52 protein-coding genes (2 of these 52 cut by a window edge) are annotated in these 57,671 nt (G+C 39.3%); 8 read left to right on the plus strand and 44 right to left on the minus strand.

The genetic code is table 11. The features are described from left to right. Together pfkB and VIHSUH07_RS01480 are read left to right on the plus strand one after the other, a co-directional pair. Positions 1-276 carry the final stretch of a 1-phosphofructokinase gene (gene pfkB, locus VIHSUH07_RS01475; protein WP_105083617.1) on the plus strand. Its footprint begins 633 nt before the window's first position, so only the last 276 of its 909 coding nucleotides appear in the window; its start codon lies beyond the left edge, outside the window; the stop codon is at positions 274-276. Between the two features lie 40 nt (positions 277-316). Then, positions 317-2,296, plus strand: coding sequence for a PTS fructose transporter subunit IIABC (locus VIHSUH07_RS01480; protein ID WP_105083618.1), 1,980 nt, complete (start codon positions 317-319; stop codon positions 2,294-2,296). Positions 2,297-2,422: 126 nt separating this feature from the next. Here VIHSUH07_RS01480 and VIHSUH07_RS01485 read toward each other — a convergent pair whose 3' ends face one another. Then, on the minus strand, positions 2,423-3,001 hold the full coding sequence (locus VIHSUH07_RS01485; protein ID WP_105083619.1) for a hypothetical protein: 579 nt from the start codon (positions 2,999-3,001) through the stop codon (positions 2,423-2,425). Positions 3,002-3,009: 8 nt separating this feature from the next. Continuing rightward, a complete protein-coding gene (locus VIHSUH07_RS01490) occupies positions 3,010-3,594 on the minus strand; it encodes a hypothetical protein (RefSeq protein ID WP_105083620.1) in 585 nt (194 codons plus the stop codon). Between the two features lie 487 nt (positions 3,595-4,081). Here VIHSUH07_RS01490 and VIHSUH07_RS09655 point away from each other — a divergent pair, with 487 nt between their 5' ends. After that, a complete protein-coding gene (locus tag VIHSUH07_RS09655; protein ID WP_199176820.1) occupies positions 4,082-7,213 on the plus strand; it encodes a subtype B tannase in 3,132 nt (1,043 codons plus the stop codon). A 164-nt stretch (positions 7,214-7,377) separates the two neighbouring features. On the opposite strand, the gene cysK is transcribed toward VIHSUH07_RS09655, so the two are convergent. The 13 genes from cysK to VIHSUH07_RS01560 all read right to left on the minus strand — a co-directional run bounded on the left by cysK (position 7,378) and on the right by VIHSUH07_RS01560 (position 19,881). After that, the gene (gene cysK / locus VIHSUH07_RS01500; protein WP_105083621.1) at positions 7,378-8,313 is read right to left on the minus strand and encodes a cysteine synthase A; all 936 of its coding nucleotides are present in this window, start codon (positions 8,311-8,313) and stop codon (positions 7,378-7,380) included. Positions 8,314-8,382: 69 nt separating this feature from the next. Continuing rightward, positions 8,383-8,832 carry an RrF2 family transcriptional regulator gene (locus VIHSUH07_RS01505; protein WP_005375570.1) on the minus strand — a complete coding sequence of 150 codons (450 nt, stop codon included), beginning with the start codon at positions 8,830-8,832 and terminating at the stop codon, positions 8,383-8,385. 383 nt (positions 8,833-9,215) lie between these two features. Beyond that, positions 9,216-9,779 (minus strand): alkyl hydroperoxide reductase subunit C, encoded by a 564-nt coding sequence (gene ahpC, locus VIHSUH07_RS01510; protein ID WP_005375602.1) that lies wholly within the window; start codon positions 9,777-9,779, stop codon positions 9,216-9,218. A 182-nt stretch (positions 9,780-9,961) separates the two neighbouring features. Then, positions 9,962-10,177, minus strand: a complete 216-nt coding sequence (locus VIHSUH07_RS01515) for a hypothetical protein (RefSeq protein WP_005375584.1) — start codon at positions 10,175-10,177, stop codon at positions 9,962-9,964. A 9-nt stretch (positions 10,178-10,186) separates the two neighbouring features. Further along, positions 10,187-11,797, minus strand: coding sequence for a CTP synthase (locus tag VIHSUH07_RS01520; protein WP_009661514.1), 1,611 nt, complete (start codon positions 11,795-11,797; stop codon positions 10,187-10,189). Positions 11,798-11,812: 15 nt separating this feature from the next. After that, on the minus strand, positions 11,813-13,546 hold the full coding sequence (gene argS / locus VIHSUH07_RS01525; RefSeq protein ID WP_105083622.1) for an arginine--tRNA ligase: 1,734 nt from the start codon (positions 13,544-13,546) through the stop codon (positions 11,813-11,815). Beyond that, positions 13,512-13,970, minus strand: coding sequence for a DUF1934 domain-containing protein (locus VIHSUH07_RS01530; protein WP_005375605.1), 459 nt, complete (start codon positions 13,968-13,970; stop codon positions 13,512-13,514). Before VIHSUH07_RS01530 ends, argS begins: the two co-directional genes overlap by 35 nt. 76 nt (positions 13,971-14,046) lie before the next feature. Continuing rightward, positions 14,047-14,343 (minus strand): GIY-YIG nuclease family protein, encoded by a 297-nt coding sequence (locus VIHSUH07_RS01535; protein ID WP_233187787.1) that lies wholly within the window; start codon positions 14,341-14,343, stop codon positions 14,047-14,049. 1 nt (position 14,344) lies between these two features. After that, positions 14,345-14,983: a peptidylprolyl isomerase gene (locus VIHSUH07_RS01540; protein WP_005384039.1), complete on the minus strand. Its 639-nt coding sequence runs from the start codon at positions 14,981-14,983 to the stop codon at positions 14,345-14,347. 157 nt (positions 14,984-15,140) lie between these two features. Then, positions 15,141-15,917 (minus strand): HAD-IIB family hydrolase, encoded by a 777-nt coding sequence (locus VIHSUH07_RS01545; RefSeq protein WP_105083624.1) that lies wholly within the window; start codon positions 15,915-15,917, stop codon positions 15,141-15,143. Between the two features lie 64 nt (positions 15,918-15,981). Beyond that, entirely contained in the window at positions 15,982-16,221 is a 240-nt protein-coding gene (locus VIHSUH07_RS01550; protein ID WP_005375614.1) for a DUF1653 domain-containing protein, read from the minus strand. Between the two features lie 189 nt (positions 16,222-16,410). Next, positions 16,411-17,745 carry a branched-chain amino acid transport system II carrier protein gene (gene brnQ / locus VIHSUH07_RS01555; RefSeq protein WP_105083625.1) on the minus strand — a complete coding sequence of 445 codons (1,335 nt, stop codon included), beginning with the start codon at positions 17,743-17,745 and terminating at the stop codon, positions 16,411-16,413. A gap of 99 nt (positions 17,746-17,844) precedes the next feature. Next, a complete protein-coding gene (locus VIHSUH07_RS01560; RefSeq protein WP_105083626.1) occupies positions 17,845-19,881 on the minus strand; it encodes a molybdopterin-dependent oxidoreductase in 2,037 nt (678 codons plus the stop codon). A gap of 594 nt (positions 19,882-20,475) precedes the next feature. On the opposite strand from VIHSUH07_RS01560, the gene VIHSUH07_RS01565 reads away from it, so the two are divergent. The 3 genes from VIHSUH07_RS01565 (at position 20,476) to VIHSUH07_RS01575 (ending at position 24,944) form a co-directional block, all read left to right on the plus strand. Then, the gene (locus VIHSUH07_RS01565; protein WP_105083627.1) at positions 20,476-21,615 is read left to right on the plus strand and encodes an Ldh family oxidoreductase; all 1,140 of its coding nucleotides are present in this window, start codon (positions 20,476-20,478) and stop codon (positions 21,613-21,615) included. A 297-nt stretch (positions 21,616-21,912) separates the two neighbouring features. Continuing rightward, positions 21,913-23,550 carry an L-lactate permease gene (locus VIHSUH07_RS01570; protein ID WP_105083628.1) on the plus strand — a complete coding sequence of 546 codons (1,638 nt, stop codon included), beginning with the start codon at positions 21,913-21,915 and terminating at the stop codon, positions 23,548-23,550. Between the two features lie 212 nt (positions 23,551-23,762). Continuing rightward, positions 23,763-24,944: a multidrug effflux MFS transporter gene (locus VIHSUH07_RS01575; protein WP_105083629.1), complete on the plus strand. Its 1,182-nt coding sequence runs from the start codon at positions 23,763-23,765 to the stop codon at positions 24,942-24,944. A 124-nt stretch (positions 24,945-25,068) separates the two neighbouring features. On the opposite strand, the gene VIHSUH07_RS01580 is transcribed toward VIHSUH07_RS01575, so the two are convergent. The 22 genes from VIHSUH07_RS01580 to pduB (VIHSUH07_RS01685) all read right to left on the minus strand — a co-directional run bounded on the left by VIHSUH07_RS01580 (position 25,069) and on the right by pduB (VIHSUH07_RS01685) (position 46,345). Further along, positions 25,069-29,325, minus strand: a complete 4,257-nt coding sequence (locus VIHSUH07_RS01580; protein WP_105083630.1) for a 2-hydroxyacyl-CoA dehydratase — start codon at positions 29,323-29,325, stop codon at positions 25,069-25,071. A 363-nt stretch (positions 29,326-29,688) separates the two neighbouring features. Next, on the minus strand, positions 29,689-30,807 hold the full coding sequence (locus VIHSUH07_RS01585; protein ID WP_105083631.1) for a 1-propanol dehydrogenase PduQ: 1,119 nt from the start codon (positions 30,805-30,807) through the stop codon (positions 29,689-29,691). Between the two features lie 11 nt (positions 30,808-30,818). Beyond that, positions 30,819-32,252 carry an aldehyde dehydrogenase family protein gene (locus VIHSUH07_RS01590; protein ID WP_233187788.1) on the minus strand — a complete coding sequence of 478 codons (1,434 nt, stop codon included), beginning with the start codon at positions 32,250-32,252 and terminating at the stop codon, positions 30,819-30,821. A gap of 128 nt (positions 32,253-32,380) precedes the next feature. Further along, entirely contained in the window at positions 32,381-32,647 is a 267-nt protein-coding gene (locus VIHSUH07_RS01595; RefSeq protein ID WP_024066335.1) for a EutN/CcmL family microcompartment protein, read from the minus strand. After that, positions 32,634-33,125: a PduM family microcompartment protein gene (pduM, locus tag VIHSUH07_RS01600; protein WP_105083633.1), complete on the minus strand. Its 492-nt coding sequence runs from the start codon at positions 33,123-33,125 to the stop codon at positions 32,634-32,636. The genes VIHSUH07_RS01595 and pduM overlap by 14 nt, the downstream gene beginning before the upstream one ends. Position 33,126: 1 nt before the next feature. Continuing rightward, the gene (gene eutJ, locus VIHSUH07_RS01605; RefSeq protein ID WP_105083634.1) at positions 33,127-33,966 is read right to left on the minus strand and encodes an ethanolamine utilization protein EutJ; all 840 of its coding nucleotides are present in this window, start codon (positions 33,964-33,966) and stop codon (positions 33,127-33,129) included. Between the two features lie 10 nt (positions 33,967-33,976). Then, positions 33,977-34,597: a phosphate propanoyltransferase gene (gene pduL / locus VIHSUH07_RS01610; RefSeq protein ID WP_105083635.1), complete on the minus strand. Its 621-nt coding sequence runs from the start codon at positions 34,595-34,597 to the stop codon at positions 33,977-33,979. 6 nt (positions 34,598-34,603) lie between these two features. Beyond that, positions 34,604-34,879 carry a propanediol utilization microcompartment protein PduA gene (gene pduA, locus VIHSUH07_RS01615; protein ID WP_005385294.1) on the minus strand — a complete coding sequence of 92 codons (276 nt, stop codon included), beginning with the start codon at positions 34,877-34,879 and terminating at the stop codon, positions 34,604-34,606. Between the two features lie 26 nt (positions 34,880-34,905). Beyond that, a complete protein-coding gene (locus tag VIHSUH07_RS09780) occupies positions 34,906-35,412 on the minus strand; it encodes a BMC domain-containing protein (protein WP_105083636.1) in 507 nt (168 codons plus the stop codon). 113 nt (positions 35,413-35,525) lie between these two features. After that, positions 35,526-36,377 (minus strand): propanediol utilization microcompartment protein PduB, encoded by an 852-nt coding sequence (gene pduB / locus VIHSUH07_RS01625; protein WP_199176821.1) that lies wholly within the window; start codon positions 36,375-36,377, stop codon positions 35,526-35,528. A gap of 2 nt (positions 36,378-36,379) precedes the next feature. Next, a complete protein-coding gene (gene pduA / locus VIHSUH07_RS01630; protein ID WP_005385289.1) occupies positions 36,380-36,661 on the minus strand; it encodes a propanediol utilization microcompartment protein PduA in 282 nt (93 codons plus the stop codon). A gap of 44 nt (positions 36,662-36,705) precedes the next feature. After that, the gene (locus VIHSUH07_RS01635) at positions 36,706-37,713 is read right to left on the minus strand and encodes a nicotinate-nucleotide--dimethylbenzimidazole phosphoribosyltransferase (protein ID WP_105083637.1); all 1,008 of its coding nucleotides are present in this window, start codon (positions 37,711-37,713) and stop codon (positions 36,706-36,708) included. Between the two features lie 18 nt (positions 37,714-37,731). Further along, the gene (locus tag VIHSUH07_RS01640) at positions 37,732-38,172 is read right to left on the minus strand and encodes a EutP/PduV family microcompartment system protein (RefSeq protein ID WP_038124027.1); all 441 of its coding nucleotides are present in this window, start codon (positions 38,170-38,172) and stop codon (positions 37,732-37,734) included. A gap of 13 nt (positions 38,173-38,185) precedes the next feature. Next, positions 38,186-38,548 carry an ethanolamine utilization microcompartment protein EutS gene (gene eutS / locus VIHSUH07_RS01645; protein WP_038117203.1) on the minus strand — a complete coding sequence of 121 codons (363 nt, stop codon included), beginning with the start codon at positions 38,546-38,548 and terminating at the stop codon, positions 38,186-38,188. 85 nt (positions 38,549-38,633) lie between these two features. Next, positions 38,634-39,356 (minus strand): MIP/aquaporin family protein, encoded by a 723-nt coding sequence (locus VIHSUH07_RS01650; RefSeq protein ID WP_105083638.1) that lies wholly within the window; start codon positions 39,354-39,356, stop codon positions 38,634-38,636. A gap of 13 nt (positions 39,357-39,369) precedes the next feature. Next, entirely contained in the window at positions 39,370-40,422 is a 1,053-nt protein-coding gene (locus VIHSUH07_RS01655; RefSeq protein WP_105083639.1) for a cob(I)yrinic acid a,c-diamide adenosyltransferase, read from the minus strand. Positions 40,423-40,449: 27 nt separating this feature from the next. Beyond that, positions 40,450-40,824 (minus strand): glycerol dehydratase reactivase beta/small subunit family protein, encoded by a 375-nt coding sequence (locus VIHSUH07_RS01660; RefSeq protein ID WP_105083640.1) that lies wholly within the window; start codon positions 40,822-40,824, stop codon positions 40,450-40,452. Further along, positions 40,821-42,647, minus strand: coding sequence for a diol dehydratase reactivase subunit alpha (locus VIHSUH07_RS01665; RefSeq protein WP_105083641.1), 1,827 nt, complete (start codon positions 42,645-42,647; stop codon positions 40,821-40,823). Before VIHSUH07_RS01665 ends, VIHSUH07_RS01660 begins: the two co-directional genes overlap by 4 nt. Positions 42,648-42,665: 18 nt before the next feature. Next, positions 42,666-43,187: a diol dehydratase small subunit gene (locus VIHSUH07_RS01670; RefSeq protein WP_105083642.1), complete on the minus strand. Its 522-nt coding sequence runs from the start codon at positions 43,185-43,187 to the stop codon at positions 42,666-42,668. 11 nt (positions 43,188-43,198) lie between these two features. Continuing rightward, complete coding sequence (locus VIHSUH07_RS01675) at positions 43,199-43,897, minus strand: propanediol/glycerol family dehydratase medium subunit (protein WP_105083643.1); 699 nt, start codon at positions 43,895-43,897, stop codon at positions 43,199-43,201. A 9-nt stretch (positions 43,898-43,906) separates the two neighbouring features. Continuing rightward, complete coding sequence (locus tag VIHSUH07_RS01680) at positions 43,907-45,568, minus strand: propanediol/glycerol family dehydratase large subunit (RefSeq protein WP_105083644.1); 1,662 nt, start codon at positions 45,566-45,568, stop codon at positions 43,907-43,909. A 21-nt stretch (positions 45,569-45,589) separates the two neighbouring features. Then, positions 45,590-46,345: a propanediol utilization microcompartment protein PduB gene (gene pduB, locus VIHSUH07_RS01685; protein WP_105083645.1), complete on the minus strand. Its 756-nt coding sequence runs from the start codon at positions 46,343-46,345 to the stop codon at positions 45,590-45,592. 382 nt (positions 46,346-46,727) lie between these two features. Here pduB (VIHSUH07_RS01685) and VIHSUH07_RS01690 point away from each other — a divergent pair, with 382 nt between their 5' ends. After that, positions 46,728-47,618, plus strand: coding sequence for a PocR ligand-binding domain-containing protein (locus VIHSUH07_RS01690; protein ID WP_105083646.1), 891 nt, complete (start codon positions 46,728-46,730; stop codon positions 47,616-47,618). A gap of 530 nt (positions 47,619-48,148) precedes the next feature. On the opposite strand, the gene VIHSUH07_RS01695 is transcribed toward VIHSUH07_RS01690, so the two are convergent. The 3 genes from VIHSUH07_RS01695 to VIHSUH07_RS01705 all read right to left on the minus strand — a co-directional run bounded on the left by VIHSUH07_RS01695 (position 48,149) and on the right by VIHSUH07_RS01705 (position 51,728). Then, positions 48,149-49,462: a DUF389 domain-containing protein gene (locus VIHSUH07_RS01695; RefSeq protein WP_105083647.1), complete on the minus strand. Its 1,314-nt coding sequence runs from the start codon at positions 49,460-49,462 to the stop codon at positions 48,149-48,151. A 9-nt stretch (positions 49,463-49,471) separates the two neighbouring features. Next, positions 49,472-50,509 (minus strand): nicotinate-nucleotide--dimethylbenzimidazole phosphoribosyltransferase, encoded by a 1,038-nt coding sequence (locus tag VIHSUH07_RS01700; RefSeq protein WP_105083648.1) that lies wholly within the window; start codon positions 50,507-50,509, stop codon positions 49,472-49,474. Positions 50,510-50,903: 394 nt separating this feature from the next. Further along, entirely contained in the window at positions 50,904-51,728 is an 825-nt protein-coding gene (locus VIHSUH07_RS01705) for a MetQ/NlpA family ABC transporter substrate-binding protein (RefSeq protein ID WP_105083649.1), read from the minus strand. A 263-nt stretch (positions 51,729-51,991) separates the two neighbouring features. Here VIHSUH07_RS01705 and VIHSUH07_RS01710 point away from each other — a divergent pair, with 263 nt between their 5' ends. Next, positions 51,992-53,746 (plus strand): 1-deoxy-D-xylulose-5-phosphate synthase, encoded by a 1,755-nt coding sequence (locus tag VIHSUH07_RS01710; RefSeq protein WP_105083650.1) that lies wholly within the window; start codon positions 51,992-51,994, stop codon positions 53,744-53,746. 145 nt (positions 53,747-53,891) lie between these two features. Here the strand turns inward: VIHSUH07_RS01710 and VIHSUH07_RS01715 are convergent, their stop codons facing one another. The 4 genes from VIHSUH07_RS01715 to VIHSUH07_RS01730 form a co-directional block, all read right to left on the minus strand. Beyond that, entirely contained in the window at positions 53,892-54,527 is a 636-nt protein-coding gene (locus VIHSUH07_RS01715) for an NUDIX hydrolase (protein ID WP_105083651.1), read from the minus strand. 148 nt (positions 54,528-54,675) lie between these two features. Beyond that, on the minus strand, positions 54,676-55,998 hold the full coding sequence (locus VIHSUH07_RS01720) for a dicarboxylate/amino acid:cation symporter (RefSeq protein WP_005379632.1): 1,323 nt from the start codon (positions 55,996-55,998) through the stop codon (positions 54,676-54,678). A 201-nt stretch (positions 55,999-56,199) separates the two neighbouring features. Then, complete coding sequence (locus tag VIHSUH07_RS01725; RefSeq protein WP_038123990.1) at positions 56,200-57,066, minus strand: hypothetical protein; 867 nt, start codon at positions 57,064-57,066, stop codon at positions 56,200-56,202. A 41-nt stretch (positions 57,067-57,107) separates the two neighbouring features. After that, on the minus strand, positions 57,108-57,671 hold the 3' portion of the coding sequence (locus tag VIHSUH07_RS01730) for a hypothetical protein (RefSeq protein ID WP_369819920.1). Its footprint extends 204 nt past the window's final position; 564 of the gene's 768 nt are visible here — the last part of the coding sequence; the start codon falls outside the window, past its right edge — the gene reads right to left on this strand; its stop codon occupies positions 57,108-57,110.

Below are 57,671 nucleotides of genomic sequence, written 5' to 3' on the forward strand. Positions count from 1 at the left end.
GGTGCACAACATGTACTCATTTCTATGGCTGGTAATGGCGCTATATTAGTATCCGCTGATGGTACAGTCTACACAAGTCCTGCACCTAAAGGAACACTTATCAACTCCGTTGGTGCCGGCGACTCTATGGTAGCCGGTTTCATGACTGGATACCTCAATACTCAAGATTTGCAACAAGCCCTCTATTGGGGGATTGCTACAGGCTCTGCTTCAGCTTTTTCGGAGAATCTAGCCACCAAGGACGAGGTCCTCGCCTTGCTTAACACCATTCATTAATTTTATTTTTCATTATATATGTACAGTAAGGAGTACACACATGAAGATTACTGATTTATTAAAGCCCCAATCAATCCTGCTGAATGCATCACCAACTAACAAAGCAGATGCCATTTACACTCTAGGTGATTTAATGGATAAGGGCGGCAACCTATCTGACAAAGCAGAATACTTAAAAGCTGTATTCGCTCGTGAAGAATCCGGTTCTACTGGCCTTGGCGACGGTATCGCCACACCACATGCTAAATCAGCAGGTGTAAAGGAAGCTGGCCTTGCTGCTATGGTCGTTCCTAACGGTGTTGATTTCGAGGCCCTCGATGGACAACCATCCCGCCTATTCTTTATGATTGCAGCACCAGAAGGCGCTGCAGACACTCATGTAGAGGTATTGAGCAAATTAGCCACTATGGTAATTGATCCAGACTTCAAAAACGCTCTCATCCAAGCTGCTACAGTTGACCGTTTTCTAAAACTTATCACTGCCAAAGAAGATGGCAATTTTGATCCATCTGTGGAAGGCTATATCAAGACGGAAGATGAAAAAGCACCAAGCATTACCGACGCTATCGAAGCAAAAGCTACAGAGGCTATCGAAAAGGTGGTTCCTAAGGTATCTGTAGATAATCCACATTACGAAGTATTAGCTGTTACAGGATGTCCTACTGGCATTGCTCATACATACATGGCTGCAGAATCCTTGGAACGTAAAGCTAAGGAAATGGGCATTTCTTTAAAAGTAGAAAAAAATGGTGCTTCTGGCATTAAAGATGCACTTACAGCAGAAGAAATCGAGCATGCTAAATGCATCATCGTCGCTTCTGACCGTCAAGTTGAAATGGCTCGTTTTGATGGCAAGCCAATGATTCAAACTAAGGTGGCAAACGGCATTAATAAAGCAGAAGAATTATTGCGTGAAGCTATGTCTGGTGCAGCACCGGTATACCATGCCTCTCAATCTGACAAAGATAGTGCTAAATCTGCTATCGATGCAAAAGATAGCTTTGGCCGTCAAATCTACAAGCATTTGATGAATGGCGTATCCCATATGCTTCCATTCGTTATCGGCGGTGGTATCCTAATCGCTCTAGCATTCCTATTTGATACATTCGATCCAGCTAATGCCAAAAACTTTGGTTCTGGCACACCATTATCCGCATTTCTAATGAAAATTGGCGGTGCTTCCTTTGGATTTATGTTACCTGTTCTAGCAGGTTACATCGCTATGAGTATTGCAGACCGTCCAGGTCTTGTAGCTGGTTTCGTTGGTGGCTTGTTAGCAAGCCAAGGCGGTTCTGGTTTCCTCGGTGCCTTGATTGCAGGCTTTGCAGCAGGTTACTTAGTACTGTTAGTTAAGAAACTCGTATCCGGATTACCTCAAGCATTAGAAGGTACAAAGCCAGTGCTCTTCTATCCTGTACTGGGCGTATTGTTCATTGGTATCGCTATTACATTTATCATCAATCCACCAGTATCTGCCTTGAACGAATGGCTTATGAATTCCTTGCAAACAATGGGCACTACTAGCCGCGTATTATTAGGTCTTGTCTTCGGTGCTATGATGTCTGTTGATATGGGTGGCCCTGTCAACAAAGCAGCCTATGTTATCGGTACAGGCGCTCTAGCAACTGGTGAATATGGTATTATGGCCGCTGTTATGGCTGGTGGTATGGTTCCTCCATTGGCGATTGCCCTTTGTACAACATTCTTCCCTAGCCGCTTCACAGAAGCAGAACGTAAATCTGGTATTACAAATTACATCATGGGGCTTTCCTTCATCACAGAAGGTGCTATCCCATTTGCCGCAGCTGATCCTATCCGCGTATTGCCTTCTTGCATCATCGGTGCTGGTACAGCTGGTGCATTATCCATGTTCTTTGAATGTACATTACGTGCACCTCATGGTGGTATCTTCGTAGTACCAACAATCGGCAACCCACTTCTTTACCTTGCATCCATTGTAATCGGTTCCGTTGTGGCTTGCATTATCTTAGCTATCGTAAAACCAAAACTCAAAAAATAATATCACAATTGGTCTATTTAGTTTAATCATTATAAATGACTGACCAATAACTAATATATGCAAAACACCCTATGTCACAATACTGACATAGGGTGTTTGTATTTCTAACTTATATCTTCGATCTGCTTATCGGATTACATCATCATAAAATGTACCATATACCATTTTAAATACGCGATTAGCAACATGATAGCTTTCAAAATCAAAGTCCGTAGGTGTTAAGAATGTAACATTCTCATAGCCTTTAAGAGCTGGTTGTGTTGGTTTACTTTCACCATTAAGAGTGTAATCCTGTTGATTTAATACCATCCCTACAATACCAGATTCCATCATTTTTATATTCCATAGTTCATGTAAAGAAAAATCTGGTAGCCTTGTTTTTAGCTGTGGTGCCTTGGTTACCATATTAGCAAAGGAAAGGTTTAAGTCATAGTCATAACGAACCATGTATTCCCTAATTAAATCAGATGAAGGCAACACAACATATATCTTAGCCTCTATACTTTTTGTATGCGCATTCGTAGAATTATCTCGAATAGTACTTAATTCAATATATTTACCATCTCCACCACCTGTATCACCTTTAGATATAATCCGTGTAAAACGACTAGTATCTTGCAACTCAGTATTGGACACAGCTTTCACAGTGTTAAAAGAAGTACACACAACGCATACTAGCACCATAAGAAATAAAAAACGTTTCATAAGGCACCTCATTTTACTACAATGTCATCAAAATGCTGCTGATACGCTACAGCAAACATAGCGTCTGCTACAGCAAATAAGTCTTCATCAAACCGTCCACGATCTAATGGACGTAATTGATGTTCTAAAGGAACTTTACTACTAACCTCTGTACCGTCTACATTATATCGTTTTACCTCTTGTAACTCGACTTGTATCCCTGATTCATCCTGTGCAGCCTTAATCACGGCGTACATAGATGGTGATGGTTTTACAAGATTCATAGCTTGTATTAAGGACCCTAATGAGTAATTCGTATCGTACGTAGCAGTTAATTCATATTCTGTAATAGATGTACTTCGAGGAGTTTCATAAACAACATAAAAAGTACCTTTTAATTTATAGTGCGGTGCTGCGTATTCTAGAGACTCTACAGAATATGTATTTAAATAACTTATCAGCTTATTTTGTATAGAACCGCCTTCATAAGGATACGATTTTTGATACACATTTTTAAACTGCGGTGAACTATGTAATTCATTAATTGAAATAGCTTGAATTTGCATGGTGAAAGTAGCCATCACCATACATGCTAATAAGAATTTTCTAAACATGTTCTCTCCTTTAAAAACAAAACTCGGATAAATTACCCAAAGCATACCATATTTTATTGAGAAATGTATACATAAGTCTAATATTCTCTCGACTTCAAATTGTCAGCATTAATACCTGTATTACCATCAATTATTATAGTAGTATTACCTTCTGCTACAGTTTTTTTCTTACCGCTATTTTTACAAATTTAGAAATAACTACATAACCAGTCTTAACCTTATTCCAAATTACTTGATATACTTTATCTTCTCAACATTTAGATGATTTAGTTTCTCTTCTGTTTTCTATAATCAGCTATTATGCCTCTATAACATATGATTTTAAATTTAATTCTAAATTTCTAATTTCCTGTAATGCCATTTTCACTTGATATAGCCTATATTTTTGGAAATTGTACAATAAGCCATATTTATGATAAACTATATAAATATAAATAATTTTTAAAATTATAAATTATTATTTGAAATCTAGTTCGGAGAATAATTCATGAAATCATCTAAGAAACGTCAAGTGACTGCTGCGTTTTTTGCAGCAGCAGCATTGGGTGGCGTTGCTCACGCAGCTCCGGTCCTTAACATGAATGATTTAGTAGGATCTAAGACTACTTCTGAATCAACGACAGAAACTATTAATAATGTAGCGATTCCAGTCGTGCGACCAATGGATACTCAACCTACGGCACCAACTACACAGCCAACAGTGATTACTCCTCAACCAGCAGTTGCACAAAATCTACAAATACAACAAGGTGGTACAGTACAATCAGCTCCAAAAGTAACTCCTATGGTCCCTCGTGTGCGCCCAGTACCGGTTCCAGATACGGCTAAAGCTTTAGAGGAACAATATAGAGCCGTTTCACAACCACAATACGTGGTTAACAAACAAACGAATACTATGATGGAGCCGACATTGGCTATGCATAGTTTAATCAATGTACAACGCAAAACTGAGCCTGTTACCGTACAAAAGCAAGTAGATGGAAAGCAACAAACACAAACAGCCCAAGTACAACGCACACCTATTGTTATACAAGAGCAATCTACAACGCCACTGGTAGTAGCCAACACGACAACGACTAAAGCAGTTGTAGCAAAACGGACATTAACCATTCGCGATCTACAACGTGCTGAACGTGAACGTTTAGCTAAATTAGCGGAAGAACAAGCTGCACAACAAGAAGCAATGCAACAACAAAGCAGTGAACAAGCGCAAGCAGTGCGCCAAATGGCAGCTGAACGAGCTGCCGAAGCACAGCGCCAAGCCGCATTATTATCGCAACAACAAGAGGCACAGCGCCAAGCTGAGTTATTAGCTCAGCAACAAGCAGCTCAACAAGCTGAGGCTCAACGTCAAGCGGCTATCAAAGCGGAACAAGAACGTATCGCTGCTCAGCAAGCCGAGGCTCAACGTCAAGCGGCTATCAAAGCGGAACAAGAGCGCATCGCAGCTCAACAAGCCGAGGCTCAACGTCAAGCGGCTATCAAAGCAGAACAAGAACGTATCGCTGCTCAGCAAGCCGAGGCTCAACGCCAAGCGGCTATCAAAGCGGAACAAGAGCGCATCGCAGCTCAACAAGCCGAAGCACAACGCCAAGCGGCTATCAAAGCGGAACAAGAGCGCATCGCTGCAGAGCAGGCTGAAGCACAACGTCAAGCAGCTATCAAAGCGGAACAAGAACGTATCGCTGCAGAACAAGCTGAGGCGGATGCAGAAAAAGCTCGTTTAGAAGCAGCTGAGGCGAAAGCAGCAGCAGAAGCGGCTGCAAAAGCACAAGCTGAAGCTCAACGCCAAGCAGCTATTAAAGCGGAACAAGAGCGTATTGCAGCAGAACAAGCTAAAGCAGAGCAAGAAGCAAAAGCTAAGGCTCAAGCGGAAGCTGAGGCTCAGCGCCAAGCAGCTATTAAGGCCGAACAAGAGCGTATTGCAGCAGAACAAGCCAAAGCAGAGCAAGAAGCAAAAGCTAAAGCGGAACAGGAGGCCAAGGCTAAAGCTGATGCCGAAGCAAAAGCTCGAGCAGAAGCTGAAGCGAAGCAAACCCAAGAGCCTAAATTACCTGAATCCTATATTAATGAGCGCAAGCAGGCATCTACAAAAGGCTCTACTACAGCAGGTGAAAAAAATATACTTTCACAACCAATTGATCCACCATTACAAGCTGATACATCTGCAAAGATTACCCTCACCTTTGACATCAATAATTACGAGTCAATGACGGGAACAGTAGATAATAAAGAGATTAAATATCGCGCATTTGAGTATATCCCATATGTATCAAATCCTATCGATATTGATCAACAGTATATGAATATTTACATACCAGAAGAATATTTCAACAACGGCACTGTAAATGGTTATAATACACAAACAGCTCCAATCTTTATGCCAAATAATGTTGGTGGCTATATGCCAAGCCAACCTATGGCACCAAAGGTAGAAAATAATAAACCAAATAGTGCTCTCTATGCATTATCTAGAGGTTATGTTGTTGCATCCCCTGCTACACGCGGTCGTACAAATAAAGCTTCTGATGGTAACTTCATCGGCAAAGCACCTGCAGTCATTGTAGACTTACAAGCGGCTACAGCTTATTTACACGCTAATGATGCGACTATGCCAGGTAACGCAAAACGTATTATTACGAATGGTACTAGCGCAGGCGGTGCCGTTTCCTTATTACAAGGTGCAACAGGTAATACATCTGATTACCAACCATATCTACAAGCCCTTGGCGCTGCTACAGCATCCACTGATGTATATGCGTCCTCTGCTTACGCACCAATTACAAACCTAGATGCTGCAGATATGGCTTACGAATGGAGCTATAACGGCATCACATCATTTAACAAAGTAACTATGGGACAAGGCGAATTACCTCAAGCTAATGTAGGTGGTGCGCCAGCTCCAATCCAACGCAGTGTACAACGTGTAAACCTAACGAGTGATGATGTGGCATATTCTGATTTACTTAAGAGCCACTTCCCTGACTATGTAAATAACTTACAATTACGCGATAGAACCGGCGTTATTTTAAAACTCGATAAGAAAGGTAATGGCGCATTCAAGCAATATGTAAAATCTTTCATTATCGATGCCGCTAATAAGGCTAAATCCAATGGTACTGATTTATCTCGCTATTCCTTCCTTGTATTAGATAAGACTACAGGTATGGTGAAAGACATTGATTGGGACGCTTATAATAGCTTTACTAGTCGTTCTAAGGCACCAGGTGCATTTGACTCTAGAGCTAATGATTCTGGTGAAAACAGCCTATTCGGTACAAGCACTAGCGATACTAATCACTTCACGATTACAGCAGCGCTACATGATACAACACCTAATAATGATGTATATGTAGAAAACGCTAAAATCGTTACTATGATGAACCCTATGAACTACCTTGGTTCTCCTAGTGCAACAAATGCTAAATATTATCGAATTCGCTATGGTACAGCGGACAGCAATACATCCGTTGCCATTCCATTAATCGTTGGTACCCGTGCACAAAATCTTGGATACAGCGTAGATATGGCTACGCCATTTGGTGTAGATCACGCTGGCGATTATGATTTACAAGATCTATTTAACTGGATGGATTCTATTGTAAAAAACGGTAGATAATCTATCTCGACTATAAACTTATTCCATAACATAACAAGGCTGTAATAGCATCTATGCATGATGCTATTACAGCCTTGTTTGTATTTTATCTTAAATGGACGACAATAAAGGCGTCCCCATCGAGCAGGACGCCTTTATTACTAGTATTATATTTAAATGTTATATTAGTCTTCAGGGAATAAAGCAGTGGACAAGTAACGTTCACCTGTATCTGGAAGAATAACTACGATGTTCTTACCTTTGTTTTCAGGGCGTTTTGCCAATTCTGCAGCGGCCCACAATGCAGCACCGGAGGAAATACCTACCAAGATACCCTGTGTATGACCAAAGTCTTGTGCTGTTTTAAAAGCATCTTCGTTAGCAACTTGAATAACTTCATCATAAATTTTAGTATCCAATGTTTCAGGAATAAAACCTGCACCTAAACCTTGGATTTTATGAGGACCTGGTTTACCGTTAGATAATACAGCAGAGTCTTTAGGTTCTACAGCTACGATCTTAACATCAGGATTTTGTTCTTTCAAGAAACGACCTGTACCAGTTAATGTACCACCTGTACCAACACCAGCTACGAAGATATCTACAGCACCATCTGTGTCACCCCAGATTTCAGGGCCTGTGGTTTTATAGTGAATTGCAGGATTAGCTTGGTTTACGAATTGGCCTGCTTCTACAGCACCAGCAGTAGCTGTTACGATTTCTTTTGCCTTTGCAATCGCGCCTTTCATACCAAGTGCACCATCAGTTAACACGAGTTGTGCACCATAGCCAAGCATTAATTTACGGCGTTCGATAGACATTGTTTCAGGCATTACGATAACAACCTTATAACCAAGCGCAGCGCCTACAGCGGATAAACCAATACCTGTATTACCAGATGTAGCTTCTACGATAGTACCGCCTGGTTGTAATTCACCAGATGCAACAGCAGCTTGAATGATAGCAGCAGCGATACGATCCTTTACGGAACCACCTGGGTTAAAGTATTCAAGTTTAGCTAAAATATTAGCATCAGCACCTACGCTTTCACCAAAACGAGTAGCTGCCAACAATGGTGTTTTACCAATTAATTCAACAAAAGATTTTGCGATTTTAGACATAATCAACACTCCTTATATTCGGATATTATGGATACTATAAATGGTATGTAATATATAATTATGTGCCTCTTAAATAGAGCCATCCCAATTATCATATTTTGTATCTAGTTTTGCGTATGTACCATCGATAACGTCTTGTAAGGTCACACTTTCTAGATAATCGTGAATGTAATTTTGTAACCCCGCCCAGAATCCAACGGTTCGTTCATTAATGACATCATCCGTAGATACACCTTCATCTAGAGATGAAATAATAGCCATTGATTCCTCTGTAGCCATCAAAATTTCAATGATTGTATATTCACTAGGTTTTTTAGATAAACGATAGCCACCGTATTTACCACGAATGCTATCAACTAAACTGGCCGCTCCTAATCGAGCCACAATACCTTCTAAATATTTCTCAGATATGCCTTGTCGTTCTGCAACAGAACGTAATGACACTGGTTTTCCCTGACCTTGCTCAGCTAGATCGATGAGAACCATCAATGCATATCTTCCTTTTGTAGAAATTCTCATGTATACTGCCTTCCTTTTTAAAAGCTAGCTTCCCTTGAACAAACAGTTTATATACCTCCTATGCGAATGTATAAAACCTTGTACATCGCTAGGAATTAATTTCATTATAGAATACTAACTGTAAAAATGCAAGAGTTTATTTCCTACTTTGTCAAAAGGTTTTACGAATAACAGTATTTACCTATACAAAATGAATACACTGCGACAAAAAGACCAGCCCAAAGGCTGGTCTTTTTGCGTATAGTTTGTAGTTTGTTATATGAGGTTTACATTGGTGAATTGGAGAGTGTTTCACCATGTAATGGGGCTTACCGGTATCGTTGGAGATACGATCCGTGCCCAAATGTTGTCATTTGAAGAGGTTGTTGGTCTATCTAGTAGCCTTAGATTTTACCTACTAGGTCAAGACCTGGTGTTAATGTATCTTTACCTGGTTTCCAACGTGCAGGGCACACTTGATCGCCATGTTTAGCTACAAATTGAGCAGCTTGTACTTTACGAACAAGTTCTTCTGCAGAACGGCCAATACCCATATCGTGAATTTCCGCTGTGCGGATAATGCCTTCTGGGTCAATTACGAATGTACCGCGGTATGCCATAGCAGATTCAGGATCGAATACATCGAAGAAATCAGCTAATTCGTGTTTCTTATCAGCCAACATGTAGTATTCAATTTTGTTGATGCTTGGAGAAGCATCAGACCATGCTTTATGAACATATTCAGAATCAGTGGATACGGAGTAAACTTCGCAACCCAATTCTTTTAACTCTGCATAGGATTCTTGTACGTCTTCTAATTCAGTAGGGCATACAAATGTAAAATCTGCTGGATAGAATACGAATACAGACCATTTACCTAATACGTCTGCAGTGCTTACTTTTACCAATTCAGGTTTCTTGAAAGCATCAAGTGTAAATTCAGGGAGTTTCTTACCAATAATAGACATTGTGTCCTCCTTTATATTTCTAAATAACGATTGCTATATGTTTTTAATGTACTTACATCAAATCTATATCTATCTTTGTCTATATAATAACACTAATCATTTAAAATATCAAGTGTTATTTTTAAATATATCGATATATTTTTGCAAGTTTTTTCGATACAGAAAAAAAAGAAGGAAGATACTCATTTCTGAGTATCTTCCTTCTTTTTACGTACCACAACAGACTTACTACTCACAGTAGAATAATCAAACGCGATTAATCCTGCTAAATTAGCGAGCCCACGCCGTGCCATATGGCCAGTTGTAGATTGTTTTTTCCCCGATTTACCATATACGAACTGCTCTAGTTTGAGTGCAGCTAATATAAATAAACCTATAATAGATAAAATGGATCCCATTTCTATTCTCTATTTTTTAAGTTCCAAAATCGCATCTACAAATCCACGGAATAATGGATGTGCATTATTAGGTCGAGATTTTAATTCTGGATGCGCTTGTGTACCTACGAAGAATGGATGACCCTTAACTTCGATGCTTTCAACAAGACGACCATCTGGAGATGTACCAGAAATAACAAGGCCGGCATCACTCAATTGTTGACGATATTCATTGTTGAATTCATAACGATGACGATGACGTTCGTATACAAGGTCTTCGCCATATACTTCGCGCGCTTTTGTACCGGCTTCTAATTTACATGGATAGATGCCAAGGCGCATTGTGCCACCTTTTTTATCTACATCCACTTGATCACTCATCAAGTCGATAACTTTATATTTTGCATCTTCATCAAATTCGCTAGATGTAGCACCTTCCATGGCACATACATTACGAGCAAATTCCATTACAGCAGATTGCATGCCAAGGCATAAACCGAGGAATGGAACTTTGTTTTCACGAGCATAATTGATAGTACGGATTTTTCCTTCTACGCCACGGGAACCAAAGCCACCAGGAACAACGATACCATCAATGCCCTCAAATACTTCTTTAGGATCTACAGAAATATCGTCAAGTTCTTCGGAATCAATCCAACGAATGTTCACCTTAGTATCAGTCTCGATACCAGCATGGCTCAATGCTTCTGCTACAGAAAGATACGCATCGTGCAAAGCTACATATTTACCTACGATAGCTACTGTAATATCTTTGCTAGGATTCAAAATTTTATGAACCATTTCTTTCCATGCAGTCATATCGCAAGGACGTTCTTCAAGGCCCAATTTCTTAATGACAATATCATCAAGCCCTTGATCTTGCATCATCAATGGTACTTCATAGATGGAATCACACGTTTGGTTTTCAATTACGGCTGCTGGTTCTACATCGCAGAACAATGCCAACTTTTCCTTCATTTCGTCGGAAATATGTTTTTCACTGCGGCATACCAAAATATCTGGTTGAATACCAATACCGCGCAATTCTTTTACGCTATGTTGGGTAGGTTTTGTTTTTAATTCACCTGCTGCGTTGATATATGGTACTAATGTAACGTGAATATACAATACATCGTTACGACCTACATCTTTTTTGACTTGGCGAATTGCTTCCATAAATGGCAAGCTTTCAATATCGCCGACAGTACCACCGATTTCAGTGATAACTACATCAGCATTATCTTCTTTACCTACGCGGTATACATTTTGTTTAATTTCATTTGTAACGTGAGGAATAACTTGTACAGTGCTACCTAAATAGTCACCCTTACGTTCTTTATTGATAACGGACCAATATACTTTACCAGCAGTAATATTGGAACGCTTGCTAAGATTAATATCGATAAAGCGTTCATAGTGACCCAAGTCCAAGTCTGTTTCAGCACCATCATCGGTTACAAATACTTCGCCATGTTGGTAAGGACTCATTGTACCAGGATCGATATTGATATATGGGTCAAATTTTTGAATAGTTACATTAAAACCGCGGTTTTTCAATAATCGGCCCAAAGATGCAGCTGTAATCCCTTTTCCCAAGGAAGAAACTACGCCGCCTGTTACGAAAATATACTTAGTTGCCATGATGCCTCCCACCTACTACATTTTTTCCGGAGCGGAAATACCTAAAATACCCAAGCCTTGACGAAGTACAAGAGCAATCGCTGTGATTAACCCAAGACGAGCTTGTTGCAATGATGGATCTACGCCAATGATACGACCTTGACGATAGAAGGAGTGGAACATACTTGCCAAATCGTATAAGTAACGAGCAATACGATGAGGTGCACGATGTTCGGCAGATTGAACAACCTCTTCTGGATATTCAGCTAATTTCTTAATTAATTCTAATTCCATTTCACTTGTAAGCGTTGTGAAATCAGTCTCACTATAATCACCAAATGCAATGCCTGCTTCACGCACTTGATTATAAATACTGTGAATACGAGCATGAGCATATTGGATATAATACACAGGATTATCATTGCTACGGGATTTTGCCAAGTTAATATCGAAATCAAGTTGACTATCTAGAGAACGCATCAAGAAGAAGTAACGAGATGCATCTACGCCAACCTCTTCAATCAATTCATCTAATGTAACGCTATCGCCACTACGTTTAGATAATTTAACGAGTTGTCCATCGCGGAATAACGCTACCATTTGTAACAACAATACTGTTAGTTTATCTGGGTCATAACCAAAGGCTGCCATAGCCGCTTTTACACGACACACATAACCATGATGGTCAGCGCCCCAAATATCGATCATTTCTTTAAAGCCACGATCATATTTATTGCGATGGTATGCAATATCTGCTGCCAAATACGTAGGCACACCATTGTCACGGATGACTACGCGGTCTTTATCATCGCCATAATCAGTGGATTTCAACCACAAAGCGCCATTCTTTTCATACACCTTGCCAAGAGCTTTCAAAGCCTCTACGGAGTGATGAATTTCATCAGTTTCATGAACCGTACGTTCAGAGAACCAATTATCGAAAGTAACACGGAAATTGCTTAATGTTTCCTTTAAGCGAGCTAATTTTTCTTTTAAGCCCTCTTCTTTAAACAATGCTACACGATCAGCTTCGTTCATAGCATTTAATGTATCGAAGCCTTCGCGTTCTGCAATAGCTTTTGCAGTCTCGATAATATCAGGACCACGGTAGCCATTTTCAGGGAACACGAGAGCCCCCTCTGGAATATCGAATTCAGGCATGGAACCATCTTCGTTGCGCTTAGGTGGGAACACTAATGTAGCACCTTGCAACTCTTGGAAACGGTACTCAATGGAGATAGCCATATTATCGATTTGGTTACCTGCATCATTGATGTAGTACTCGGATTGTACATTGTAACCTGCTGCACGTAACAAGTTTACAAGTGCACTTCCATACGCAGCACCACGACCATGACCGACATGTAACGGCCCTGTTGGGTTCGCACTTACGTACTCTACTTGAATCGTATCGCGTGCACGCAATGGTTGCACACCGTATTGATCACCAGCATTCAAGATAGCTTTCAAGGTATCATACACCATATCGGATTTTAAGAAGAAGTTGATAAAACCTGCACCAGCTACTTCAGCACGTTCAAGCCAATCAAAATCCATATGACTAATTAATGTCTCTGCAATAGCACGAGGGTTTTGACGAGCCACACGAGCGGATTGCATAGCAATGTTCGTAGAAAAATCGCCGAATTCCTTTTGAGGTGGCACTTCTAGAACGATTTCTGGATATTCCCCAGCTGGCAAACCACCACTATTAATCGTTTCTTGTAATGCCTGTTCAATCCCCGATTTCAGGATTTCCTTCATGTCCATGCTCTGTATCCTCCCGCACGTCTATATCTAACTGATTATAAAATTGCCACTCACCTTCTATGGAAATATCATATCCGAGATGAACACGACCTGTTCCATTGTGAAAGTCTACTGTTAATTCATGTGTTTTTACGGCCATGTGAAGATCGCCTAATGGCGTTTCATATGTGGACTGGCGTTCCTCACCGCGAATGTATTGATGTCGCATATTCACAGCACCAGTACGCAAAAGAACAATGGAATCTTCGTAAATCTTGATGGTCGTCTTAACCCCTTCAAGACCTGTTACGCTCGATTCTTCATAGCGAATATATTGGACTCCGTTCTTTTCATGTGAAGTACCTGGAGAAATTAATTCCACCACGGTATCCTGCCCATCTATGTCTCGTTGTACACTTTTTACGGATACTAGAACCCGCTTCATGTTTTTCTCCTCCATGGTCATAACATATCAATATATTATAGCACAAACAAGGGTCGTTTTGAATGTTTTGTACACTCTATTTCAATAGATTTATACGTTCTTTTTCTCTATCCTCACACGACGCTATGAGCTGTAATTTTTGCGCCCTATTGAGATGTTTAATAGCATATTCTCGCGACTGTGCTTCTTGTTTACTTTGAAAGCTTTCATGATAAACCAAATACACTGGTCTACGACACTTCGTATACTTAGCCCCACCTTTTATAACGCCATTATGAGCATCCAACCGTTTTTTTAAATCCGTTGTCCAACCACAATACAAGCTTTCATCAGCACATCGCACAATATACGTAAAAAATTGTTCCTGATCCATCTTATTTACTAGCGTCATCCTTAATTGGTTCAATGGTAATCGAATTAATAGTCACCGGATCAACAGGCTTATCATTTTTATCTGTTTTCACCTTACCAATTTTTTCAACCACATCCATACCTTGTACAACTATACCAAAAATGGTGTGTTTATTATCGAGATGAGGCGTAGGTCCCAAGGTAATAAAGAACTGAGAACCACCTGTATTCGGCCCACGATTTGCCATGGCAAGAATCCCCATTTTATTAAAATGAAGGTCATTAGAAAATTCATCTGGAATCTCATAACCAGGGCCACCTGCACCTGTGCCTGTTGGGTCGCCACCTTGAATCATAAATCCATCGATAACACGATGGAACGTAACGCCATTATAAAATCCTTTTTTTACAAGGTAGTCAAAGTTTTTAACGGTAATAGGCGCTTTAGAGCCATATAAACGAATTTTAATTTGTCCATAATTTGTATCAAAAACAGCATATTCATCTGCAATTGGAGCATTTGTAAAATTAGGCATCTTATTAACCGTTTCAGCTTGTGCAACAGGTGTAATCGTTTTATCTGCACTATTATTGCCACATGCTGCGGTTACTACCATCATGCCCCCCAATAGAGCACAACCTAATATTCTTTTAACATTCATGATAATCCCTCACAAAATATAGAATTTCCCCAAATTATATATACATAGAAAAACCGCTCAACCCATGAGCGGCTCCTTATTAGTATATCATGTTTTCACTATGAATTTCTTTAAAATTCTATAAAAATTTATAATCTAAATGGTCTTATGCCAACGATTAATCAATCCATCCGAAATGCTTACATGCATTGTAAATACCATCCTTATCACAGTCAGTTGTAACGTAATCAGCCTCTAATTTAAGCTCCGGACGAGCATTTCCCATGGCAATGTTTAACCACTCCGGTCTAAACATAGACAAATCATTATAGCCATCACCAAAAACGACAACTTGATTTGGTTTCATATGGAAATGCTCAATCATATTACGAACACCCAGTGCTTTTTCCATCGGTTCATACAAGACACAACCTTCGCCATAGCGGATAAGTTTGTGCGTCATATGCTCGATATCCTTTTCCTCTTCTTCGCCATCCTTAAAGAATACATAGATTTTATAAAAATCTTCTACACTGTGAAAGTCAAACTCTGGATCTACTACAGTTTTAAACACATCCCAATCAGGATGCCATTCCAATATTTCTTTATAAGGAGTAATGCGCCCCAATTTATTGCGGTCTGTTACAGCCCATGGAATATGCTTTGACTCAAGATATTCTAAATATTGAATACACATATCTCGATTCATGCCAATCATGGATACCAAATTTCCATCAATGGTGATACTATGACCTCCATCAGCAACTACATTCGTAATTCTAGCTTGCTCGGCAAAACGCATAGCATCGACTTGTATTCTACCTGTTGCAATCGATACTAAATGGCCACGCCGTTGCAATTCATCTATACAATACTGAGCACTATTTGGAATTTTTCCTTCAGGCCATACAGCCAATGTGTTATCGATATCAAAAAAGAAAAATTTTTGTTCCACAAGTCCTCCTATCTATCGCTATATACGAGTTCATATACAAACTATAAACTCTACCCGGTAAGCACTATTCATCTCGTCCACTCATTAATTGAAAGCGTTTTTGTTGTTTCACATCAGGATATTTATCTCGATCTACATCGCTACAAAACATGTCTAAGGGACGTACATACAAATCGCGGTCATCATATAATTTTTGATATACCACCAATTTTTCACCCGTTTCAGAATGTGTAGCCACATCTAACACGTAATAATACATACCTTTAAAATGACGATACAAACCACCTTTTACGATTTCGTTCATAACTACCTCGGCTTACTAAAAACGATCTTTCATTTCTTATTAAACATTATACTAGGAAATACTATTTGAAAAAAGATTTTTATCACTATAAACAAAACACTCGCATCCCCCCTTTTCTTTTACTGTAATCCTTCTAAGAAGGACTGAGCCAATAGAGTATAAAAGGAGAATGCGAGTAACATTCTACATTTATTTAGTTGTATCTGAAACCAAGCCCTTATGAATAAGACCTATGATAAAGCCAAGGATTGCAAAACTTACCCAGCCCATACCAATACCTTGGAACGGAATATATTGGGTAAACAAACCTTCGATGGCATCAGGTGCCCAACCAGCAGTTTCAAGACCGCTCATTAAGGCAGAAATCATGGTCAATCCAATAGTCCAACCATATACGCAACGACGACCGCCAAAAATAGTATCACTTAAGGCTAACAAGATAATAACAATCGTCAACGGGTACAATAACATCAACACTGGAATAGCTGCACTAATGATTGTTTTCAATCCGAACAGCCCAAGTGCAAATGCAGCCACAGAGAATATGACAACATACATTTTATAGCTAATTTTGCTATATAGTTTGTGGAAATATGTACTACAAGAAGTAATAAGACCAATACTTGTACTCAAGCAAGCTAATAGAACGATGATAGCCAAAATAATTTGACCAGTTTCCCCAAAGAGGAAGTCCGCACTAGCTGTTAACACCGGTGCACCTGTATCAAACAAGCCAAATCGCTCTACGCTTGTAGCGCCGATGTTCGCAATGAATATATACACAATGCCGAGTAATGCTACCGCAATAGCACCAACCTCCATCACAGTTTTCGTAATAACATCGCGAGATGTGGCACCTGTAAGGCGTACAAAATCAATTACAAGAATAGCGAATACCACAGAAGCTAAAGCATCCATTGTATTATAGCCATCGAGGAAGCCTTGCAATACGGCTGTACCATTAGTCGCGTAAGCTGGTTGAGGCACCGCGTATGCCCCAATCGGTGTAACAAAAGATTTGATAATCAATAGCAAAATTACAAGTAATAATGCAGGTGTCAAAATATTGCCAATACGATTAACAAGCTTTTGAGGACTAATCGATAGCCACAAAGAAACGCCAAAGAATATAGCAAGGAACAGTGGTTGCATATCCAAAGTCATGCCTTGTAAAAATGGCTTGATCGCAATTTCATACGCAACGGTACCCGTTCTTGGTGTCGCAAACATAGGACCAATACTTAAATATAAGGCCACTGTATAAATAAGACCATATATAGGATGCGCACGACCTGCTAGTTCCTCAACGTCTTTACATCCGGAATAGCCCATGGCCATAACGCCAAGTAACGGTAATCCTACGCCAGTTAATACAAAACCAGCTAATGCCCATCCTACATTAGACCCTGCGTGTTGACCTAATGCGGCCGGGAAAATAAGATTTCCCGCACCAAAGAATAGGGCGAATAACATCATGCCTATGGCTAAATAGGCGCGCAGTGATAGATTTTCTTTTCCATCCATAAGGTTATCTCCCTTCGTACTACACTATCATATTAGATAACATTATATATGATATGGCACTCCGGTTCAACAGTAAAATCGAATTATATCGAACTTTCATTACACCTTACGAATATTAACTTGTACGTCATAGAATGTACTCCCCCACGCTTCATCAGTCGGTCTAGATGCAGTTACAGCATTGATTCCTACCTTAGCGTCACTGGACTGAGATTGCCACCATACACCAAGGGTCACAAGTGTACCTCGTTGTACCGTATCATCTAGATATACTTTAATACGAACAGCCCCTCGATTATTATAAATTTCCACAGCATCACTATTATTAATGTTATATAATGCAGCATCATCTGGATGCATTCGTAGCTTCATCAATTCAGAATCATCAAATTCCAGTTCACAAAAACTAGAATCTAATATACGTATATCATTACCGATAATCAACCAGAATGGTTCATCATCACCATAAGGTTCTGTATAGGTAATCAACGGAATAGATTCTCGAGGATTTAAGATTTCGATCTTGCCTGACGGCGTTTTAAAATCCATCTTATAATTGTCTGGCAATGCTACTTCAACCAAGTCACCACGTAAAATGGCATCTTGTTCGTCTTGTGAAAGTTTAGATGAATTGCGAACCATATGCTCAATTAGTTCTCGTTCTGTCATGGCAAAGAAAGGATCATCTAAGCCCATACGCTGAGCAAGTTCCGAAATAACTTGCCAATTAGATTTCGATTCACCAACCGGAGGAATAGCTTGGTAACTAGCCGCAATTGTATAGTGTCCGTAAGAGTTAAAAATATCATTGGATTCAGCAGAGCTCGTGGCTGGTAAGATAATATCTGCATATGCACATGTATCTGTAAAGAAGCGTTCATGCACAACTGTAAATAAATCATCTCTCATAAGACCTTGTCTAACGAGATTTTGATTTGGTGCTGTTATAGCTGGATTTGATGAAAAGATATATAGACTGTGAACGGGCACCCCACCACTAGTATCCTCTAATCCATGCTCTAGAAGCGCTTTAGGATTTGTCAACAAATCCCCTAATAATATCATCGGCATCATCCGTTTAGACGGCGTTAGTGTATTAGGTTGTTGCATAAATGATTTATTAAAATATTGGCTACTACTAGAACTAGATAATAAGCCACCACCTAAATGTTGCCATGCACCTACCACAGCCGGGAGGGCATTGATACACCGGCAACTCATTGCTCCATTACCATAGCGGGATACACCACTACCAAGACGGATAAATGGAGCCTTTGCTTTTGCATAGGCATGAGCTAGTTCTTCTATGATTTCAACCGGTACACCACATATAGAGGAAACATATTCTGGAGTAAATTTAGGCAATACATCTCGTACTAGCTCATCATAACCTTGCACATATGCTTGAATAAATGTAGTATCCTCAAGACCATCCCGATGTATGATATGCATCATACCAAGTGCTAATGCACCATCAGAACCGGGTTTTACATACACATGATGTGTGCCTTGATCATAAGTATATGTTTTATGGGTATCTATAATCCATACAAAAGCGCCGTTTCGTTTTGCCACATTCACATCGTGTAATATATGTATATCTGTAGCCGTCGCATTAAGGCTCCATAATATAATCAAATCACTATGTTGTGCTTCTTGTGGTTTGATAGCTACTGTGTCTCCATAAACAGACTTAAATGCTGCTTGTTTCGCAGGAGAACAAATCCCTCTGTCTTGACTAGTAGCGCCAATACAACGGAAGAAATAATCCGCTGCAGGACTATTTACAGCCCCCATGGTCCCCGCATAGGAATAGCGAAGAATACTTTCACTACCATAGGTATTAATAGTATGTTTGAAGTTTTCTACAATTCTGTCTAAGGCCTCGTCCCACGAAATAGGTGTAAATTGATCTGGACCAATACCTTTTTTACCAATTCGTTGTAATGGTGTCGTCAAACGTTTAGGCGAATGAATAACACGCTCATAATGAGCCATCTTAGGGCATAATGTACCTCGTGTGAAAGCGTGCTCTCTATTACCACGGACTTTTATTACTTTATTGTCATCAACTGTAAGTATAAGCCCACAAGCATCTGGGCAATCATAAGGACATACGCTCTTATATTCTTTCATATAAGCACCTCGCTTATCATCATATTTATATCAGTAATTTTATATGTATAATTATAGTATCATACATACACCACTATATCTGTAATAAAATTAACGAATATCGATATTTTTCAAACTTCGTATCAATGAATACATTGTATATCAATGCATATAGCAAAATCACTTATCAAAATAAGTGTGTGGCGTTATAACTTTTATTAATGTGTACCATGTAGATACACAATAAATATCGATACTTTTCAGTATTTATTTATAGTTTCTCCCCTACAATACAAACAGATAAGCAACGCATAAAAGTACCATTTTTTACGTTCAGGAATGTATCTATTACTAAAAGTCATAATTTATAATTTCAAGGTATTATCGATTATTTCAGTGATTTTTATTAACCTGTGTGATAAATTTCACGTAAGTTATGCAAATTATGTAATGCATTAAGTTATGTAAAACTATTCAATAACTCAACTTTGTGTGCTATACTGACATTGTCATTTGAGAGGATATAGAACTCACCGGACATCATATCACATTCATTGATATAACGGAGTGGAGTCAACTATATCAGGTCATATTTTCTGAAAAGAGGTTTTAACAATGGCAGAAGCTAAAAACACTGTACTTTTCCCTTATGAAACACTTCACAAACTTTGCATGGACGCTTTCCAAAAATTCGGTTTTTCCGAAAAAGAAGCTGACATCATTCAAGACGTACTTTTGACTTCCGACTTATTCGGTATTCAAAGCCATGGTATGCAACGTATGGTACGTTACCACAAAGGTATCTCCAACGGCTTGATTAAAATCGATGCAAAACCTGAAATCGTAAAAGAAACTCCAATCTCCGCAGTTATCGACGGTCATGACGGCATGGGCCAATTATTGGGCCACAAAGCTATGGAAATGGCTATCGAAAAAGCTAAAAAATCCGGTGTTGGTATCGTATCCGTACGTAACTCCAACCACTATGGTATCGCTGGTTACTATGCTAAAATGGCATCCGACCAAGGCTTAATCGGTTTCTCTTGTACAAACTCCGAAGCAATCATGGTTCCTGTATATGCTCGTAAAGCTATGCTTGGTTCCAACCCTATCGCTTGGACTGTACCAGCTGATCCTGTTGACTTCTTCTTCGATTGCTCCACTACAGTAGTAACTCGTGGTAAACTTGAAATGTACAACAAAATGGGCAAAGCTACTCCAGATGGCTGGGCTGTTAACAAAGACGGCGTTCCTTCCACTGACGCAGCTGAAGTATTGGGCAACATTTCCCGTCATGAAGGCGGCGGTATCCTTCCTTTAGGTGGTGCTACAGAAGTTCTTGGCGGCCACAAAGGTTATGGTAACGGCATGATTGCTGAATTGTTCTCCTCCATCCTTTCCCAAGGTGGTACTTCCAATAAATGTATGGTTGGTGGCAAATCCAATATTTGCCACGGCTTCATGGCTATCAACCCTGAATTCTTCGGTGACCCAGCTGAAATCAAAAAACACTTCTCTCAATTCTTACAAGAATTACGTGAAGCTCCTAAAGCTCAAGGTCAAGACCGCATCTATACTCATGGCGAAAAAGAACATGAATCTGTTGCTAGAGTTAAAGCTGAAGGCATCCCTGTACTTAACGGTACAATGCTTGAAGTTCAAGATCTTTGCAATGAATTAGGTTTAGACTTCAAATCCTACTTCGGCGATTATGTACCAGAAGCTCCTGCTACAATGTTCAAAGGTAACTACTAATATCTAATTAGTGTTGGCCCTAACACGGACATGTAGTTAGTACAGAGGGGGACATAAACACTGTTTATGTCCCCTCTCTTATATTTTTTTAACCTCATAGGCTATGAGGTTAAAAAATTTTAAGAGATATATCACTTTTTCTGATAAGTATATCTGTTATTTTATTGTAATCTTTTATTATTACTGAACTTTTACAACTTAATATAATAGCGATTTACTTATCAATTAAATTGATTATTGCTACATCGTCCTGTTAAGCATATATTTTTATTTTTCTTGAAAGGATGATATTTAGAAATGAGTGCTTTCACCGTTCTATTAGCGCTAGCTCCAATCATTTGGTTGATCGTAGCGTTATCCATCTTGAAATTACCTGCATGGCAAGCAACAAGTGTTGCTGCAATTGGTTCTTTCATCATCGCTATTACAGCATTCCAATCCGACCCATTTATTATGGTCACTGGTGCCCTTGAAGGTGCCGCATTGGCAATTTGGCCTATCCTATTAGTTATTACAGCGGCTATCTTCGTTTACAACTTGGTAGTACATACGAAAGCTATGGAAACTATTAAAACCATGCTTTCCTCTGTAACATCTGATACTCGTGTACTTGCATTACTACTTGCATGGGGCTTCGGTGCTTTCATGGAAGGTATGGCTGGCTTTGGTACAGCCGTTGCAATCCCAGCAGCTATGATGGTTGCCGTAGGTTTCGACCCACTAAAATCTATCATCGCATGTCTCGTTGCAAACTCCGTACCAACAACATTTGGCTCCATCGGTATTCCAACAACTACATTGGCATCCTTAACAAATCTTGATCCTAGCCATTTAGGTACATTCATTTCCGTACAATTATTCTTACTTAACCTTATCGCTCCTTTCTTCGTAGTTATGATTATCGGTGGCGGTATCAAAGCGTTAAAAGGCGTATTCCTTGTAACATTACTTTCCGGTTTAGCATTAGCTATTCCTGAAATCGTAATCAATGCCGTAATGGGTCCTGAATTATCCGTAATTTCTGCATCCATCGTAATCATGGCAGTGATCATTGCTTGTGCAAAAATTATGCCTCCTAATGATCCTCAATACGCAGTTAAACAAACTGGCGAAGTTCCTAAAGTTTCTGGTGGCGAAGGCCTTGTGGCTGCAATGCCATTCATCTTAATCTTCGTATTATTGTTATTAACTTCTAAATTGTTCCCAGCAATCAATGGTCCTCTTGCATCCATTAAAACATCTGTACCTATTTACCAAGGTACTGGTGCAAAACCTTACACATTCGTATGGATTGCAACACCTGGTATCATGATTTTCATCGCTGGTATCGTTGGTGGTTTCATCCAAAAAGCAAAAGCTGGTGAAATCTTCGGTACATTAGGTTCCACAGTTAAAAACTTGAAGTTCACATACCTTACAATCATCACAGTTGTTATGACTGCTAAATTGATGACATACTCCGGTATGACTGCAGACATCGCGAAAGCAATGGTTGCAGGTACAGGTTCCTTGTATCCTCTATTCGCTCCTATCGTAGGTGCATTGGGTGCGTTCTTAACAGGTTCCGGTACCAACTCCAACGTATTGTTTGGACCACTTCAAATCGCAGCAGCTCAAGGCTTAAACCCTGTTGGTTATGAAGATCTTGGCTTCTGGTTAGCAGCTGTTAACTCCGGTGCAGCTGGTATCGGCAAAATGTTGTCCCCACAATCCATCGCAATTTCTATTGGTGCCGTAGGTCCTGCTTTGAAAGCATACTTAGAAAACCACAAAGAAATCAATGCGGAAGAAGCTCACAACTTAGAACATGAAATTGAAGCAAGTGTTATCATGAACAGCGCGTTCAAATACTTCATTATCTTCATTATCATGCATGGTTGTATCTCCTTCTTCGGTCAACATTTCATCCATGAAATTCACCACATGTTCTTCTAAGAATTGGTAACATAAAAGAACAGCTCATTCGTGAGCTGTTCTTTTTATTTTCAAATGCTAATAAGCAATATCCCTGTTACTCATACATAAATCTATAGCTTTTTCTTATTAATCATGTTACAATACACCTTGTTAAATAGATAAAATTAAATGCAGTCTGCGAAGTGCGATTCGCAGACTTTTATTTTTCCCTTTTTAATATAGGAGATTTTATGGAGTCTACAAAGAAAATTTCTTTATTTATTGTCGTATTTCTGGGGCTTCTTACGGCTATCACACCACTTGGTACTGACTTGTATCTACCAGCATTACCAATCATGCCTCATGAACTTAATACAAATGCGTCCCTCATTCAGATGACAATTGGTATTATGACTTTTGGTATCGCTATTGGCCAATTAATTGGCGGTCCTCTTAGTGACTCATTTGGGCGAAAAAAACCACTTATCATTGGCAATATCCTCTGTGTAATCTCCAGTATACTCTGTGCTATTGCGCCCAATATTGAGATTTTACTAGTTGCACGATTTTTACAAGGCTTAACAGGTTCTATCGGCGTTGTTATTGCTAAGGCCATCTCCCGAGATTTTGCATCTGGCAAGGAATTAATGCGACTCATGTCTCTACTCATGCTCGTCAACGGATTAGCTCCTGTTATTGCACCACTTATAGGTGGTCAGCTTTTATTATTTTCTACATGGCGCTTTATTTTTATTGTCCTCGCCGTTTTCTCTGCCGTGTTGCTTATGGGCTCTTTCTTTTTTACTGAAAGCCTACCACCAGAAAAGCGTATTTCCGGTGGTATAGCAACAGCATTCAAAAACTACGGTGCTCTACTAAAAGATGGTTCTTTCTTAGGCCAGACTCTAGTTCAGCTATTCGCCTTTGGTAGTTTCTTTGCCTATATTTCAGGTTCATCCTTTGTATATCAAAATATATTCAATTTATCTGCACAAGAATTTAGTTATATGTTCGGTATTAATAGTTGCGGTATTATTCTCGCTAGCGTAATCAGTGCCAAAGTAAGTAATGTTGTAAAAATTAAAACCATTTTACATACCAGTCTATTGCAATTAACGATTGGCTCTATCCTATTCCTTTGTGTGATGTATTTTAATTGGTCCTTTATTGTAACTAGTCTCATTCTATTCTTTACAGTTTGTACCGTATCTGTATTTGGATCAACAGGTTTCTCTATGGCAATGGCGAAATATGGACACCAAGCAGGTAGCGCCTCTGCTATTTTAGGATTCGCAGGCATGTTTTCAGCTGGGTTCGTATCGCCATTAGTTGGTATTGGTGGAAGCCATACTGGCATCCCTATGGGGATTGTTATGGTTGTATGTGCTGTATTAGCATTAGTATGCTTCTATACCATGATTAAAGAAGATTAATTAATTTCATAAAGAAAGCGTCCCTAGTGATATGCACTCCTTTTACTGGACAACCAGTAAAAGGGATATATATCAGGGACGCTTTTTTCTATATATGGTGATTATATAATTGACGATTACATTATCATTCAAACATTGTTGCTAACAACAACTTCAATCGGTTTGCTTGGTTTACCGCACTGGAACCTGGGTCATAATCGATAGCTGCAATACGCACATCAGGATATGCCTCAGATAATGTTTTTACCATGCCTTTACCACTAACGTGGTTAGGTAAGCAGCCAAATGGTTGCAAGCAAACTACTTGTTTTGCACCTTTTTCGATAAGATCAATCATATCGCCTGTAAGGAACCAACCTTCACCGCATTGGTTACCAAGGTCAATATAATGAGCCGCTTCTTTTGCAACCTTCGTCATCCGTTGCAATGGATCAAAATGCTTAGATGCCGCAACGGCTTTTGCATATGGCAAGCGGTATAATTCTAACGCTTCTCGAGCCAAGGAACCAAAGAATCCAGAAAGCCAGGTGCCATCTAAGTGTTTAGCACGATATGTACTATCCATAGCACAGTACAAGAAGAAGTCTAGTAGACCAGAGGTTACAACCTCACCGCCTTCTTTTTCTATAAGTTCATTGATGTGGTTGTTCGCACTTGGATGGAATTTAACGTAGATTTCACCTACTACGCCAACACGAGGTTTCGGCTTGGATTTATCGACTGGTAAATTGTCAAAATCTTCAATGATGTTCTTAATATATTTACTATATTGGAATATATTAGCTTTTGTAATACGTTCCCGTAATTTTTTAACCCAATAATCGCACAATGCATCTGCAGATCCTGGATTAATTTCATAAGGGCGCGTAGCCAATACACATTGCATCAACGCATCTCCGTATACTACGGCTTGAATCATGCGATGTAAGAAGGATTTAGTCAACTTAAATCCTGGTTGACGTTCCATATCACTCGCATTAAGTGACAAGATTGGAACTTGTTTCATATCTGCATCGATGAGGGCTTTACGCAAATAGCCAATATAGTTGGTAGCACGACAACCACCACCGGTTTGAGAGATGATAACAGCCGTTTTATTAATATCATATTTACCGGACAATAAGGCGCTCATCAATTGGCCTACAACGATGATAGCAGGATAACATGCATCATTATTGATATACTTTAGACCGATTTCTACATCTTCACGAGTTGGAGCAGGTAACATATCAAAGTCATAACCTTCAGACTTAAGCACCGGTTCCAATAATTGGAAATGAAGAGGTGACATTTGAGGCACCAAAATCTTGTATGTCTTACGCATTTCTTCGGTAAAGACAACGCGTTCATAATCATAGGCTGGTGTGTCATCAACCACAGTCTCTACAGGAGCTTCTGGATTGTGATGTTTACGCATACTCCGTTCCATTACGGATTGCAAAGAACGCAAGCGAATCGTAACAGCACCTAAGTTCGTACCTTCATCGATTTTGAGCAATGTATGGATTTTATGCTTTGCAGATAAGATATCTTTTACTTGATCTGCCACAATAGAATCAAGGCCACAACCGAAGGAGTTCAACTCAACAATTTGGAATCCTTCTGTACGACTTACAAATTCAGCTGCATGATATAGACGACTATGGTAAGACCATTGGTCTACAACGCGAAGATGTTTAATATCCTTACCTAATGGCGCTACACCATCTTCAGTAAGAACCGCCATACCAAGAGACGTAATGAGCTCAGGAATACCATGATTAATACCGGAATCTAAGTGGTATGGACGACCGGCCAATACGATGGTAGGCACTTGTTCTGCTACCAAACGAGATACAGTTTTCTTTGTCATCTCGCGATAGTCAGCCTTACATTTTTCTTGTTCTGCCCATGCAGTTTCTACAGCATTAGAGATTTCACTTTTACCGAAAGGTAAGTCTTTTAAGGCTTTCACCAAAGCAGGCACCAATGATTTCTTATCTGCTAATGGTAAGAATGGCGCATAAAATGGTGTTTTTCCCATCACATCTTGCATATTGTTTCGAATCAACTCTGGGTAGGAAATAACCATAGGGCAATGGTAATTATTGTCGCGGCTAAATTCCTTTGGACCATGTTGAATACATGGATACCAGATTAAATCGACCTGTGCTTGTGAAAGGTCGCGGATATGTCCATGAACGGCCTTAGCAGGATAACATGCCGTATCAGAAGGAATTGTATCAATCGCCTTATTATATTGATCCTTCGTCGTATAATCAGACAATACCACTTCACAGCCCAATTGATTGAAGAATGTAAACCAGAATGGAAAATCTTCGTACATATTGAGGACGCGAGGTATGCCAATACGCAATTTACCTTCAAACTCAGGAATGTTTTTCTTGAGATAGTAATCAAAATAACGGCGTAATTTTACGTCTACCATATTTGGAACGGGCTTATGTTTCTCTTGAATCATATCACCTGCACCACGGTCGCATCGATTGCCCGTTACATAGGTACGGCCATCGGAGAATGCATTGATGGTAAGCATACAATTATTAGAACACAATCCGCAATTACGCATGGATGTAGACACTTGCAAGGATTTCAAACCTTCGCTATCAAGTAATGTACTATGTTGATTTTGTAACTCTTCTGCTGCTTCAGAAGCGAGCAATGCCATACCATAAGCACCCATTAAGCCGGATACATCAGGGCGAATGACTTCGACGCCCATTAATTTTTCAAAGGCACGAAGCACCGCTTCATTATAGAATGTACCGCCTTGCACGACGATGTGGTCACCTAATTCCTTAGGGTCTTTTACCTTAAGCACCTTATACAATGCATTTTTGATAACAGAATATGCAAGGCCAGCCGCGATATCCGGTACCGTAGCCCCTTCTTTTTGCGCCTGTTTTACCTTGGAGTTCATAAATACGGTACAACGAGAACCCAAATCGATTGGCATAGGTGCCAACAAACCTTCCTTAGCAAATTGCTCAATTGGCAAACGCAAGGATGTAGCAAAGGTGTCGATGAAGGAACCACAACCAGAGGAGCAGGCTTCATTCAATACGATGTCTTCAATGTAACCATCGCGTACCTTTGTACATTTCATATCTTGACCACCAATATCCAAGATAAATGATACGTCAGGGCAGAAGAATTGGGCCGCGCGATAATGGGCAATTGTTTCTACTTCCCCAATATCGATGCCAAGCGCACGTTTCAAGAAGGCTTCGCCGTAACCGGTTACACCGGAATGAGCGATATAAGCACCTTTTGGCAACAAACCGTAGATTTTCTCAATTAATTCTTGAGATTTTTCTAACGGTTTACCATGATTTGGACCATAGTGAGAGAAGATGATTTCATTCTTGCTGTTAATCAATACGACTTTCAACGTCGTAGAGCCCGCATCAATTCCGAGGTAGCATGGACCTTCAGCCTCTTTAATATCACCTTTTGGAGTTACTGCCTTAGCATGACGCGCATGGAATTCTTCTAATTCTTCTTTATTTTTAAATAGCGGATCAACACGGTCAGTTGCCTCCATAGGCACACCAATAAGGGCACCGATTTCCTTCGTCAATTCACCTACCGTAATATCTCGGCATTCATCGTTCATAAGGGATGCCCCCAAAGCGATGAACAATTCACCATTTTCAGGGATGATGCGATGAGCTTCGTCTAGTTCTAAGGTATCACAGAAACATTGTCGTAATTCGGATAAGAATGTTAATGGACCACCAAGGAATGCTACATTCCCTTCGATTTTGTGACCGCATGCAAGGCCTGCAATCGTTTGGTTAACGATGGCTTGGAATACGGATTTCGCAATATTTTCATGAGACGCACCTTGATTCAATAATGCCTGTACGTCTGTTTTCGCAAATACGCCACAGCGAGCGGCAATTGGATAAATAGTATCCGCATTCATCGCCAATTGGTTAAGGCCAGAAGCATCTGTTTGTAACAATGTAGCCATTTGGTCGATAAATGCACCGGTACCACCAGCACAAGAGCCATTCATACGGTGTTCAGCAGTACGGCCTAGATACGTAACCTTCGCATCCTCCCCACCAAGCTCGATGATAACATCGGTTTGTGGATATAATGCTTTAATCGCTTTTGTTTCAGCAATTACTTCTTGTACAAAAGGTATACGCACCTTTTCTGCCATTGCCATGCCACCAGAACCCGTAATTGCTACATGAACCTTTGCATCTTCATGTCCCACTTGGGCTTCCTTAAGCAAGGTATAAACGGTATCCAAAATGTTAGCATAATGTCGAATATACTTTTTATACAAATAGTTATCGTGTTCGTCCAACAAAACAACCTTTACTGTCGTTGAACCAACATCAATCCCCATACGTAAGTATTCTTGCATATAGACCTCTCTTGAAATATGAAGCATGAGTACGCTTGTACCACAAGCTTCATTTAGTTTAAGTAAAAGCTAAATAATAAGGCTTTTAACTACACATCTAAAAAATTAAATATTATATATATTATACAACAAGCACAGATTAAATCTAGGTTTTATCATATTCCAATGTGGTATATGGAACATGACTATTCCTAATAAAATATATTTAAATCTATATGTTGTGTATCTTTTATTATACCACTCCCACGTGAAAAATTTTGTGTGCAAAGATACATTAACTGCGTAACACATACAAAAAAGAGACCTTAATAACTATTAAAGCCTCTTTTTAAGTATCCATTAATACTAGTCTTATATTGTGTTTTATAAAACATTTCTATATAACTTAATTAAATCATTTCGATTAGCTGGATATGGATTAAATCGATAACACATATCCTCTAACGCTCTATCGGCCATTAGATTTAATTTTCCCTCAGCGGTGACCTTATCTATGCCGAAATCAGTAAGTGTCATTGGACATCCTAAAGTGCGTTGCAATTTAATAATTGCTTCTAACAAAGCACCTAATTTCTTTTCTTCTGAAGATTCATACGATACAAAGCCCAATTTAGCAGATAAATCTGCATACTTTTTCGCTACTTCAGGGTTATGAGAACAGTTAAAGGCAATTACATAAGGTAAAAGCATGCTATTAGCAAGGCCATGAGGCACATGAAACTGTCCTCCCAACTGATGAGCCATAGCATGAACAATACCTAATCCGGCCTTATTAAAAGAAAGTCCTGCAAGGCATGATGCTTCATGCATAGACATGCGGTCTTGATCTGTAGCTGTTGTTTTATGACATTTTGGTAAGTATTCAAAAACAAGTTCAATTGCCTGTTGAGCTAAAGCATCGGTAAAGTTATTTGCTGCCGTTGCCACATAGGCTTCAAGTGCATGAACTAATACATCCATGCCACTATAAGCAGTAACACCTGGTGGAGATGTTTTTACAAATAATGGCGTTAATAATGCTTCATCAGGTAGTACTGCATCGTCCAAAAGAGGATATTTTATCTTAGTTTCGCTGTCCGTAAGAACCGCAAAAGATGTAACCTCTGAGCCAGTCCCACTAGTGGTAGGAATAGCAATGAAAGATTTAATATTCATATGCTTTAACTTACGTCCAAAATAGGCTATACCTTTACTCATATCAATACAAGAGCCCCCACCTATGGCGATAATTATAGAAGGTTTAATACCTTGCATATATTCAATCCCCTTAGCAACATGCGAGATTGGAGGATCTGGTACAACATCAGTATAAATGCTGACCTCATTTTTATTATCCATTAACCCCATTACATAAGTAAGGCTTGGAGAATCTTTTAAAAATGGATCACATATAATAAGGATGGATTCATTATTAAATTCTGTAAGTCGATTCAACGAATCTGATCCTGCATAAATTTGAGTTGGAAAAGTCCATTTATCCACATGCTCACCACCTATCGAATATTAAATCCTGTCGTTAAGCAACATCTACGACGTCGTGCAAAGCATCGCGCAGATGTAGTCGATTCCCCAGTAGGTGTAGCGATTGTAAAGGTTGTCGTACCTTCACCACTAAATCCAAGGCCTGCATAGGATGGACCATTTTTAACAAAAATAGATGTTTTCATTTTACGCGCCATTCGATTAAGGCGTTCCATATTTAAGGAATGCATTGTTGCTGTATGATGTAAGCCTGCTTCTAACATCAAGCATACTTCGAGGCCTTCATCAAAGCTGTCTACTGTCACAACTGGGAGAATAGGCATCAACATTTCAATAACTGCAAATGGATGATCTTTAGGAGTACGTATAATAATCAATCGTGGATCACCATTATATGGGATACGTGCCGCATCAAGTATAACGCTAGCATTCTTACCAACAAACTTTTTATTTGGTGTCCCATTAGGTAATACAGTTAAGTCTACCAAACGTTGAATATCTTGTTGATTTTCAACGAGTACACAGCCTACTCTCACCATTTCTTGAACCAACTGTGGCTCAATTTGACGCATTGCAACGACACTCTTTTCGGCAATACATAAAATATTATTATCAAGGCTAGCACCGAGAACAATATCTTGAGCTGCCTTTTTTATATCTGCGGTTTCATCTACAAAAGCTGGTGGATTACCAGCACCTGCACCAATCACCTTTTTGCCACTTTGTAGTGCTTGTTTTACTACACCAGGGCCACCAGTAACAACCAATAAACTTACATCTGGATGTACCATCATCTCTTGAGCAGACTCAATAGATGGTTCACTAAGTGTAACGATAAGGTTTTCAATGCCAATCGATTTAGAAATAATTTGGTTAAGTTCACTAACTAACAATCGACTGAGATGCTTAGCACCAGGATGCACACTAAAAAATACTGCATTCCCTGCTGCTAGCATACCAATTGTATTACATATTAAAGTTTCTGCGGGATTAGTACTTGGGGTAATAGCACCAATAACACCGTAAGCAGATAATTCATACAATGTCATACCATTATCACCAGTTTCACACTCTGTGACAAGATCTTCTACTCCAGGTGTTTTATCTAGAGTAAGATTCAATTTCAGTACTTTATCCGCAACACGACCCATACCTGTTTCTTCAACAGTTTTTAAAGCTAACTCTTGTACTCGTGGACGCATAGCAGCACGAATATCTGCTATTACCTTCTCACGAGTTGCCAAAGTGCAATCTTCAAAGTGTTCTTGTGCTACTTTTGCTGCTTGAATTGCTTCATCAACTGTATCAAATACACCTGGTTCAACTTGCCCGCTAGATGCTTGTTTGATACGTTGTGATGAAGCTGTTTCTTGCTTTTTCCCCTCTAATACATCTATAACCATGGAGCGAATCATTTCTTTCAACTGTATATTATTTTCCATCATGAACCTCCATATAGGTTGCATGGCTGATGCAATGACCATCTCAACTTACGGTGTACACAATCAGAGATACATTCATGATGTGACACAATAACTAGGTTTAACTCTGGCACCAGCTATTTCCTATACAATTATTTTTCAAAACTATCAATAATACCCACAATAGCACAATCTACTGCGGTGCCTTTATCATCTTCGAAAATATGCCGTGCCGATGAGCCTCGAGTTAGAAGCACATATTCACCTTCACCAGCACATACTGTATCGACGGCGATTTCTATGCGCCCCGTCAACTCTTGTTCTCCATCGAGAATATCTACCATCATCAGTTTCATTCCCTTTAGAGATTCATGCTTTTGAGTAGATACGATACTACCCACTACTTTACCGACTTGCATACTTCTCGTTCCCTTCAATTATTGTGATACCTAAGCGCTCGATTTCATCACGAGCAGCCATGGTGAACCGTTGTCCCCTATATATGACGATAATAGAATGACTTTCACAAGATCTTACAAAAGAGGCCGTAATCCATGCTTGATAACTGGCACATATAGGACGGCCAAATTTATCTAAAAATCTGATAGGCCAATCTAGAATGACTGATGGATTCATCAACGAGGTTACAGGAACTGCTAGGCGTATTGTCACCTCACAGTCATACGCTAATGCACGGTGCAGGCAAACTACCCAAGGCACCAGTGTATCGCATATTAACTCTCGTATATGAACATAATCTATACCAGTAAAAGAAATGAGTTGATTTCGCAACAATATATGTTCATCATAGCTATTACACTCTGTGACCATAAACGTAGCAGTGGATGTCATGCGCTTTTCTAGGCGTTCTAGCACCAGTTTAACTAATGCATCCATATTAATGCTCACTTCCCATGGCAATTCCTAAGGGCGTTACAAACTCTGGATATAATGGCTTATCTACGGGTAATCCTATATATTGACTGAAAGTTTTTGTAAACTCCTCAAAATTAGAAGCACCACCTACAACAACAATGGGAGTTCCCTTTTCATAGCCACCCTCTTGTAACGCACGCTTAGAAATAGCTGCCATTTTTTCTACAACAGGCCGTATGGTTGCATATACATCGCGTTTATTAGCTTCATTGCGCTTATAGGCCTCCGCTTCCGGGATTGAAATCCCATAGGCCCCACTAATAACAAGATTCATATGGGTACCTCCTGTAGGCTCATCTACGGTATATACAACTCGGCCAGCTTTTAAAATGCTTATGCCCGTAGTACCACCACCGACGTCGATAACAGCGCCATCGGTAATGCCTAGCACATTAGCAGCAGCAGTAGGTTCGTCTAGAATACAAGTTACTTCAAAACCGGCACTTTCAAGAACATGACCTACTACATCTTTATTCTTGCCTATCGTTCCAGGTGGAACAGCTGCTGCGGCATATACAAGTTCTGTTCCTAAGGCTGCTTCTGCCTTAGCCTTTAACGCACGAGTAATCGTAACAGCTCCCACATAGTCAACTACAAGGCCGTCTCGAATAGACTCATTGTATTCAAAGGCACCATATATAGGTTTACCTTTATCGTTTACTACGGATAGGACAATAGATGATGTACCAAGGTCAATGCCTACGCGCAAATTCTTTTGATTATGAGAGCTCACTTTTTTAGACTCTACAAGATCAGAGAACTCTTGCAAGGTATTATTTGCCTTTTTCAAACCTTTCATCATATCACCTACTTTACTGTACAATTCTCGCCATCACTGTACCTTGTACATTGGCAGCATTTGCCTCATCTGTATCAATGTGGAGTTCTAGAACAAAACCAGGTACGACCCGTACGATAACATCACCAAATACAGTGGTGCGTTCTGCCGTTTGAAGCTCAACATTAACGCTATCGCCATCGTTTACATTAAGCCGTTTTGCATCCTCAGGGGACATATGGATATGTCGTTTTGCAACGATACAAATAGGTTTTGTGATTTCCCCATTTTCAGTACATAGAGTAATCTCTACGGCTGATTCTAAATGACCAGATAGCACAATAGGAGGCTTTATACCTAATGTACGAGCATCGGTCAAAGAAACCTCCACTTGTGACTGTTTTCTAAGAGGACCTAATACGCGGACATTTTGAATGACCCCTTTAGGCCCCACTAAAGTAACTGTTTGTTCTGATGCAAACTCTCCAGTTTGTTTTAAGTCACTTTTCTTAGTAATAGCCTGATTAGGAAATAATATATCCCAGTCCTCCTGACATAGATGAACATGTCTATTGCTTACACCTACGGGAATGGATGATTCGAACATGGCTTCGATCACTTCTCGTACGATAGCACGAATCTTTTCCCGATCCATAAACTATTATCCTTTCTTAGGTAAGATTAATTCTACGTCACTATGAGGACGTGGAATTACATGAGTAGATACTACTTCGCCTACTTTTTGTGCTGCTGCACAACCTGCATCAACAGCCGCTTTTACAGCACCTACATCACCGCGGACCATAACAGTTACAAGACCGGAACCAATTTTTTCGGTACCTTCTAATGTAACGTTAGCTGCTTTTACCATTGCGTCAGCCGCTTCAATTGCGCCTACTAAACCTTTTGTTTCTACCATGCCTAATGCGTTATTCATGATAATCTCCTTTATTTTTTACTACTTTATTTCTTTTTAGTTTTTTTCTTTGGTGTTGTTTTTTTAGTCTCTGTTGACTTAGAACTTTTCGGTTCTACAATTGTAGATACGATTTCGTCTAACACCTCAACAACCTTTTCATCTAATACAGGTTTCTCTTCCACAGAAGTAATAACGTCTGTTTTTACTGATTCATTATCTACAGAATTCTCAGCTACTTTTGTATCATCAGATACATTGTCTGACCTATCTGTAAAGTCATCATTAAAGGATTCCACCAAACCTTCTGCAGGTCTTGGAATTACTTTATGAGCTACATAAAGATTCATATCTTTTGTAATAGCTACACCAGTCTGAACAGCTGCCTCAACAGCTCCCACATCACCAGTAACCTTTACGGTCATCCAACCAAGGCCTCTTGCCTTTTCTATGCCTATAAGCCTTACATTTGCAGCTTTAACCATTGCATCTGATGCCGTGATAGCCCCCAGTAAGCCAGCTACTTCTAGTAACCCTAGTGAATCTTTCACCATAATACCTCCCATTATCTAACTCTCTAGATGATTCGCTTTTAAGATTCATATTATGAAAATATCATTCATTACAGCGTGGCAATTATATTAACTCAATATAAAAGATGGAACATCTAGATTATATAGGAAGAACCTGTGTTCTTAGGTACGTTTCCCATAGTTTTAAGCAATGATAGGCCTACATCACGTGCTGCTTTTACAGCCTGTTTAACAGCCCCTGAATCACCACTGATTTGTAAAATAACTTCATTACTCATAGCTGAGCTAGATGGTGAACGATAGCCTACCACATCTACATTAGCTGACTTAACTGCTGTATCTGCCATAACTACACCGATAGCTGCTGGCGCACCAACAATTAATCCAAAAGCTTTACCCTCTGGTGTACCAAAGGCAGTAACTAATGCTTCTCCTGCACGAGCTGTATATTGAATTTCTACATGACCTGCTTCATTCATATATACTTCGCCAAAAGTGCGTTCTAATTCACGTAATGCGACCTCCACAGAACGTCTTACATCAGATACATCATCGCCACCAAATATGATAAGGGAACCAGCTCCGGCACCGCCTTTCATATCACGAGCAAACTCAATACTAACAATCTCTGTATTTGTTGCTTTTACAGCTTCATCAGCAGCCATAATTTGTGGTCCTGCACCTGTTCGTGAACCCAAGATACCTATGGATCGATATGACTTAGTGAGCTTCATAGCTTCCAATACTTGACTATCTACATTGGCAATTACGAGACCAATTGTATCGCCAGTTGTAGTGCTACCTACGTGTTCAGTAATCATAGAAGTTTGTAGTTGTGAGACGGTAGGTAAATTTATAGTCGCTGAGTCACATGCACCAGGCACGTTATTTGCTATATTAGTTGTAATATCACCCAAGTCAGCATCATCTATACGCATCAACACGCGTTTTAAAATCTCATCTACCATACTTTTAGTATCGGCCATAATTATTCACCCTTTGTTGGTAAAATACCTTCTACATCTTTATGTGGTCTTGGAATTACATGAGTAGAGATAACAATGCCTACGCGCTCTGCAGCAGCTGCACCTGCGTCTACAGCAGCTTTTACAGCACCTACATCACCACGAACCATAACAGTAACAAGACCAGAACCAATTTTTTCATTGCCTACTAATTCTACATTAGCTGCTTTAAGCATTGCATCAGCTGCTTCAATTGCGCCTACTAGGCCCTTAGTTTCCACCATACCTAATGCTTCTTGTGTCATCTGTTTTCTCTCCTTTTACAAAATACAGAACATTGATTACAAATTTATTTTTCTAATAGTTCCACCATAGTACCTATATTCATAAAGGCAAAGTGAGCGGTTTTAAGCAACTGTACCATAAGTACAGCCCCTGTACCTTCACCTAATGCCATTTGTCCATGAATTGGAACTTCATCAAGACGAATATTTGCATAAGCCAATGCTGCGGCCATTCCTACCTCACGAGAATAATGAGATGGAATGCCGTATAATGGAGCCTCTCCATTCATTTGAGTAGCACAAGCCATAGCAACTGCTGTAATATATCCATCAATAACAAATGGGATATGTAAGTCCGTACAAGCTACCATAGCACCTGTAATAGCGGCTATATCAAAGCCACCTACGCGACTAATTACTTCTTTTGGACTATTTAAGTGCCCCTTATGATGAGATAGTGCAGTCCGTACAAACTCACGTTTTTGATTCATGTACGCTTCGTCCTCAGGACCAGATCCAGGACCTACGGTTATACGTGGGTCTAGCTTTGTAAGACCACTTAAGACAGCTGCTGACGTAGTCGTGTTACCAACACCCATTTCTCCGAAGGAAAATAGATTAATTCCCGATTCTGCATAGTAGACAACGCGGTTATATCCCGCTTGGTACGCTAAATCAAATTCTTCAGCGCTCATAGCAGAACCGTCTAATATATTCTTTGTGCCTTGAGCAACCTTTCGATTGACCCCAATACCTCGGGAGCAAGCAATGCCTACATCTACCACTTCGTAAGGAATATGGTTAAAGATACAGTAATTAGCAACTGCGCTTTTACCATCAATCATATTCTGAGACTGTTTACGAGTAATCTCATAGTTATAACCAATTAGGCCATCTACGGAAATACCATTATCTGCAGAAAAAATAATATGCTGAGCATGAATCTCAGGTTTCATATCCTGCCAAGCAAGACACATTTTTTTGAAATATCGTTCCCATAGACCCAAGCTTTTTGGAATGATCGCCTTATTTAAAATAAATTGATTAACTTGTTCTTCAAAACCTTTGTCCATGGAAAAACCTTCTTTCAACTAACCGTATATGTAGTTACATAATTGTTTTAACGACTCTTCGTCGTGAACTGATATTTCAAAAATCTTAGTAGCTCCCGCTAGTTTGAGATTGCGTCGAGGCGCCTCTATATCTTTACCCGTATCCACCTTTGATACAACACCTATAACCTCGCGGTTTAAGGAGTTCCCAAAGCTTGGTGGGAATATGGTTGTTTCATCACCTGCAGGAATCATGAAAATCACTAAATCCGCATCATAGGCGTGCAAGATAATGCCGCGATAATAATTAGGATTTTCCATGTATTCTCCAGGGGTATCGATGAAGTTTCCCACGCGCGTTATCGCTTGTGTCTTATGATACGTAGCCGAGCCATGTGTAATCGTATCTGCTAATGTAGTCTTTCCACAACCGCTACGTCCTACTAGAAGGATACGCTTTTCTTTCTTTTCAGTGCTCATAGTTATCCTTTCATTAGGATCTTGTTAAATCTGTTGGGAAAAATCCTAATATGCGTTGCAATCCTTCAATTACACTACGCAATGCAGATTCAACAGCAGATACATCACCAGTTATAAGAAGTGCCCCCGAAAATCTATCGATGAAACCAATTTCGATATCACCAGATTTACTCGCAATATCGGCTGCAATAATGGTCCCTTCGCCAGGTGTTATGGTGAGAATTCCAATGGCATTTCGCCCTTTTTCCTCTAGCCCCATTTTCCTAAATAAATCTGGCTTAGGATTGGCAATAACATGTGCTATAGTAACCTGCTTTCCGGGCACAAATTCTTGTATGATGCGCTGTTTTGCATCAATTACCTCTTGAAAGGCCATATAATTTCCTCCTAATTCAATATGTATTCTTTAAACTATATCGACACACCATAGTTCGTCCTTGTTTTATATACTCTAGCTATAATTAAGGCGCCACTAATTGGAAGAATAATACTGCCAAGCCTGCCCCAATCAACGGACCAATAAATGGTACCCATGCATATTGCCAGTTCGCAGTTCCCTTATTAGGAATCGGTAGTAAGAAATATGCTAAGCGTGGACCAAAATCGCGCGCTGGATTTAACGCATATCCTGTTGTTGCACCAAAGGACATACCAACAGATGCTACCAAGATACCGATGACCATAGGTGCTAAACCATCAGCCATTTTACCTAAACAGAGAATAGCTAACATAAACATAAACGTTGCTATAATTTCAGATATCAAATTGAAAGGTTTATTATCAATAGCTGGACCTGTTGCAAAAATTCCTACACAGTTTCCTTCGTCAGGACCGGTTACTTTAAAGTGTGGATAATAGAATAGTGCAGCAATAGCAGCACCTGTAAAACCACCAGCAATTTGAGCAATAGACATTGGAACCACTTGATCCCAAGGAAATAAACCCGCCACAGCAAGAGCAAAAGTAACAGCTGGGTTCAAATGACCGGGACCACCAAGTGTAATTCCTACATAGACACCAAAGGCTACGGCAAAAGCCCATCCAAAAATAATATTCAACCAATTAGTACCAAAAGCACTTACTATTGTTTTCTTTAAAAGAATTGATGCATTTGTACCATTACCAAATGCAATTAAAACGGCTGTACCAACAAATTCGCTAATATACATTTGCGTTACGTCCATTGTTTTCACCTCATTAAGTTAACAAAGATTGTAATGCGTGAGATGCAATGTCCATATCCTGTGCCACGGTACCACCGCTAATGCCAAGTCCTCCGACAATCTTGCCATTGATGATGATTGGATACCCTCCACCAAAGGTGCAAATTTTACGGTTTACCATGGATTCTATGTTGAATAGATCGCCATCAGGCTGTGCGCTTTGATGTATTTCATGAGTTGCGGCTTTGAGAGCCACTGCGGTGTACGCCTTTGCCTGTGCGATGTCGTTACTGATGAGCAATGCATCTGACATACGTTGGAAATACATTAATACACCGTTTGTATCTACTATAGATACAACGATAGGTACGCCTATGGACTGAGCGTAGTCCATTGCCGTTTGTGAAAGCTTCATCATGATATGCTCTAAGGCTGTTCCAGTTGTCATATCATTAACTCCATTTTCAGTAGTATGCTCTATATGACCTGCGCATTGATTGGTTTCTGTCAGTATTTCCGCAGGACTAGTTGCCACACGTTCTGCAACCCGTTCTACAATTGTTTCCACAAATTGTACGTAGTCTTCCATGCGAGCCATAATATACAGAGCATCAGATAGTCGATTAATAAATTTACGAACCTCATCGCGAATTGGTTCTACAGAACCTAAACTAATAAGCAACCGTTCACCGCGACGACAAATTGTGCGTGCCACATGTAGCTCTGCAGCAGATAGATAATTTCCACTTAATATAAAGCTATGTTGCTGTGGTAATCGATTTGTATAGCCATCAATCATGTGTTCCAATTCGCTTATATCTTGTTGTGAAATTAAATTACTACTTTCACTAAGATTTTCTACATGAGGCGTTGCTACCTCCGCACATAAGCGAAAGAGCTGATGTTGTAATGTGTGAAGCACATGTTTATTGTCTAGTGAGACGACTAATTTCTCACATACACTAACCTGTGCATTTAATTCATCAAAGGTTCCATATGTGTCCACACGAAGTGAATTTTTAGGTACTCGTGTGCCATCAAAAAGGGTCGTTGTACCTGCATCACCGGTTTTCGTATAAATAGCCATATGCACCACCTCTCAAGTTAGTTGTATTTAAAAGGCCACTTCCAATCGTTCATCAGAAACAAAAGGATTTCCTTTTACAAGGCGAGCTGCATTGACACCTAAGGTACGTAAGCTATCTGGATATTGACTGTAACCACTAAGTCTGTAGATAAATTGATGGGCCGGTATATTTTTATAAGTCAATACAATAGCCTGTTCATCAACGCCTATACCTACAGATAAAGCGGAATTACGAGATGCGAGATTAGCCAAAGCCATATGAGTACCATTATGGGACTCAATGACAACTGGTAGACCTTCCTCTTCAATACCATATAAAATAGGTTTTAGTACATCCCCACTGATATGCTCTGTAGCATACAGCAAAATAGTTGGCTTGCTAATGATACTTTGGTCCATCATAGGCCTCCCTTCTGTGCATAGGATAATACTAGACCTGTTGCTACCGCATTTCGTGCCCCTTCAACGCCTCGAATATTGCCTCGACCCGCTACTAATGCATATTGTGAAAGTGCATCGGTTACGAGTTGAGGAATTTCAAAGTCTAATGCAGAACCACCTACGATAACGACAAATGGTATATCTCGCACATTATGAGTAGGACTAACAGATGCCAAGGCACGGAGAGAATTTGTTACAAATACTCGTTTCTTTGCTGTTTGACGGACACGCTTAATCGTTTCTAGCGGAATATCTCGCTCTACTGGAACGAGCCCATCAGGCGTAACGATAACAACGCGACCAAACAATGCTGCAGAAAGTGGTTCATTAAAGAACTGCACTGTTCCATCTTCGTGACGAATATGATATACACTGAGTACTTGGGCCAATGGATCTCGTTTAATGGCTTCCGCAATATGCATATCCTCTAAACCAAGTTCGGAGTTGATTAACATTGTTACCATATTTCCTGCTCCCGCAAGATGAATGGCCTTAATTTTTCCTTCTTGATTGATGATAGATGCATCGGTAGAGCCTGCTCCTAAATCGAGTATGGCCATTGGTTTTGCTGTCCCTGGTGTAGTCAAAGCTCCTAAGATAGCTGATTCAGCCTCTTCACCGCCGATTTCAACAGGAACACCTAACTCTTTTTCTACCTGCTTTGCAATGATTTCCATTTGTAGATGATCTGACTTAACCATAGAAGCAATACCTACAGCCTGTTCCATGGAGAACTCACCTGCAAGGCCGCCTTTCACATTAATAGGAACAGCCACATCTACAGCTAGTAAATCTTGAATATATACGTCTTGAGGTGATTTATTCGTCAATTGCGCCATTGTGAGGCGAACCTTTTCAAGCATGCCACCTACATTCGTACCTGCTTCCCCGCTGATATCCTCAATAGGATGAACGGATCCAAGGGTTTCCATGATTTTCTCTGCTCCTGCAGATACATCGACGGATACAGTTCGGTCATTTCCCATAACAATGATGGATCCTGCCGGTATTACCCGTTCTTTAACGTCCCCTGCAGGCGTTTTAATAACTACTGCAGAGCGGTTCCCGATGAGGGCCCTAGCAATTGGTACAATATTCTTTGTTTCCTCTGGTGAAAGCTCAAATACAGTGGCAATACCATACGGATTAGATAATTGTGATACCACTTGCCCCGGTTCTACAACTTCTACAGCGGAAAGCATCCCCATTGGGATTTTATCAATATACGCAACCTCGTCTACGATAGGAATTTTATGATCTAATCGATTATTGACGAGTACCCCATCATCGGCTTGAAGGATAGCAGCGCGAATATCATAACCGCGTTTATAGTACGCATTGATAAGCTGTGCTACCAATTCAAAATCGATAATTTTAGGAGCTACCACGATGTATGGCTTATCTTGCGGATTGTCAATGAGTTGTTCAATAGGAACGGTATAGCCTACGCCAAGGCCTAAGCCACCTGGTGTTTTAGGATTGTGGCCTATCATGGTCGATTCTGTAATTATGGTTTCTGTAATCGTTTCCATAGCCACATCGCCGATAACTGGTGTAGCCTCATTAATACGAACTAAGTCAATATCTCGTAGTGTAATATTAGCAGACTTGATTAGCGACTTGAGGGCATCCATGAGACCCACGATATTTTCGCGCGTTCCTTTAATACCAGTAGTGCTGGCAATAGCAGAAGATAAGAACTTTACATCTCCATTGCTATGAATTTCGGCCAAGGCCGCTTCTGTTGTAGAGTTTCCGATATCGATGCCAACAATTCGTTTCATAATGACATCTCCTATAGGTTAATTATCACCTTTTAGTTTTTTACGACGTTCGTAGTTTTCTGCAGCTTCTCGTACAAAGTTTGCACAAATTGGAGCACCTAGACCATCAAGTTCGCTAGCAATATCCAAAAGTTCTTGTTTAGAAGAACGATATGGACGAAGTGCATTATACATTTCAAGTAAGCGTTTATCGCTAACTTTTGTCATTTCTGCGGCGCGGGAGAAGTTCAGTTCAATTTGATCCCGTCCCCCAGCCTTAGCAATTTGACCTTGAGCTTTCAAAATGGATGGAGAAATTTTCAAATCATCCATTGTGATGTGACCTGCCATTACGTTATCCATCGTAATATGGCTCAAGTCACGACCTTGACCAAGATCAATCCATTCTGGATGTTTTTTAGCAATCGGATAATCTTCTACTGTAGCAACTCTATCTACAGTAGCTGTCGTATATGGGACTGTAGAATGAGTGACATTACTTTTCGCCCCTTCTAATTCGGAAACAATTTGACGAATTAAGGTTTCTAATTCATTAGCCATAGTAAACCTCCTTATACAGTGACACGAACTTCATCAGCTGGCTTACCTTTTACTACATGCTTAGTTTCTTTGATATGAAGCAATGCAGATAATGCTTGGTATTTTGGTCTAGCCATTTGATCATTCAAGGTTGGTACTGGTGTTGGGGATTCACCCTTAGCATATTTAGCAGCATTTTTACCGATAGCACGGTATGTTTCAGCTGTTAATAGCGGTGCTTGAGGGAATAATTCCAAGTTAGAAAGTGGTTGCAAATCCCGTTGGTGAATCAAAGTTGTACCTTTAGATTGAATACCGATACAAACACCAGATCCAGAAATAGAGTCACCTTCAACGGCTACAGCCGCCACATCAGATGATCGATATACGCGAATAACACGAGCTTTCAATCCTTCTTCTTCAATACCGGCTATCAATTGACGAATCACCTCTTGATGCGGTACACCAACGATAGTTTGTCGTTGACTACGGCCAAAGGCAGGACCAATAGCAATCACTACTTCATCTGCGCTTGTACCAGGTTGTGCAGGGGCACCAGTTTGTAGCCAGCTATCGTCACCAGTTGGGTCTTCATGTCTAGGTGCTGCACTTGGTGCTGTACTTTCACCAACATTAGCCTTGAATTGTGGTGCCTCATGAACACCACCCATTTCTTGTAAAACGTCTAGGATAATAGAGCGTAATACATCTCTGTTAATTTCAGCCATCATGACACCTCCTTATATATCCCGTGGATCAATGGCGTTTGGAATATCTTTAATACGTTCCCAATCTTCACCTTCCACACGATACCCTGTGCCAACACCTTGATAGTCATTTCTATTGTTAATCGCGGAGATAACATTGAAATCACGGTCAAAGATGGCCGATGTTTGTAAGTAATCGCCGGAGATTTTTTGTTTTAATAGGTTTAAAACACTTTGTGCTACATCTTGATGACCTTCTTTAGCTAAGCCTTTTACGAAGTCAACGCCTGTAACGCCGCGGTTCAACAAGTCTTGAGCCGCTTTAATATCTGCAACCTTATCACGAGGAGGCATATCTTTAGAGCCATTCGCATACGTAGCAGCCTCTACCTCTTGAACGGTAATTGGAGGCAAGCCTAAAGCTTTGAACAAAGCTTGTAATGCACGAGCCGCTTTATTACGAACCGCTACAACTTCTTCTTCACGAGCAGGAATAAGACCGCCATTTACCTTGAGGTCACGTTGGATAACTGTCCAGTCATCATAGTCCTCTGCATCCCAGTTGGAACCAGCGAACATGTTGTCATAGTTTGGTGTAGAACTATAACCGGAACAAATAAAGTCAGTACCAGGTGCAAATTGCATCAATGTACGTGCTGTTCTACGCAAGTCGGAGTGACTGAATGTTTGGTCATTACTAGATGCACATTCAAGGTCGAGCATAGCTGCTACAAGGTTTTCTGCTAATACAGCACGGATACCAGAAGGCACAGCTGCTGGAATGCCAATACAGCTTACAGAACCATTTTGGATACCTTGTACGCCGGCGCCTTTTGTAATGTATAGGCAACGAATTTCAAGGTACAACATGGACTTACCTTCAGCTTGGCCCATTTGTACTTCAGAACCTGTACCAGATGTAAAGCGCATTTTAAGGCCTCGAGATGCATAAGCAGATGCGAGGAAGCCTTTAGACCAAGGTGTATCATCACCATCGGTAAATACATCTTCTGTACCATATACAGAAATGGTTTCTGCATAAGCTGTGAAACCGCGCATACCAAGTTCTAATTCTGTTGCTTCTTCCAAGGAACATTGAGTCAATACGCCTGGACGACCACATTGAGAGCCTACGAGTAAGCTAATCGCATTAAGTGGTGCATAACGAGCAACCGCTACTGTTGTTTCTTCTTCTGCGAACCCACGAAGTGCACCTTCCGCTGCATCCGCTGCGATTTGTACTGGGTTATCGTTTACGTTCGTTACATGGGCTTGGTTAGCCATTGTACGACGAGCGCGCATTTTTTGCATACATTGCATCATTTCAACAACGTTCATGCAAGAAACTACTTCCAACATTTTTGCTGGAGTAATAGATTTACAAATCTTAACAATTTCTTCGCGAGGTACTGAAGGGGTAAGCATCATATTAGCAATCTCTTTTGAGTCTTTTGCCATCGCCTCTTGAGCACCATCGAGAACGATACCGTAATTTGCAATAAATGTATCGATAAGATCAAAATCTTCACGGCGTTTACCATCGAGTTCAACGATGCGGCCGCCTTCGATTTTGAGGCTAGGCTTTGGATCTTGAGGAGATTCCATAGCTATAAAACCTTCCTCTACCCATTCCTTTACATAACCATCCTGATTAACAGGACGTTGACTTAAAACTTCGAAACGTTTTGATTTCATAGGGCATACCATCCTTTCAGATTAGATATAGGAAGGGGCTCCGTTTACTGGTTCGTCACCCATCGTACCAAGCAATTGTTTACCTACTTCACGAGCAGAGATAACTGCTTGTCGTACAGCCCCAGAATCGCCAGAAATCTGTAAAATAACTTCGTTAGAATTACTTGTACCTGCAGAAGGTGATGCATAACCAATTACATCAACGTTCGCAGATTTAACAGCTACATCGGCCATAACTACGCCAATCGCTGCAGGAGCACCTACGATAAGGCCAAATGCTTTACCTTCAGGAGCACCAAATGCTGCATTTACCGCATGACTAGCGCGTGCTGTATACTGAAGCTCAATATGTCCAGCATCGTTTGCGTATACATCGCCAAAGGTGCGTTCCACTTCAGCTAATGCCACTTCAATAGCTCGTTTTACATCGGATACATCATCGCCACCAAAGATAATTAGTGAGCCATGGCCTGCGCCACCTTTAGTATCACGAGGTAATTCTATACTAACAATTTCTGTATTTGTCGCTTTTACTGCTTCGTCAGCTGCCATAATATGCGGGCCTGCACCAGTACGAGCACCTAAAATACCGATAGAACGATATTTTTTCTTTAGTTTCATCGCATCTAATACTTGTTGATCTACGTTAGCAATTACGAGACCTATAGTATCGCCAGTTTTGCTAGCCCCTACAAATTCAGTTAATCCACATGTAGTCGCCATAATACCCTCCTTATGTGTAACGTAAGGTAACTTCAGTATATACTCAAAATACATAAACAACTAAAGTTCCCATATCCATAAATTTATAGAGATGATTTATTGTTCATTATTCATTGGGCTCAATCCTTTCTAAATTTATGAAATAATATGGATATCTATATCTTTATTATAGAAACTTTCAAATATAACTTTTTTATGAATATTTGTAAAATATGATTTTTCTATTATCAAAATACTAAAATTTTGTTATACTCCTACATATAAAGGTGAATACATAGGAGTAATTACCTCTAATTATATGTATATGAATTTTATTTAATATATCACTTTTCTCTTTTTAGGTTTAGAGCCAGCATATTAGATAGAGAGCAAGTAGAGCTATTAAATTGATGTGTATTCTAGACCTCTTAACACATTTGTGATTGGGGGCTCCAATATGATTTGTACCACAACAGATACAAAACTTATTAACGAAATCATGCGTGATTTCACAAACATAACAAAAATTGCGGCAATTTTTGTAAATAATCGTGGAAAAGTGTTATCTCAGGAGTATAATTTTTCTCCTTTTTGCAAAGTTGTTAGGCGCAATTCAACCTATGCTAGACGTTGTAATCAATGTGATTTATATGGAGGATTAGATGCTACAAAAGAACTATCCTCCTGTCCTTATCGTTGTCATATGGGACTAGTAGATTTTTCTGTACCTATAATGAAAGATGGTGCAATTTTAGGCTTCATAATGGCAGGCCAAGCAAAAACGGAAGATACTACTATTAAACCTATCTTACCTACCCAAACAGATTGGCATGGAGATACAAAACTTCGGAATCTTTATCAAAGCTTACCCGTCCTAACTGCAGAACAATTATACAGTGCTACAAAAGTTTTACGAATTATGGTGGAGCATTACTTCCCATTTAATGATGCAATAGCAGAAGAACTACCATACGAACAACTACCAGACTTTGTTGAGTCAGAACGGCCCATTAATCGACCTGAGATTCGAAAAGCAATGCTATACATAGAAAAAAACCTAAGCAAGCGCGTATCACTTAGAAGAATTTCAGAACACATTCATTTAAGTGAGTCTTATTTTTCAAAGATTTTTAAAGATGACACAGGGCTCTCAGTAGTACAATACATAACACTACTACGAATACAAGAAGCAAAGAAACTGCTAGTCTATTCACAATTAACAGTTAATCAAATAAGTAAAACACTTGGATATAATCGGACCAGTTATTTCTGCAAAATATTTAAAATGGCTACCACTGAAACTCCCCATTCATACAGAAAAAAATATGCCAAACCTATTGATGTTTAATAAAATAAAGGCTTTTTCTTAAGAAATATACAAAAATAGCTATTAGTTGATTTGATACACAATCAACTAATAGCTATTTTTAGTAATAAGAGACCATTTCATAACAGTCACTTTACATATATAGTTAGGGTTATATCTAAAAAAGCGTATTACACCACACCATGCACGAGTAGGCAATTAATCAATTAGAATGCTGGAATAATCGCACCATTATATACAATACACGTAGATATTGTAATAAATCTATTTTTCTTATCTGGTATCTACATTTGATTATTTAATAATTTCGATGTAGTAAGTATAATAATTAAATTCCCACTTGCATAATAGATTTTATATATCAATTAATATAACCTTAATCTATAGCAAGATAAGAGTAATTACATTTAGCTATACCAAGTACATAAAAACGGTACTAAGATGGTTCCCCGTACTACTAGGTAATATACCTAATAGGTACAATCAAACTTAGTACCGTTATAAATATCACTCTATATAATAAACAGTCTAATCAAAATCAAAAGATTCAATTATAATGTTGACGTTGTTTGCTCCACAGAAATAGTTACAGGTGCTGATAATTTAGCCTCTAACCAAGCTTTTATTCGTTCCAAATCTGAATCAGATACAGTGGACGTGGTATGGATAATCACCATATAGCGATTCGCTTTAGGCTGTTCTAAATTATCTATCAAAGGCATGCCTTCCACTTTGCTTACAAACGGGAATAACACCTTTGCTTCAGCTTCTGTCGTTTTCATAGTATTTATAGTTTCACTTACTAATTGATAAGTCGGCTGGTACAGATTACTCAAGTTTTTATATGTTTCAAGACTCTCTGAAGATTTATTCAAGTTCGTCTTATCCACAGCAGATTTTTGCTCATCTACGCTATTAACAAATCGTAATGTATAAGGTTGCAAGTACTCATCTTTCTGTAACTTATCATCCAACTGAGCTCGCTCCTCTGAAGTCACAGGAGCTCCTATAACTACTATGTCTACTAGCTTATTCGTTTGATCCAATGAATAATCAATCACTTGTCGACGTCCCTCTTGATTAATATCATTCTTAATAAACTGCTCCATATGATTTGACTCAGAATACTTGATGGTCATATCATAGCCTGCATAAATACTTGGTATAGCCATAATAAGACCAATCACGAGAAATATTAACTGGTTACGACGATTAACCTCTTCTGCTTGTTTATGGAATGGCAAACTATATACACCCTTTAAAACAATAAAAGATGCAAAGAAGATGAAGAATGCATTTATAAAGAATAAATAGCTAGCCCCAAAGAAATAGTTCCAATTTCCATTAGCAAGTCCATATCCTGCCGTACACAGTGGTGGCATAAGTGCAGTTGCAATCGCAACACCTGGTATAACATTATCTAAAGTCTTACGCGTTTGCCCAATAATCCCAGCTAACCCACCAAATATAGCAATGAATACATCAAAAATATTCGGTTCTGTACGCGCTAATAGTTCAGATGTAGCCGTCTGAACGGGAGAAATATAAAAATATAAAGCAGATGCCAAAACCGCAATCGTAATCTGTAAGGACAATCTTAAAATAGCACTTTTTACAACTGTAAAATTAAGCGTAGCGAAGCCAAAACCAGTTGCTAAAATAGGTCCCATCAACGGCGATATAAGCATAGCACCAATAACAACTGCCGTACTATTCATATTCAACCCAATAGAGGCAATAAACATGGAGAGGATCAGGATAACCAAAGCAGGTCCCTTAATCTTAGCACCACCTATCAGTCTTTTAGCGATAGTTGCATCATCAGCTCGCTCAAAATGTATATCAAAGTATTTATTTATTTGCATTCGTCCTCCTTATAATTTCATCAAATCTGCAAAGGTCCCTACGTTTACAAACATATACTGTGTGGTTTTTAACATTTGAACCATCAAAATAGCCCCTGTACCTTCCCCCATTGACATGTGTGCTTGGATAGGTACCATATCTTGTGTAATCCCTACTTCAGACAAAGCAAGCTCAGTACCTTTTTCGCGGGAATGATGAGATGGCAATGCATAGTCCTTAACGCGATCATTCATGTATACTGCACAAGCCGCTGCTACAGCTGTAATAAAACCATCAATAACAAAAGGCTTTTTAAACTTAACACAAGCTAGCATAGCTCCAAGAATAGCAGCTATATCAAAGCCCCCTACATGGGCTACTATTTTACGAACTCGTTCAGCTTCACTGTTAGAAACGATACGAGCCTTATGTTTATCTAGTACAGCACGGACAAAATCAATTTTACGCTTCATCAAATCTGGTTTATTCGGCCAAGAACCAGGTCCGACCGTTTCAGTTGGATCTGCACCAGTTAATGCAGATAACACACAAGCAGAGGTTGTCGTATTCCCGAGCCCCATCTCACCAAAGGAAAATAGATTTATCCCTTTTTCGACATAATATTCAACTCGTTCATATCCTGCTTGAAAGGCACGGTTAAACTCAGCCTCAGTCATAGCAGGGTGGTTTAAAATATTCTTTGTTCCCTTTGCGACCTTGCGATCCACGCCGATACCATCATCTGAAGCAATTCCTACATCTACAACTTCATAGGGAATGTTGTTAAAGTTACAAAATTGCGTTGCTGATGAACGGCCTAAGAGCATATTACGAGACTGCTTTTGCGTTACCTCATAGTTATAGCCTACATAGCCTTCCATATTACAACCATTATCGGCGGAGAATATAATATGCTGTGGTCGGATTTCACCATTGATCTCGCCCCAAGCCGTACAAATCTTGCGGAAATATTTTTCCCACAAGCCAAGGCCATCAGGGATAAGACATTTCGATTGAAGAAATCTATTTAATTGTTCCTCGATTGGTAATACTGACTTATCTTTCATTCTAATCTCTAGTCCGCATCTAATATGCCAACTAACCTTCTATTAATTCGATATTATTCTATATAAAAGTATAACACAAAACCCATATCTAGTAATATGAGGTTTGTTAGCTTTCACTATAGAAACAAATTTATTGCCAAAAAGGTTATCCCCTCTGATATCTCCCCATTCATACAGAAAAAAATATGTCAAACCTATTGACGTTTAATAAAATAAAGGCTTTTTCTTGAGAAATATACAAAAATAGCTATTAGTTGATTTGATACACAATCAACTAATAGCTATTTTTAGTAATAAGAGACTATTTCATAACAGTCACTTTACATATAGAGTTAGAGTTATATCTTGAAAAGGTATATTACAACACACCATGCACGAGTAGGTAATTAATCAATTAGAATGCTGGAATAATCGCACCATTATAATGTTCTTCAATGAACTTCTTAATTTCTGGAGATTGTAATGCTTTCGCTAATTTTTGAATAGCTGGTTTATTTTCATCACCAGGATTTACAGAAAGAAGGTTTGCATATGGAGAATCTGCTTTTTCTACGAATAAGCCATCTTTTGTAGGATTAAGACCAGCTGGTAATGCATAGTTCGCATTGATAACTGCTGCATCCAAATCTTGAATAGAACGAGGAATTTGAGCCGCTTCTAATTCTGTAATTTGGATATTTTTAGGATTGCTAGTTATGTTAAACGGTGTGTTTGTCAAACCAGTTGGGTCTTTCAAAGTCACAAGACCAGCGCTTTGCAACAAGAGAAGTGCACGTGCACTATTTGTTGGGTCAGATGGAATAGCCACCTTTGCACCATTCGGTAAATCTTTCAAGTCTTTAATTTTTTGAGAATAAATAGCTAACGGTTCGATATGAATAGGTGCAAAGCTTACGAAATTTGTACCATGATCTTTATTATAGTTATTTTGGTAAGGTACGTTTGCAAAGAAGTTTGCATCTACTTCATGACTAGACAATGCCATGTTCGGTTGAATATAGTCTGTAAATTCAATAATTTGTAAATCTACACCTTCTTTAGCCAAAATAGGTTTAACTTGTTCTAATATTTCGGCATGAGGCACAGGGTTTGCAGCCACCTTCAAAACTTCAGGCTTAGAACCGCTGGAACTTTCATTATTCGTAGATGACCCACATCCACTAATCAATAACGCTGCACCTAATACAGCCGTTGCAGCAAAGGCAAATAATTTATTCATACAGGACCTCCTATATAGTAAAATACGATAATCATAACGCATCAATTATGAGTGATATGTTCACAGTATAGCATTTTAATTCCTACTAGAATAATAGTTAATTAATATGGTTAGCTATTACTTATTTATATATCTAAATATATCGAATTACCTTTTTATTTATAAATAATTTTACTCTATAATGTTATAATAGCTATTAATGAGTTATATATTTCATTAACTGTAATTGATTTATCCATTAGTATGGATCATGTAGGAGACCTATGGAACTGACAGATATTCAAATTCCTAGCGATTTGCGCGACTGCTCACTAGCAGAGCTCGAGGTCATCGCACAACATATACGAAACTTAATCCTCCATAGAACATCACACATTGGCGGTCACATCGGTTCCTCCCTAGGAGCCACTGACATTATTGTTGCCTTGCATCATGTGTTCGGCCTTGATGATGCTCAATTCATATTTGATATTTCCCACCAAAGTTATGCTCATAAGATTTTAACAGGCCGTCACGAAGGATTTAAAAATAAGGACAAATTTCACACCATATCCGGTTATAGCAATCCTGATGAAAGTACTCATGATGCATTCCACTTAGGCCATGCTTCCACAAGCCTCAGTTTAGCTTGTGGCCTCATGATTGGCCGCGATTTACAGCATGGAACACACCCCATTATTACCATGATTGGTGATGGTGCGCTATCCGGCGGAGAAGCTTATGAAGCATTGAATCACTTAGCTACCATGTCATCCCAATGCTTGATTATCATCAACGATAATGAACAATCCATCGCTGAAAACCACGGCGGGTTATATACTCATCTTCAACAATTGCGTGAGACTAATGGTGAAAGCCCTAATAATATCTTTAAAGCTCTTGGCTTTTCATATCGTTACATCGACGATGGCAATTCGCTATCATCCCTAATCCATGCGGTAAAAGACTGTAAAGACGAGATAACACCGACAGTGCTCCACATCCATACGACAAAAGGCCACGGTTATGACAAAGCCATTGCAAATCCCGAAGGCTTTCACAATCCATCTGGATTTGATATCGACACAGGGGAAACAAAAAAACGCTATACTAACAGCTATGAGTCCATTGTGGCAAAGCAACTTATTGATACACTAGAGCAAAACAAAGCTGCCTGCATCATCACAGCTGCTACACCTGGCGGATTCTGCTTGACGAAGGATATACGAGAAAAATTAGGTGCTCAATACATCGACGTAGGTATTGCAGAAGAGCATGCTACGACATTACTTGCTGGCATTGCACACAACGGGGGCACGCCAATTTTACCGATTTACAGTACATTTTTACAACGCGCCTATGATCAAATCATAAATGACCTATGTATTAACAATAGCAATGCACTAATCCTCGTATACCGCGCATCCATTTATGGTAACAAGGATATGACACACCTTGGGTTTAACGATATTACAATGCTCGGTAACATGCCAAATCTCATGTACCTAGCACCTACAACGGTAGAGGAATTAGAATCTTCCATTCGTTATGGATTAGAACACCACAATCATCCTATCGCCATCCGTATTCCGGTAGGAACACCAATCAACGATACAGCTCAATCCAATACAATAGATAAACCTGTAACATCGTGTGACATAACTCAATCTGGTAATACAATTGCCATCATAGGTGTCGGTAATTTCTACAATAAGGCTGTCGAACTAAGTCATGCAATACGTGAGGTAACACATATGTCACCAACCATCGTAAAACCACTATGCATTTCTAGTTTGGACACCGATACTTTAAATGAATTAACTAAGGACCACCATATCGTCATCACCTTAGAGGACGGTGAACTCGAAGGTGGCTATGGTCAAAAAATTGCTAGCTATTATGGAAAAACGTCCATGAAGGTCTTAAACTATGGTATTTCCAAACAATTCTACGACCGATATAAACCCGAAGATGTATTACAGCAAAATCACTTAGATTTTGAACACATCTTAGATGATATACGAAATGTACAACATTAATTCAATATATACAAGAAATGCCCAGTTTAAAACTGGGCATTTCTTGTATATATTTATAATTTCATAACATCTGCCAAGGCCACCAGGTATTAGGCACTTAGATTGAAGGAATTTATTCAATTCTTTATTAAATGAAGTTATTTAGTTATCTTTCATTGTTTATAGTCTTACCTTGTCGATATAAATCCAAGAAATTTTTGAGCACTCGACCTGTTAATCCCCATATCGTATATTGCTTATAGGGATAAAAATAAACAGAATAATTCTGACGAATTTTCCAGTCTATTTGGTATCCTTCTAATAAATGAAATGGAAAATCTCGCAGTGGTTTAGTACCGATATCTAAGTGCCCCACGGTAGGTTCCATAGTAAGTAAATACGCAAGTGGCACCGTAAAGATTTCACCTACCTCATCAGGATTAGGCATAAATTCATCGGTATGTAAACGTACAACTACAGCATGCAGTTTAACACCTATAGCAGATACTAAACAATCTAACGAGCCTAATAATTCAATTTGATCCGTATCTATTCCTAATTCTTCCGAGCACTCACGAATAGCCGCAGCAGCTCCAGTTTTATCGGTGCTTTCACAATGTCCACCAGGAAAGCTAATTTCACCAGGTTGCCTACGTAATGTCTGACTACGCACCGTAAATAGGATGTGATCCTCACCATCAATTTCAAGCAATGGCACTGCTACCGCTGCCGTTATAACATCAATATCTGTAATCACTTGCGGTTCTCGCCCATTTAAATATGTGCTTAACTGTCTGTCCATAGCCATCCCCCTTTTCTTAATTATACCAATAATTGTTTTCCAGAAAATAGTAAACGTGGCACATTATTATATTTTCTATTTGAAAGCAAAATAGGTTGCCTCACATATAAGAGGCAACCTATTTATATATGCTTTTATAACGTACAATCTACGCACCTTGGAATTGAGGCATGTCATCATGAGAGTCAGGATCGTCTAAGGTACCTTTCAAATCATTATCAACCATAGCACATACAGATGCATCGGACCAAACGTTTTCGGCCGTTTCAATCATGTCGATAATTGTATAGATTGGTAAGATAATACCAAGCAAACCGATTGGCGCACCAATGGAACTCATCAAGGACAATGTTAAGAAGTAACAGCCCATTGGAACACCAGCATTACCAATTGCAGCAAGAACAGCAATGAATAACCAAGCAATCATGGTACCCATAGTTAATTCAATACCTGCATTTTGCATTACAAATAAGGATGTTACAAGGATGAAAGCTGCGCAACCATTCATATTAATAGTTGTACAAATTGGTAACACGAAACGCGCTACAGAAGGATGGGCTTTCAAATTGTCTTCTGCAGAGGCCAATGTAACAGGCAATGTAGCAGCAGAAGATTTCGTGAACAATGCAACAGCTACGGCTGGAGACATTTTGCGGAATACATCGAGAGGGTTTAAACCACGGAATAACAAGAACAATGGAATTACAATAAAGAATTGAATCAAGTTGCCGCCGATTACAACAGCTGTATATTTACCTAATGCACCAACGATGACCCCTGCTTCGATTTGTGCAGATAATTGACCTGCAAAAGCAAGGATACCGATTGGTAAAACGTAAAGTAAACCTCTAATCAATGTGAATAGTAATTCTTGTAAACCAAATAACACCTTCAATACTGCTTCACGACCTTCTGTACGAGGCATGAAAGCAAAAGCTAAACCAACAGAAGCAGAAATGAACATAACGGACAATACGTTACCTTCTAAATACGGTTTCAAGATATTGTTAGGAATAACGGATAAGAAATGATCATAATATGTTACGTGACCTAATTTTTCAGGTACTTGCGCTGCACCGGCACCGATTACATCAAGTGGTAAGTTACCTGGCGCAATCCAAAGGAATAAACCAAGACCAACAGCGGCTGCACAAATTGTTGTTAACAATGTATAGGTGACAGCATGACCAAAGATACGGCCTGTATCCTTCTTAGCCCCCAACATGGACAATGTGGTAATAACCGCTAGTGATACAGTAGGTATTGCAATGAATTGGAATAAATGCGTAAATACCGCAGCAATGAAATTAAATAAATCATTAAGAACTGGAATATGTTGCCATCCTAAGATAGCGCCGATGATGAGCGCACCCATCCATAATATAAATTGACGTAATTTACCTTGACCACGACTTTTCAAGGTAATCTCTTGCGCTAAGGCATCAACATTTTTGTTATTTTGATCTGCCATAAAAACACCTCTCAACTAATAAAACTACTAGAGACCAATAAAGAAACCCCAGCCCTAGGGGCTGGGATAATTAATCACATCCGAGTCTCTTTGTAAAACCCATTATAAAGATATGTTTTAAATATGTCAATTACAATATGTGAATATATTGTAATATGTTCAAATATTATTCCTACTTTTATATAGATGCTCTAGTAAAATCTAGTGCCAAAAGTCTATATCCATAGTAATCATACGGGTTCGCTCTGGATTAAACATAAAATAAATGACTCTGGGCTGGTCCTGATCAAAATTATGGTAAACAACATATACCACGTATTTCTCTGCTGACATCCGAGTACTATAATAATAATCTGAGTCAGGATCATCACCAACACTCTGTGTACCATTAATTAACCATGGAAATAATTTCCAGTTTTGTCGTCGAATGGTAATAACCTTATAGTAATCGTCCACATCACTAAATAATACACTTCTATCTTTCGGCTGCTTGAACTCACGAAGCAACTTAACTGTAGTATCTTTTTCCCTACCATTTATAAACGAATACCAAGCATTAGATTTAACAGATTCCTCATACTGTGAAATCGTAGCCTTATCACCATCTAATACTAAACAGCTTTGATTTCCACCTATTCCAATTACTTCTGCAGAAGAAATCACTTTCAAACTCTCCGGTAAAGACTTAGGTGTTTGTAATGGAGTCGGAATATACCCCGCCTTAGATGAGGGCCATGTAGAGTGCCATCGTTGTGTATCATAATGGGATATCCCCACAGCAGAAAATACTAAAGTAACAGCTAATGTAGGAAGCATACATAGAAAAAAGATTACATAAAAATATGTTAAAAATCTTTTTCGTATAGCTGCCTCACTATCAAGCACTCCACACTTTTCAAGCAATAAGACAATCGTAGCTATTAATAAAATCAGATAGTATAACCCAGAGTATGAGATATAATCCGATAATAAAAATGTTAATATCCATAGAATTATAAAAAACCATATGCTCTTTCTATAAGGCGCACCTAAAAATAATTCCTTTAGATACATTACACACTGTCGCATTTACTCTCTCCACAACCAAATTTATCCAAGGCCTTATTGGCCTACTTAGACTGATAAAATATAGCTCGTGTTCCATCATTACTAATTAAAAGTTCCACAAAATGAGGCCTTTTTGTATTACCATCATCAACAAATACATATAGTCTATGATCCTGAGTAGAATTATATGTATCCTTAACTACTGTTTTTGTTTCTTTTCGAGGTGCAAAGCGCAACCACTCTATAAAATTCCTTTTTGATAAATTTAGAGGTTCTTCCTCGATACTATCTATAACGTAATAACTATCAGGATGAGATATAAAACGCTTTACCTCCCCACTTTCTAAATCTAGTAACCTATAATATCTATCAATCTTAGCCATATAGGATGCATGTTGTTTTGCAATTGCCTCATATTGCGCAATTACTTTAGGATTCCCTTCTAACACTACATAACGATAAGGATACGCAGTGGCCCAGGCCACATCCGTTCGTACCATAGATACCTTATCAATACCTTCCGGAAGCTGTTCAGGAGATTTTAGTCCCTCTGGTAATTCACGATTATTAGGCCAACCCCTTTTCCAATCAGTTGTACTATACTCAAAATCCTCAATTTGATCGAA

This window comes from Veillonella sp. T34266-5 (assembly GCF_002959815.1).
In the GTDB taxonomy this organism is placed as follows: Bacteria; Bacillota; Negativicutes; order Veillonellales; family Veillonellaceae; genus Veillonella; species Veillonella atypica.

What these genes read in the sequence shown, in the direction of transcription:
- ahpC (WP_005375602.1), bottom strand. Translation starts at nt 9,779, where the DNA reads ATGTCTATTATTGGTAAGAAACTCCCTGAATTTACACTTGATGCTTTC.
- VIHSUH07_RS01485 (WP_105083619.1), bottom strand. Translation starts at nt 3,001, where the DNA reads ATGAAACGTTTTTTATTTCTTATGGTGCTAGTATGCGTTGTGTGTACT.
- VIHSUH07_RS01725 (WP_038123990.1), bottom strand. Translation starts at nt 57,066, where the DNA reads ATGCGACAGTGTGTAATGTATCTAAAGGAATTATTTTTAGGTGCGCCT.
- VIHSUH07_RS01665 (WP_105083641.1), bottom strand. Translation starts at nt 42,647, where the DNA reads ATGAAACGAATTGTTGGCATCGATATCGGAAACTCTACAACAGAAGCG.
- pduB (WP_105083645.1), bottom strand. Translation starts at nt 46,345, where the DNA reads ATGTATTTTGAGTATATACTGAAGTTACCTTACGTTACACATAAGGAG.
- VIHSUH07_RS01550 (WP_005375614.1), bottom strand. Translation starts at nt 16,221, where the DNA reads ATGAACGAAATCGTAAAAGGTGGTTTGTATCGTCATTTTAAAGGTATG.
- VIHSUH07_RS01650 (WP_105083638.1), bottom strand. Translation starts at nt 39,356, where the DNA reads ATGGACGTAACGCAAATGTATATTAGCGAATTTGTTGGTACAGCCGTT.
- VIHSUH07_RS01720 (WP_005379632.1), bottom strand. Translation starts at nt 55,998, where the DNA reads ATGGCAGATCAAAATAACAAAAATGTTGATGCCTTAGCGCAAGAGATT.
- VIHSUH07_RS01640 (WP_038124027.1), bottom strand. Translation starts at nt 38,172, where the DNA reads ATGAGCACTGAAAAGAAAGAAAAGCGTATCCTTCTAGTAGGACGTAGC.
- VIHSUH07_RS01560 (WP_105083626.1), bottom strand. Translation starts at nt 19,881, where the DNA reads ATGAAAGAATATAAGAGCGTATGTCCTTATGATTGCCCAGATGCTTGT.
- eutS (WP_038117203.1), bottom strand. Translation starts at nt 38,548, where the DNA reads ATGGCCTTTCAAGAGGTAATTGATGCAAAACAGCGCATCATACAAGAA.
- VIHSUH07_RS01695 (WP_105083647.1), bottom strand. Translation starts at nt 49,462, where the DNA reads ATGCAAATAAATAAATACTTTGATATACATTTTGAGCGAGCTGATGAT.
- pduB (WP_199176821.1), bottom strand. Translation starts at nt 36,377, where the DNA reads ATGGCCGATACTAAAAGTATGGTAGATGAGATTTTAAAACGCGTGTTG.
- VIHSUH07_RS01655 (WP_105083639.1), bottom strand. Translation starts at nt 40,422, where the DNA reads ATGGCTATTTATACGAAAACCGGTGATGCAGGTACAACGACCCTTTTT.
- VIHSUH07_RS01530 (WP_005375605.1), bottom strand. Translation starts at nt 13,970, where the DNA reads ATGAAGCGGGTTCTAGTATCCGTAAAAAGTGTACAACGAGACATAGAT.
- VIHSUH07_RS01505 (WP_005375570.1), bottom strand. Translation starts at nt 8,832, where the DNA reads ATGAGAATTTCTACAAAAGGAAGATATGCATTGATGGTTCTCATCGAT.
- pduM (WP_105083633.1), bottom strand. Translation starts at nt 33,125, where the DNA reads ATGGATGCATTAGTTAAACTGGTGCTAGAACGCCTAGAAAAGCGCATG.
- cysK (WP_105083621.1), bottom strand. Translation starts at nt 8,313, where the DNA reads ATGTCTAAAATCGCAAAATCTTTTGTTGAATTAATTGGTAAAACACCA.
- VIHSUH07_RS01575 (WP_105083629.1), top strand. Translation starts at nt 23,763, where the DNA reads ATGGAGTCTACAAAGAAAATTTCTTTATTTATTGTCGTATTTCTGGGG.
- VIHSUH07_RS09655 (WP_199176820.1), top strand. Translation starts at nt 4,082, where the DNA reads ATGAAATCATCTAAGAAACGTCAAGTGACTGCTGCGTTTTTTGCAGCA.
- VIHSUH07_RS01540 (WP_005384039.1), bottom strand. Translation starts at nt 14,983, where the DNA reads ATGAATGTTAAAAGAATATTAGGTTGTGCTCTATTGGGGGGCATGATG.
- VIHSUH07_RS01565 (WP_105083627.1), top strand. Translation starts at nt 20,476, where the DNA reads ATGGCAGAAGCTAAAAACACTGTACTTTTCCCTTATGAAACACTTCAC.
- VIHSUH07_RS01520 (WP_009661514.1), bottom strand. Translation starts at nt 11,797, where the DNA reads ATGGCAACTAAGTATATTTTCGTAACAGGCGGCGTAGTTTCTTCCTTG.
- VIHSUH07_RS01680 (WP_105083644.1), bottom strand. Translation starts at nt 45,568, where the DNA reads ATGAAATCAAAACGTTTCGAAGTTTTAAGTCAACGTCCTGTTAATCAG.
- VIHSUH07_RS01515 (WP_005375584.1), bottom strand. Translation starts at nt 10,177, where the DNA reads ATGGGATCCATTTTATCTATTATAGGTTTATTTATATTAGCTGCACTC.
- VIHSUH07_RS01490 (WP_105083620.1), bottom strand. Translation starts at nt 3,594, where the DNA reads ATGTTTAGAAAATTCTTATTAGCATGTATGGTGATGGCTACTTTCACC.
- pduA (WP_005385294.1), bottom strand. Translation starts at nt 34,879, where the DNA reads ATGAATAACGCATTAGGCATGGTAGAAACAAAAGGTTTAGTAGGCGCA.
- VIHSUH07_RS01580 (WP_105083630.1), bottom strand. Translation starts at nt 29,325, where the DNA reads ATGCAAGAATACTTACGTATGGGGATTGATGTTGGTTCAACGACAGTA.
- pduL (WP_105083635.1), bottom strand. Translation starts at nt 34,597, where the DNA reads ATGGATCGGGAAAAGATTCGTGCTATCGTACGAGAAGTGATCGAAGCC.
- VIHSUH07_RS01660 (WP_105083640.1), bottom strand. Translation starts at nt 40,824, where the DNA reads ATGATGGACCAAAGTATCATTAGCAAGCCAACTATTTTGCTGTATGCT.
- brnQ (WP_105083625.1), bottom strand. Translation starts at nt 17,745, where the DNA reads ATGGATGGAAAAGAAAATCTATCACTGCGCGCCTATTTAGCCATAGGC.
- VIHSUH07_RS01635 (WP_105083637.1), bottom strand. Translation starts at nt 37,713, where the DNA reads ATGGACAAAGGTTTTGAAGAACAAGTTAATCAATTTATTTTAAATAAG.
- VIHSUH07_RS01480 (WP_105083618.1), top strand. Translation starts at nt 317, where the DNA reads ATGAAGATTACTGATTTATTAAAGCCCCAATCAATCCTGCTGAATGCA.
- eutJ (WP_105083634.1), bottom strand. Translation starts at nt 33,966, where the DNA reads ATGATGAAAGGTTTGAAAAAGGCAAATAATACCTTGCAAGAGTTCTCT.
- VIHSUH07_RS09780 (WP_105083636.1), bottom strand. Translation starts at nt 35,412, where the DNA reads ATGGTGAAAGATTCACTAGGGTTACTAGAAGTAGCTGGCTTACTGGGG.
- VIHSUH07_RS01535 (WP_233187787.1), bottom strand. Translation starts at nt 14,343, where the DNA reads ATGGATCAGGAACAATTTTTTACGTATATTGTGCGATGTGCTGATGAA.
- VIHSUH07_RS01690 (WP_105083646.1), top strand. Translation starts at nt 46,728, where the DNA reads ATGATTTGTACCACAACAGATACAAAACTTATTAACGAAATCATGCGT.
- VIHSUH07_RS01590 (WP_233187788.1), bottom strand. Translation starts at nt 32,252, where the DNA reads ATGATGGAAAATAATATACAGTTGAAAGAAATGATTCGCTCCATGGTT.
- pduA (WP_005385289.1), bottom strand. Translation starts at nt 36,661, where the DNA reads ATGACACAAGAAGCATTAGGTATGGTGGAAACTAAGGGCCTAGTAGGC.
- argS (WP_105083622.1), bottom strand. Translation starts at nt 13,546, where the DNA reads ATGGACATGAAGGAAATCCTGAAATCGGGGATTGAACAGGCATTACAA.
- VIHSUH07_RS01710 (WP_105083650.1), top strand. Translation starts at nt 51,992, where the DNA reads ATGGAACTGACAGATATTCAAATTCCTAGCGATTTGCGCGACTGCTCA.
- VIHSUH07_RS01595 (WP_024066335.1), bottom strand. Translation starts at nt 32,647, where the DNA reads ATGCAAGTCGGTAAAGTAGTGGGTAGTATCGTATCTACTCAAAAGCAT.
- VIHSUH07_RS01670 (WP_105083642.1), bottom strand. Translation starts at nt 43,187, where the DNA reads ATGGCTAATGAATTAGAAACCTTAATTCGTCAAATTGTTTCCGAATTA.
- VIHSUH07_RS01570 (WP_105083628.1), top strand. Translation starts at nt 21,913, where the DNA reads ATGAGTGCTTTCACCGTTCTATTAGCGCTAGCTCCAATCATTTGGTTG.
- VIHSUH07_RS01700 (WP_105083648.1), bottom strand. Translation starts at nt 50,509, where the DNA reads ATGAAAGATAAGTCAGTATTACCAATCGAGGAACAATTAAATAGATTT.
- VIHSUH07_RS01715 (WP_105083651.1), bottom strand. Translation starts at nt 54,527, where the DNA reads ATGGACAGACAGTTAAGCACATATTTAAATGGGCGAGAACCGCAAGTG.
- VIHSUH07_RS01675 (WP_105083643.1), bottom strand. Translation starts at nt 43,897, where the DNA reads ATGATGGCTGAAATTAACAGAGATGTATTACGCTCTATTATCCTAGAC.
- VIHSUH07_RS01705 (WP_105083649.1), bottom strand. Translation starts at nt 51,728, where the DNA reads ATGAATAAATTATTTGCCTTTGCTGCAACGGCTGTATTAGGTGCAGCG.